Consider the following 47542-nt stretch of genomic DNA (forward strand, 5'->3'; position numbering starts at 1 on the left):
CGCCGCCGCCACCACCATGCTCCTCACCCTCGCCCACGGCGACCCCCTACCCCAGAGCCGCGTCGAACTGGCCACCGAACTCGTCGTACGCCAGAGCACCGCACCTCCCAAACGGCCACCCGCCTGACGTCGCCTGCCAAGGCACGTCCGGGGCGGCTCCAGGGTCCGGGCGTCACCTGAGGGTCAGGTTCTGGTCCACCTCTGGTTGTTCTGGCCGTTGCAGGCACGGATCTGCGCCTTGGTGCCGTTGGCGGTGCCGGAGACGTCCAGGCACTTGTTCGCGCCGACGGCGGTGATGGTGCCGTCGGCGTTGAGGCGCCACTTCTGGTTGTTCTGGCCGTTGCAGTCCCAGATGATCACCGCGGTGCCGTCGGCGGTGCCGGCGCCGTTCACGTCCAGGCACTTGCCGCCGTAGACCCGCAGCTCGCCGGCGCTGGTGGAGGTCCACTGCTGGTTCGGCTGCCCGTTGCAGTCCCAGATCTGCGCCTGCGCGCCGTTGGCCTGCGAGGCCCCGTTGACGTCCAGGCACCGGTTCGACGCCACACCCCGCAGCGCGCTCGTGCTGCCCGGCGAGCCGTCGCCCTGCCCGACTCCCCTGCCGTTGAAGGTGATGGAGTCCACGTCGAACGCGTTCGCGGACGGCGCCTTGAACACGACGTGGACGTCGCGGGTGCCACCCGGGTCGGTGACCTGCACCGCGGGCAGCGTCACGTAGGTGTTCCATCCTCCGGTCGCCGGCACGGGGCTGGAGGCCAGGAGGGCCCCGGTCGGCGAGTCGGCGCGCAGCTCGATGGACGCCCCCGTGCTGGACGGCGCCGAGACGCGGAAGGACACCGTGTCGATCCCGGACAGGTTCACCGGGCTGAAGGAGATCCAGTCGTTGGCGGAGATGTCGCCGATGCGCCTGCCGCCTTCGGCTCCGGGCTCGTCGACGACGCGGATCCCGGACGAGCCGGTGAAGTGCTCGGCCTGCTTGTGTTTCGGCTGCAGGGTGAGGCCGGCGGAGCCCTTCAGGCCGCCGCTGTCGGTGTAGTCGGCGGACAGGACGTAGTAGACGTTGGAGGCCTCGTCGTGGCCGGACGCGGTGGTCGTGACCGTCCCGGAGCAGCCGGTGTACTGGCCGGTGTCGTGGGCGTGCTGGTCATGGCCGAGCGCCGTGATCACGTTGACCTTGGCGCAGTCGGCGGCGCCGTCCTCGGCGTCGGTGACGTCGACCGTGTAGTCCACCTCGTCGCCGAAGTCGATGAACCCGCCGTCGGGCGGGGCCGCGAAGGCCACCTCGGGACGGGAGTTGCCGACCACGACGGGCAACGTGACGCTGCCGGTCTTCCCGCCGGAGTCCCGGACGGTCAGCTTGGCCGTGTAGGTGCCGTTGGCGGTGTAGGTGTGGGAGGGGTTGGCGCTGGTGGAGGTCCCGCCGTCGCCGAACTCCCACGCGTAGGTGATCGCGTCGCCGTCGGGGTCGGACGAGCCGGCCGAGGAGAACGCCACCGTCAGCGGCGCCGTGCCCGAGTCGGGGTTGGCGCTCGCCTTGGCCAGGGGCGCGCGGTTCCCTGCCACGTAGTCGATCCGGTAGATGCTGTCGTCGGTGTTCGCGTGGCCGAACCCGTTGCCCCAGTCGGCCATGTACAGGGCGCCGTCCGGCCCGAACTTCATGTCGATCGGCGCACGCGGGGCGAGCTGCGCCACGAAGGGGTTGATCTTCAGGAGGTTGCCCGAGGAGTCCAGGCGGAACTCCTTGACGAAGTTGCGGCTCCACTCATAGAAGAACGGCGTGCCGTCGAAGTACTCGGGGAACTTGCGGTCCGAGCTGCCGGCCGCGTCGTAGCGGTAGAACGGGCCGCCCATCGGGGCGGCGCCGCCGCAGCAGTTGATCTCGGGGAACTCGGCAGAGGCGTGGTAGTTGTACCACACGGTCGCGGGCTTGGCCGCGGGCAGGTTGGGCAGGCCGGTGTTGTTGGGCGAGTTGTTGACCGGCGCCGAGCAGTTGAACTTCGCGCCGGAGGTGCTGGTGGCGAAGTTGTAGTCGTTGAACGGGAGGTTGTTGCCGACGCAGTACGGCCAGCCGTAGAAGCCCGGCTGCTTGATCAGGTTCCATTCGACGGTGCCCTCGGGGCCGCGGTTGGGGTTCGCGGCGCCCGCGTCGGGGCCGTAGTCGCCCACCGAGATCCAGCCTGTCACCTTGTCCACCGAGAAGCGGAACGGGTTGCGGAAGCCCATCGCGTAGATCTCCGGCCGGGTCCTGGCGGTGCCGGGCGCGAACAGGTTGCCGGTCGGGATCGTGTAGGTGCCGTCGGGCTCGGGGTGGATGCGCAGGATCTTGCCGCGCAGGTCGTTGGTGTTGGCCGAGGAGCGCTGGGCGTCGTAGTGCTCCCGGCCCGGCCGCTCGTCGATCGGGGCGTACCCGCTGGACCCGTTCGGGTTGGTGTCGTCGCCCGGCCCGATGTACAGGTTCCCGCCCGGCCCGAACGCGAGGTAGCCGCCGGTGTGGCCGGGCTCGTCGACGTTGCGGTACGCCGGAACCTCGATGATCTTCTTTTCGCTCGCCAGGTCGAGGCTGGTGCCGTTGAAGGTGAACCTCGACACCCGGTTCACCTCGCCGCCGCTGGACGGCGAGTAGTTGACGTAGATCCAGCCGTTGGTGGCGAAGCCCGGATCCAGCGCCAGCCCGATGCCGCCGTCCTCGCCGCCGTCGTACACCGGCAGGGTGCCGATGACGCGCGTGCCCCCGCCGTTGGCGGCGATCAGGTTCACCTTGCCGGAGCGGGAGATGTAGAAGACCCTGCCGTCGGCGGCCACGTCCAGCTCCATCGGCTGGTCCGGCGCGCCGTCGAGGGTCACCTTCTGGAACCGGGCCGCGACCGTGCCGCCGCAGTCGCCCGGCGCCGCGCCCGCCGCCCACTGCACCGCCCCCAGCAGGTGCTGCCTGAACAGCGGCTCCGCGTAGGAGGACGCCTGGTGGCCCATCGCGGTGGCGAACACCCGGCCGCCCTCCGGGTTGTGACACCAGGAGATCGGATGGTCGGCGCCCATCCTGCTCGGCCCCGCGTCGTAGGTGGTCTCGTCCGCGGTCACCAGCACGTGCACCGAGCCCCGCGTGTTCTTGTCGAAGTTGTACCACTCCTCCGTCCGCACCCACCGGTCCGGCAGGCCCTTCGTGGCAGGGTGGACGTCATCGGCCACCTTGGCGGTGCCCTGCAGGATCGACGAGTGCGCGGTCATGTGGGCGCCGGCCAGGACGACCTGGTCCCACCACGGGAACTGCGACTCGATGTTCATGTCGGTGGCGTTGTGGATCGCGACGACGCCGCGCCCACTGCGCACGTAGGACTGGAAGGCCTGGCGCTGGGCGTCGTTGTCCCACACCATGCCGTTGGTCTGGAACATGATCACCGCGTCGTAGGTGTTCAGGGTCGCGCTCGTGAAGACGCTGGAGTCCTCGCTGCGGTCGACCTGGAAGTTGTTGTCGGTCGCCAGCTGCTGGAACATCGTGACACCGGCGGGGATGGAGTCGTGCCGGTAGGAGCCGCTCGCCGTCTCGGTGAACAGCAGCACCTTGAACTGCGGCGCGGCCGCGTGCGCCACCTGCGGCGACACGGACATCAGCAGCCCCGATAAGGCCGCGACCAGGGCGATGAACAGGCGTGATCTTCGCATGAAGGGGTCTCCCGGGGGTTACCGAAGTCGGCGGATGACGGTGGGCGGGCAGGTTAACGTGGAGGTCGGAGGGTGCGGAGGTAGGCGAGGCCGTCCACGGCGAGCGCGTCCTGGCTCTCCGCGAGGGGCCGCCAGATCGAGCTCTTCGGCCTCGCGGTCCTCGGCCACGAGCCCGATGCCCATGGCCACGCCTGCCCGGACCGGGCGCGGGCGCGGGCGCGGGCGCGACGGGATCATCTCGCCCGTGGTGAACGGCTCCGCGCCGAAGATCGCTTTGGCGAGAAGCCGCGCGGTCGCCTCCTCCATGGCGGCCCGGTCGACCAGGCCGCGCCTGACGGGCTCGCGCCCGAGGAACACGTTCTCGGCGACGGTGCGCTCGGGCAGCAGGTCGAACTCCTGGTAGATGATCGCGATGCCGGAGCGCCGCGCCTCGAGAGGATGGCCGAAGGAGACGGGCCGGCCGTCGATCTCGATCGTGCCCTCGTCCGGCGCGTGAACCCCGCGGATGATCTCCATGAGGGTGGACTTGCCGGCGCCGTTCTCACCGACGACGGCGTGGACCTCGCCGGACGTCACGTCGAGGTCCACCCCGGACAGCGCCCGCACGCCCAGGAAGCTCTTGCCGATGCCGCGCATGCTCAGCACGTGTTCCGCCCTCTCGAAGTAGCTCTCATCAGCGCGGGCTCCTTGCCGCCTCAGACGCGGGTCCAGCGCTGGCCGGCTCCTCCGTTGCAGGTCCAGATGCGCGCCTTGGTGCCGTTGGCGGTGCCGGAGACGTCCAGGCACTTGTTCGCGCCGACGGCGGAGATGGTGCCGTCGGCGTTGAGCCGCCACTTCTGGTTGTTCTGGCCGTTGCAGCTCCAGATGATCACGCTGGTGCCGTCGGCGGTGCCGGCGCCGTTCACGTCCAGGCACTTGTTGCCGTAGACCCGCAGCTCGCTCGTGCTGGTGGTGGTCCACTGCTGGTTGGGCTGCCCGTTGCAGTCCCAGATCTGCGCCTGCGCGCCGTTCGTCTGGGAGGCGCCGCTGACGTCCAGGCACCGGTTCGATCCCACGCCCCGCAGCACGCTGGTACCGCCCGGGGTGCTGGTCAGTTCCTTGATGCGGATGTTGCGGAAGGACACCACGTCACCCGAGCCGTGGTTCTGGATGCCGATGTGGCCCTGCTGGAGCGAGCGGGCCGGATCGGTGTTGGTGAAGTCGTTGATCCTGCTGCCGTTCAGGAACACCTGCAGCCGCTCACCCTCCACCAGCAGCTCGTAGGTGTTCCACTGCCCCGGCGGGTTCAGCGCCGCGTCGCGGGCGGCGAGGTCGGCGGCCTTGAACCCGTAGATCGCCCCGGTCGTCCTGTCGGGGGTGTCGGTCGCGTCGATCTGCACCTCGTATCCGGTGTCGAGCGCCGCGCCGGGGTCACTGGTGGCCGGGAACCCGACGATCACGCCGGAGTTGGAGTCGCCCGTCAGCTTCCAGTCGAGCTTGAGGGAGTAGGAGCGGAACTCCTTGGCGTTGTGCCACAACATCCCCATCCCGCCCTGGGAGGTCAGCGTGGCGTCGCTGTTGGCGAACGACCCCGGCCCCGCTTGCGACCAGCCCGCCGTCGAGCCGCCGTACAGCGTCGTGTACCCGTTCTCGGGACGGCAGTCGGCGTCGACGGCCTTGGCCGCGTACCGGATCCCGCCGAGCAGCAGCGTGCGGAAGTTCGGATCGGCGTACGACTCGCGGGTGTGCCCGAGGCCGGTGTAGAACGCGCGGCCGGAGGACTGCGGGTGGCACCAGGTGATCGGGTGGTCGCCCATGCTGCCGCCGCTGTAGCTGCCCTCGTCCAGGCTCTGCAGCACCCGGACGTTCGGTCGGGGGTTGGCGCGGTAGTTGTACCACTCGTCGGTGCGCGACCAGGTCGCCCCGAGGTGAGCGGTCGCGGCGTGCGCCCGGTCCTCGTTCCTTACGGTGGCCTGCTGGATCGCCGGGTGGCTGGCGAACCAGGCCCCCGTCAACTGCCCGTAGTAGGCCCAGTCGTACTCGGTGTCGGCGGCCGAATGCACCCCTACGTAGCCACCCCCGCCGTCCACGTACGCCTGGAAGGCGGCCTGCTGGGTGTCGTTCAGCACGTCGCCGGTCGTGTTGAGGAACACCACCGCCTGGTACTGGGCGAGGTTGGCCGCGCTGAAGGCGCCCGAGTCCTCGGTCGCGTCGACGGCGAAGTCGCCGGCCGCCCCCAGGTCGCGGATGGCCTGGATCCCGGTGGGGATGGCGTCGTGCCGGAAGCCGGCCGTCTTGGAGAACACCAGCACCTTGAAGGCGGCCGCCTGGGCGGGGATGGCGGGGAGCATCGTCGCGGCGGCGATGATCGCCGCCGCTGTCACTGTCAGGCGTCGCAGCACAGAGGCCTTGCGGTCGCCTCCGGGCGCGGCTGAGGTCAGATGTCGCAGCATGGGTGTCCCTTTCAGACGCGGGTCCAGCGCTGGCTGGTGCCTGCGGTGCAGGTCCAGATGCGTGCCTTGGTGCCGTTGGCGGTGCCGGAGACGTCCAGGCACTTGTTCGCGCCGACGGCGGTGACGGTGCCGTCGGCGTTGAGGCGCCACTTCTGGTTGTTCTGGCCGTTGCAGTCCCAGACGATCACCGCGGTGCCGTCGGCGGTGCCGGCGCCGTTCACGTCCAGGCACTTGCCGCCGTAGACCCGCAGCTCGCCGGCGCTGGTGGAGGTCCACTGCTGGTTCGGCTGCCCGTTGCAGTCCCAGATCTGCGCCTGCGCGCCGTTGGCCTGCGACGTGCCGGTGACGTCCAGGCACCGGTTCGACGCCACGCCCCGCAGCGCGCTCGCGCTGCCCTGGGGCGGGGTGCCGGTGTCGAGAGTGAAGGCGTCCACGTCGAACAGGTAGCCCTGCCCGGTCGGGCCGCGGAAGACCAGGTACAGCGTCGTCGTGCCGGCCGGCGCGCCGCTGAGGCTCGCCGAGACGTCGGTGAAGGTGTCCCAGCCGCCGGTGCTCGCCACGTTCACCGTCCCCAGCAGGGTGCCCGTCGCCGAGCCCGCCCGCACCTCGATCCGGCCGCCCGCGCCGGCCGAGGACACCCGGGCGGTGATCCGCGTCGCGTTGCCCAGGTGGTACGGCTGGAAGGAGATCCAGTCGCCGTCGTCGGTGAAGCCGACCGTCCTGCCGCCTTCCGCGGTGGCGTGGTCGGCCGGCTGGATGCCCTGCTGCGCGCCGAAGTGCTCCGCCTGCCGGTGCCTCGGCTGGAGCGTACGGGTGCTGGTGGAGGTCAGACCGCCCCCGTCGGTGTAGGAGGCCTCGAAGACGCCGTAGATGTTGGCCGCGGCGTCGTGCTCGCCGTCGACCGGCACCGTGATGGAGCCCGAGCAGCCGGTCTCGGAGGTGATCTGGTGGCGGTGGCTGTCGTGGCCGAGGAAGTAGGCGACGGTGACCCGGCCGCAGTCGATCGTGCCGTCCTCCGGGTCGCTGACGGTGACCTGGAAGGGCACGGTGTCACCGAAGGAGAACGGTTGCCCGTCGGCAGGGGTGGTGAGGCTGACCGTCGGCGCGGTGTTGCCGACGGTCACGATCACGCTCGCCGTGCCGGTGAGACCCTGCGGATCCCGGACCGTGAGCGTCGCCGTGTAGGCGCCGTTCGCGGTGTAGGTCTTGCTCGGGTTCGCCGCCGTGGAGGTGGTGCCGTCGCCGAAGTTCCACGAGTAGGTCAGCGCGCCGCCCTCCGGGTCCGAACTGCCCGCCGAGGAGAAGCTCACCGCCAGCGGAGCCGGTCCCGACGTCCTGTCGGCGGACGCCTTGGCGATCGGGTTGCGGTTGGCGCTGCCGATGTACTCGATGCGGTACAGCGCCTGGTTGTTGCTCCCGGTGCCGTAGTCGAGGACGTACAGGGCCCCGTCAGGGCCGAAGGCCATGTCCATGACCTGCGTGCCCGACCAGGGGAACGCCGAGATCTCCCCGTAGGCGCCGTCCGGCTTGACCTCGATCGCCTTGATCCAGCGCCGGCCGTACTCACCGGCGAAGTACCGCCCGTCGAGCGCTTGGGGGAACTTGACGGCCGAGCTCAGGCCGGGGTCGTACCGGTAGACCGGGCCGCCCATCGGCGACTCCGACCCGGCGCCGAACTCCGGTGGGCTTCCGGCGTCCCCCGCGTACCGGATCCACGCCGGCTTCGCCGGTGGCAGCGTGGGCAGGCCGGTGTTACGGAAGGAGTTGTTGGCCGGGCCGCCCGCGCAGTCGTACTTGGGACCGGTGCTGTTGGTGGCGAAGTTCCATTCGTTGTAGGTCTCGCTGGTGGTGTTCGTGCCCGTGCAGTACGGCCATCCGTAGTTGCCGGGGCCGGTGATGCGATCGAACTCCACCTGCCCGCTCGGCCCGCGGTTGGAGCTGGTCACACCGGCGTCCGGCCCGTAGTCGCCGAGGTAGACGATGCCGGTCGCCTTGTCCACGCTCATCCGGAACGGGTTGCGGAAGCCCATCGCGTAGATCTCCGGCCGGGTCCTCGCCGTCCCCGGCGGGAACAGGTTGCCGCTGGGGACGGTGTAGGTGCCGTCGGGCTGCGGTTTGATGCGCAGGAGCTTGCCGCGCAGGTCGTTGGTGTTGGCGGACGAGCGCTGGGCGTCGAACTGGGGGTTGCGGTTGGTCCGCTCGTCCAGCGGGGAGTAGCCGCTCGACTCGAACGGGTTGGTGTCGTCGCCGGTGGTCAGGTACAAGTTGCCGGCGGCGTCGAAGTCGATGTCCCCGCCCACGTGGCAGCACTGGCCGCGGTCGTTCTGGACCCGCAGGACCACCTTCTCGCTGGCCAGGTCGAGGGTGTCGTCCGCCTTCAGGGTGAACCGGGACAGGTACAGCTCGCCCTTCCACTGGTCGAACTGGGCCTGCGTGCCCGTGGCCGGCGCGTCACCGTTCGGGGTGCTCAGCCGCGGGGAGTAGTAGAGCCACACGTGCCGGTTCGAGGCGAAGCCGGGGTCGACCGCCACGCCCTGGAGGCCCTCCTCGTCGTGGGTGTAGACGTTGAGCCGGCCGGCCACCTTCGTGTTGCCGCTGGCGTCGGTGACGCGCAGCGTGCCGTCGCGCGCCGTGTGCAGGACCGACCGGTTCGGCATCACGGCCAGCGACATCGCCTCGCCCAGTTCCGCGCCGCCCGACGCGAGAGACACCTGCTGGTAGTCGGACGGCGGGATGACGAGGGCGTTCGCCGCGGGGGCGCCGAGCGCGATCGCTCCGGGGATGATCAGCGCCATCGTGGTCAGCAAGGTGAGCCACGGACGTCGGGACATGAGGGTTCCCTCCTGCGACAGGAAGACCAGTCAGGGCGAGGCCCCGGTCGTGGCCGGAGGAGTGCCGCCTCCGGCCACGGTGGGGGACGAGGGCCGTCGTCGGACGGACGGTGTCAGGCGCGGGTCCACTTCTGGTTGGCTCCGCCGTGGCAGGTCCAGATGTGCACCTTGGTGCCGTTGGCGGTGGCGGCGCCGCTGACGTCCAGGCACTTGTTCGCGCCGACGGCGGTGACGGTGCCGTCGGCGTTGAGGCGCCACTTCTGGTTGTTCTGGCCGTTGCAGTCCCAGACGATCACCGCGGTGCCGTCGGCGGTGCCGGCGCCGTTCACGTCCAGGCACTTGCCGCCGTAGACCCGCAGCTCGCCGGCGCTGGTGGAGGTCCACTGCTGGTTCGGCTGCCCGTTGCAGTCCCAGATCTGCGCCTGCGCGCCGTTGGCCTGCGACGTGCCGGTGACGTCCAGGCACCGGTTCGACGCCACGCCCCGCAGCGGGCTCGTGCTGCCCGAAGGCCCGCCCTGGGGGCCGGCGGCCGCGATCACGGCCTGGGCTCCGGCCGGCCAGGCGCCGTTGGCGACGGTGACGTTGTTGTTCACCACGTTGCCGCGGTCGCCGTTGGTCACGTTGGTGCTGCCGTTGGTCGACCAGTTGCCGGTGACGGTGAAGTTGCCCATGTTCTCGCCGTACCAGTAGTTGGCGGTGGCCCAGGTGCCGGTGTTCGACAGCACGTTGTTCCTGACCGTGTAGTACCGCGAGCCCTCGTCGAAGTAGATGCCGAACCAGCCGTTGGTGCGCAGGCAGTGGTTGTCGCTGATCACCGCGCCCGGGTTCCACGACAGCGTGTAGATGCAGCCGCCGTCGGTCATCTGCTGCATGACGTCGTGCACGTAGTTGCCGACGAGCCGGTTGCCCGAGGCGGTGGTGGGCGTGGTGTAGCGCGGCTGGAAGTCGTACAGGCCGCGGTCGGCGTAGTGGGTGCTGCCGCCCGGCTCGTTGGCGCCCCAGCCGTACCCGATCGACATGCCGGTGTACGGCAGGTTGTAGACCTCGTTGCGGGAGACGTCGGTGTTGGTGACGTAGGTGGTCAGGACCGAGACGACGCCCCGGTGGTCCAGGCCGAGGTCGTGGATGCGGTTGTGGCTGACGGTGATGTTCCGGTTGACCATCCGCTGGTCGCTCGGGTGGTGCGCGTCGCCGCGCACGCCGCCGGCCACGATGCCGCCGGCCGAGCTGTGGGCGATCTCCGACCGGGTGATCGTGATGTCGGCGGCGCCCAGGCCGACGCCGCTGGCGTGCGCGTTGGCGTCGTTGCCGATGCCGATGGCCGTCTGACCCAGGTTGACGAAGCGCGAGTCGGTGAAGGTGATGGTGTTCGCCGCGGAGACCTGCACGGCGGCGGGCATCTGGAACCAGTTCGGCCGGGTGGCCTCGAACTGCCGGCAGCCCTGGTGGCAGGAGGTGAAGGCGGGCCAGCTCCAGTTGCCGGCCATGTAGGCGCCGGTCTGCTGGTCCACGTAGCCCTGGTTGCCGCTGGGGCCGAGCCAGCTCGTGCCGGTGAAGGTGATCCCGCTGAACGTGATGTGGTGCGCGGGCGCGTCGTAGGTTCCGCCGACGTGCACCAGCGACTGGAGCACCGGCAGCTCCACGCTGACGTTGGCCATGTTCTGCCCGGCGCGCGGGATGTAGGACAGGGCGCCGGTCGCGGGGTCGAGGTACCACTCCCCCGGCGAGTCGAGGAACTCGTAGGCGTTGACCAGGTAGAGCGGCCCCGCCCGGTGCGGGCTGGTGAAGGTGTCGTACCCGAAGTTGTTGTTGTTCCAGGCGGGCTGCCGCATCGTGATGAGGCCGCCGCTGATGCTCTGCACCGGCGCGTACCGGTCGGTGAAGGAGCCGACGCTCTCCATCTCGACGCGGCCCTGGTTGGCGAGGTTGTTCAGGTAGCTCAGCGCGCCGCTGGTGAACCTCATCCCGGTGCTGCCGGCGGTGAAGTCGGACCGGTTGACGGCGGTGCGCGCCCGGGTGGCGAGGGCGCCGTCGACGTACAGCTGCCGGGTGTCGATCCCGGCGCCGACGCCGGCGCGCCAGATGTTCTTCCCCGGGTCGGCCACGGTCCATCCGGTGACGGCCCTGGCTCCGCTGATGACGGGGACGGCCCCCGCCGCGGCCTGCCATCTGACGGTGTAGCCGTTGTTCCCGGAGTCGGCGGCGGTCAGCCGGAGCGGCTCGGACAGCCGGTACACCCCGCCGGCCAGCTCCACGACGATGTCGCCGGACATCCCGGCGTTCAGCGAACGTACCGCCGCCTGCGCCGCGGACAGCGAGCACGGCTGGGTGGCGGTGCAGGCGGTGCCGGTGCCGGCGGGTGACGCGTACAGGGTCGTGGTGGCCGCGAGGGCCGGGGTGGCGGGGGCTACGAGGGCGAACGCCGCGGCCAGCGCGGCGGTGACGATGCCGATCAAGGTCGGTCTCGGCATCGTGACGGGCGAAGGTAATGGCACAGTCGTTCCTTTGGGGGGTAGGGGCGCCGGCCTCGCTACCAATTACCCGCAGAGTATGGATACCCGTCAAGACTTTAAGCGTGCTTATTTCGCGATCCGCACCCGAGAGGTGTGGCCGAAGTGAGCGTTTTTGCGCTTTCACCTGCAGACTCACCGGGCGCTGCGCACGAGCTCGCCCACCCTTCCCGAATGAACCGTTCATATGTGTCGTACTCATCGGGCGCGATCGGCTCATCGGTCATACTCTTGCTGGGAATGGCGAGGAGGAAGCACGGTGACCGACACCCCGCGTGAGAGCGGATACCGGCCGGGCTACGAGGTGGCGGCCGAGCAGGTGCTGGAATTGATCGTCAGGCTCGGCCTGCGTCCGGGTGACCGCATGCCGACCGAGAACGAGCTGGCGCGGCAACTGGGCACCAGCCGCACCGTGGTGCGCGAGGCGGTGAAGATCCTCTCCGCGCTCGGCCGGGTACGCGCCCAGAAGGGCCGCGGCCTGTACGTGGCCGACGACGAGGGCATGTTCGGCACCGGGCGCTGGGGGTCCTTCTTCCTCCCCACCGACCTCGACCACGTCTACATGCTGTTCGAGTTCCGCCGGGCGCAGGAGATGGAGACCAGCCGGCTGGCCGCCCGGCGCGCCACCCCTGCCGAGCTGAGGGCCATCGAGGAGGCGGCCGGCCTGTGCCGCCACGGCTTCGAGACCGGACGCGAGGAGCTGTTCAACGAGGGCGACAACGCCTTCCACACCGCCATCGCCGCCGCCTCGCACAACATGTTCCTCCAGGTCGCCGTGCGGGAGGCCCGCAGGCTGCAGGCGCAGTCGAGCCTCATCGGCCTGCGCGGCTCGGTGGGCGGGCACGCCGCCAAGGCCGTGGAGGAGCACGACGCCATCTACCAGGCCATCCGGGCCGGCGACCCCGAAGCGGCCGCCCAGTCGGCGGCCACGCACATCGACAACACCCTCGACGACTACCGCAGGGAGATCCAGCAGCGCCTGTTCTTCTCGTCCCACTGATCCGGTCGCGGGCGACGGCGGGCCTCGGCCGCGCAAGGCTCCCGCTCATCCCGGAGACCTCGCCGCGGAGGAGCAGTTGGCGACCGCCAGCAGCCGTCGTCCGGCGTGCTCCGGCCGGATGTGGGGGCCCTCGGCAGCCCTGGGGTCCGGCGTGCGGACGGACGTGTTGACCGCCTGCTCGTCGACCGCGATGCCGAGACCCGGCGAGTCGCCGAGGACGAACGCGCCGTCCTCGACGTGCAGGTCGAGCGACAGTCCGAGCGGCGGGCGCAGATCCTGCAACTCGCTGGCCAGGTGGTTCGGCACCGACGTCGCGGCGTGCAGGAGCGCGACGGGCGTGGCGCCGATCGGGCTGACCGGCAGGTCGTGGGCGTGCGCCAGCGCGGACACCCGGAGGAAGTGGGACACCCCCCAGACGACGGCCGTCTGGACGACGTCCACGGCCCCCGCGGCCAGCAGCGGACGGAACTGCTCGAGCCCGGTGAGGTTCTCCCCCGTGGCGACGGAGGCGCGGACACCGCGGCCGACGGCGGCCAGGCCTTCGGCGTCCCACCGCCGTACCGGCTCCTCGATCCACGTCAGATCCAGCGTGCGTTCGAGCTCGCAGACGTGCCGGACCGCCTGCTTGCGGGTCCAGGCCTCGTTCACGTCGAGCATCAGGCCCGGCCGCGCGCCGCGCCCCGCCTCGGTCAGCACGTCCCGCACCAGCGTCAGGCGGTGCCGGTCGCGTTCGATGTCGAGGCCGCCCTTGATCTTGGCCGCGCGCAGGCCGTGCTCGGCGTAGACCTGGTAGACCGAGACGAGTTCGTCGTCGGTCAGGCCGATGTCGAGGCCGGAGGCGTAGGCGGGCACCTCCCGGTCGCGCCCGCCGAGCAGGCGCCAGAGCGGCTCACCGGCCGCCTGCGCCTTGATGTCCCACAGGGCGGTGTCGAGCGCGCCGATCGTGCCGAACACGGCGCCGGCGTGGCCGGCCTTGAAGGTCCGCCGCAGCATGCGGTCGTAGAGCGCCGTCACGCCGCGCGGATCCTCGCCCTCGATCGCGGCGAAGACCGTCTCGATCTCCACGTGCGGCCCGAGGCCCACGCCGGTGATCCCCTCGTCGGTGTCCACCATGACGAGCGGCACCGGTACGGCTCCGTCGGCGAAGACACCGTTGACGTCACCGACGGGACGGCCCCATTCCTGCACCGTCGTCATGGTCCGATACCCAGTGATCCGCATGTCAGCCCTTCGTGGAACCGGCTGTGACGCCGTCGGCTATCTGGCGCTGGAGGAACAGATAGATCATCAGTACGGGCACCGCGGCGATCAGGACCCCCGAGGCGAAGGTGGGGATGTCGCCGGAGTACTGCCCGCGCAGCGCGTTGACCCCGATCATGAGGGTGCGATGCTCCGGCGACGGCATCATGAGCAGGGCGATGAGCACGTCGTTCCAGCAGAACAGGGCGTCGAGGATGCCGACCGACAGCAGCGCAGGAACGCCCAGCGGGAGCATGATCCGCCGGTACACGCCGTACAGCGTGTTGCCGTCGATCCTGGCCGCGTCCACGATCTCCGCCGGGATGGTCCTGTAGTGACTCGTCATCAGGAAGACGGTGAACGGCAGGAACTGGGCGACGTAGGCCAGGACGAGGCCCGGATAGGTGTCGATGAGCCCGGTGTCGGCCATGACCCTGGTGAGCGGGACCATGATCACCTGGAACGGGATGAACAGCCCCGCGAGACAGCCCAGGAAGATCACCGAGGAGCCGCGGAAGCGCAGCCGGGCCAGCGCGAAGCCCGCCATCGAGCCGAACAGCAGCAGCAGGGCCACGGCGCACGCCACGACGACGAAGGAGTTGACGAAGTACCGCGCCATGCCGGCGCCGGCCCACGCCTCGGCGAGGTTGTCCCAGCGCAGGGAGCCCGCCGGGGCGAACCGGTCGAGGACGTAGTCGCGGCGGGTCTTCATCGCGACGTTGCCGGTGAACACGAGTGGATAGATCGTCGCCAGCGCGAGCACGGCCATCGGCACGGCGGCCGCCCACCTGGCCAGACGCATCCCGGGCATCAGTCCTGCCTCCCCGTGCGGCGGAGCAGGGTGATCTGCAGGAGCCCCACCACGAGCATGACGACGAAGAGCACCGTCGAGGCGGCCGAGGCGAGCGCCGGCCGGTTCATCTGTCCCTGCTGGTGCCAGATGTAGTACTCCGGCAGGTAGGTGGCCCCCTCCGGGCCCCCGCTGGTCATCACGAAGAGCAGGCCGAACATGGAGGTCAGCATTCCGATCATCGTCGTCACGAAGACGAACTGGATGGCGCGGGTCAGGCTCGGGATGATCACGTGCCGGATGATCTGGCGCAGCGACGCGCCGTCCACGCGGGCGGCGTCCAGCAGCGAGGCGTCCAGGGTGCTGAAGCCCGCGAGGAACACCACCAGGGCCATCCCGAACGTCGCCCAGATGTGCACGCCGACCACCGTGAACATGGCGATGCCCGGATCGCCGAGCCAGTCGACGGGGCCGGCGCCGATCACCGCGAGGGCGGAGTTCACCGGGCCGTCGTACCCGAGCAGGAGGTTGAAGATCGCGCCGACGATCACCGGGGAGAGCACGGCCGGGAAGAAGTAGACGCTGCGGTAGACCCGGTGACCCGGCACGCGCAGGTAGATGAAGGTCGCGAGCAGGCCCGGGATCGCCACCGCCAGGGGAAGCAGCAGGACCAGCAGCCCGACGTTGCGCAGCGAGGTGTGGAACAGCGGGTCGCCGGCCAGCTCCAGGTAGTTGCCCAGCCCGACGGGGGTTCCGTTGAGCTCGCCGTCACCGGTGAAGGAGAAGTTGACCCCCAGGGCCAGCGGCCACAGGCGCAGCGCCACGATGATCAGTACGGCCGGGGCCACCAGGACGTAGGGCGCCAGCCGCTCGGAGCGCACCTTGCGGGAGGACGGCCCGGCTGCCGTACGGGCCTGTTGCTTCACGGTCACTCCGCCGGCCCGCGCCGAGCCGGCCGGGCGGGCCAACGGCGGAGGGCCTCCGATCGGCACGCGGTCAGCCCGTCCGGTCGGAGGCGGCCAGCTGCTCCACGGCCTTGTCCACGGTGGTCGATCCGCTCAGGAGCTGCTGGGACAGCCTTCCCATCAGGTCCAGGGTCTTGGAGGACAGCGCCACGTGCAGGGCGGGCCTGCCGGTCTTGATCTCGGCGGCGATCGCGGTGGCGGCCGGGCCGGCCTGCGAGACGTCGATCGTCGTGTCGGACGCGATCGCGCCGGCCTCGGCGTAGAACGCCGTCAAGGCGTCGGTCGAGGTCAGCGATCGCACCAGATCGGCGGCCAGCGCGGGGTCCTTGGTCCACTTCGCGACCGCGTAGCCGATGCCGCCGTCGTACGGAAGGCTCGGGGTGGCGGTGCCGGTGACGACCGGGGCCCGCATGACGCCGATCTTGTCGGGTGGCAGGAACTCTCCGAAATCCTTCCAGTGCCCGATGTCCGACATCAGCCCGATGATGTGAGCGGCCTTGCCGGTCTCGAAGACGCTGAAGATGTCGGTGAACATCGCGGTGGAGTTGGCACCGTCGTTGTTCAGCCCCTTGTCGCCGGCCTCCTTCCACAGCTCGAAGATCCGCCGCACGTGGGGAGAGGTCCAGTCGCGCTTCCCGGCGATCCAGTCGTCGTACTCCCGGGGCGTCAGGACTCCGGAGCCGAGGCCCGACAGGAAGAACTGGATCCCGATGCCTTCCTTGTTGCCGAGCGCGAAGCAGGTGGCCCCGGTCGCCTTCTTGATGGCGGCGCAGCCGCTGACGAACTCGTCCCAGGTCCTGGGCGGGGCGGCGGGGTCGAGGCCGGCCTTCTCGTAGAGCGTCTTGTTGTAGTAGATCGGGTGCCCCTGCAGGGTCACCGGCGCGGCGTAGACCTTGCCGTCCTTGCTGAACGCCTCCCAGCCCGCCAGCCGGCTCCTGTCCCCGGCCACGTACGGGTCCAGCGGAAGGAGCGCGCCGGCCCGGTCGCGGAGCTGCCCGCCCCCGTTGAAGAGCATGACGTCGGGGCCCTTGCCGGCCTGGATGGCCGAGCCGAGCAGGGTGTAGTACTGGTCGAACGGCTGGGCGACGAACTCGACGGTGACGCCGGGATGCCGCTTGGCGAAGTCCGCCTTCGCCTTGCCGATGTAGGCCGCCGCGGCCGGTTCCCCGGACTTCCAGTCCCAGACCACGAGCTTGTGCTGCTTCTGCTGCGAGTCCCCGGACGGGGAGTCCGTCCGGGTGGCGCTCCCGCAGCCGGCCACGGCCAGTGCCGCGGCCATCAAGGCCGACCATAACGCTCGCTGCTTCATCGCCACCCGCTTCCCGGGAGCGGCCACCGGATCCGGCCGTCTGCGGCCAAACGTAATTCGTATGACGTCTTACGGCAAGAGGGTTCCCGTATACTGACGTGCCAGGGCACCGGAGGCGACATGACGGCATCGCAGGAAACGGCCGGCAGCGACCCGGCGCCACCGGCCTGGGTGCGCCGCCCGGCGAGTCTGGCCAGAGCGGTGACAGCCGAGCTGGTGGAGCGCATCGTTCGCGGCGTGCACCCGCCGGGGACACCGCTGCCCCCCGAGCCCGCGCTGTGCGAGGCGTTCTCCGTGAGCCGCACCGTCGTGCGGGAGGCAGTGAAGATCCTGCAGGAGAAGGGGCTGGTACAGGTCCGCCAGGGTTCCGGCACCATGGTGACCCAACCGGCGACGTGGGACATGCTCGACGAGCTCGTCCTCACCGCCACCATCGCCGTGGACGAAAGCCTGGCGATCCTCGACGACCTCGTCGTCACGCGGCGCGTGCTGGAGTCCGACATGGCCAACGTCGCCGCCCGCCTGGCCGGGCCGGACACCATCGATCGGCTACGCGCCCTGGTGGATCAGATGGACGAGCTGGTGGACGACCCGGCCACGTACGCCGAGAGCGACCGCGCCTTCCACGACACCATCATGCGGGCGTCGGGCAACCGCATCGCCCGTGGCGTCGTACGGTCGCTGGAAGGCCAGGTCGTCAACACCGCCCGATACCTGGGCCGGACCGAGCGGGCCCTGTGCGTGGCGTCGAACCTCGGCCACCGCCGCATCTACGAACGCATCGCCGCCCACGATCCCGACGGCGCCGCCAAGGCGATGTTCCAGCACATCACCGAGGCCTGGATCGTCCGCCGCAGCGGAACCGCCGATCCCGTGCGGCTGCGGCGCTAGCACGCCCGCACTGCTCGTCGTCCCGGCCACGGCGCCGGGCGGCGGCGCGACCCCGTCGTTGCCGGACCTGTGGATCGCAGGGTCGCCGCGGTCGTGCAAGCGCGCCGCAGCCGCCCGGAGCCCCGGTCGTCAGCGATCGCGGCCGGCCGGCCGCTTGATCGGCATACGCGCGAGCGGGACGTGGTGCTGGCCGGCGTGCATGTCGCGGTCCCGGAGCGATCCCTGGCTGACGGGACGCGGAAAGGAGATCTTCACGACGTTCAGCGAGGGGATCCGGAACAGCTGGACCGTGCTCTCCTCGACCCGGTAGAGCTCGGCGATCACGCGTTCGTTCAGGAAGGACTCGTCCGCGGCGATCCGGTACCCTTCGGCGTCGCGCATGAAGAGCTCCATGGTGACCCAGAACGGGCCGGCGTTCTTGGACCGGACCTCGTGGGCGAGGTCCGCCAGGGTGGTCTCAGGCATCCGCGTTCTCCCCCATCTCGATGCGGAACAGGCTCGTCGGGTCGGCGCAGTCGACGACGTGGTTCAGCACGAACTCGTACGCCGCGCCGCGCTCGACCTCGGCCGGCGAGGACGCGAACGCGAGGCTCGGCAGGTAGTGCATCGCCGGCGTCGGCAGGTGCAGCATCAGCGGGTTGGCGACCTTGGCGATCGCCGTGGCCGTCGCCTGGTCGGGCGCGTTGACCAGCAGCATCACGCCCACTTCCCGCGGCGGCCCGCTCTCGGGCTCGAGGTCGTCCAGCACCCCGTTGTGGCCGTAGAGGCGCAGGTCGAAGGCGTACTCGTCGTCGTCCAGCTCCAGCGTCTGGCCCACCCGCTGCGTGATCATCGTGCGCATCAGGTCCGCCCAGGCGTCGATGTCGGCGAGGATGAGCGGGTCCCTGATCGCGGTGAACGACATGGTCTCGTAGCCGGTGATCCGGGCGCCTTCCAGCTTGATCGTGTACTGGTCGGCGACGTGGAACCTCGACCCCTCGACGCGGACGATCCGGTCGTCGACCGCGGTGTACCGCGCGTCCCGGACGTCGAGGGTGCCGTCGGGCTCGCGCATCTCGAACGGGTTCGCGGTCTCGTAGAGCATGTGGGCGGCCACCGAGATCGGCGTGCACGACACCGCGGGGTCGAGCGGTTCGATGGTGAAGCCGTCGGCGTCGATGGTGGCCAGGACCCCGCCCGCGCGCGGGTTGCCGGTGCACTGACCGCCGCACTCGACGATCTTGGCGGCGTGCCACGCCGGCCCGGCGGGCATGCCCTTCATGAGCGGGTAGGCGGCGGCCACCGCCGTGTCGGTGGCCCGGCCGGCGAGCACGACCTGGGCACCGGCACGGAGCGCCGCGACGATCGGTTCGTGGCCCATCGCGCCGACGATGTGGGTGCAGCTCTCGAGGGTCTCCGGCCGCAGCGGCCCCAGCGGTGGCAGCGGGTGGATCCGGCCCGCGCCGAGCAGCTCCTTCAACTCCGCGGCGTCCTGCTCGCTGTAGATCCGGGCGACCTTCAGGTCCAGGCCCTCCTCCGCCATCACCTCGGCCGCGATCCCGGCGACCCAGTCGACGCCGCTGTCGGTCCCGCTCGTACCGCAGGAGCCCACGATCACGGGTATGCCCGCGCCGGACGCGGCCGTCAGCAGGCTGCGCAGGTCGCGCGCCACCGCCTGGGCCGTCGTCTTGGGGGTCGCGGAGCCCAGGTAGTAGGGGCCGGAGTCCGTCGACCCGGCGTCGATGCTGATGACGTCGGCACCCAGGGCGATGCCGCGCTCGATCGTCGCGTGGTCCCAGCCGGCGCCGAGCATGCCGCTCGGCGACAGGACCCGGACCGGCTTGACGGGTTCGCTGTCCATGTCCCTCTTTCTTTCTCTCCGTGTCAGTTCACCGGGAACTGTGCTCGGCCTTCGAGCGCCGCCACGAGTTCCTCGGCCCCTCTGCGCCCTGCGGCGGCTCGTGCCTCGGCGGTCTGCCCGGCCAGATGGGAGTAGACGACGATGCCGTCCACGCCGCGCAGCGGGCTGTCCGGCGCAAGCGGCTCCTCGCTCACGACGTCGAGCGCGGCGCCCGCGATCTCTCCCGCCCGCACGGCCGCGACGAGCGCGTCCTCGTCCACGATGGCGCCACGCGCGGTGTTGACCAGCAGCGCTGTCGGCTTCATCCGCTTGAACGCCGACTCGCCGAGCAGGCCTCGGGTCCGTTCCGTGAGCGCGGTGTGCACCGAGACGTGGTCGGCGGTGGCCAGCAGCTCGGGCAGATCGACGAACCGGACCGAGGGGTCGCTCCGCAACCGCGCCGGCACGCCGGTGGTGCAGACCACGCTCATGCCGAAGGCGCGAGCCAGCGGCACCACCGCCCGCGCCGACGCGCCGTAGCCGATGAGCCCGAGGGTCGATCCGCGCAGTTCGCGTCCGTCCTCACGCGGCCAGGCGCCCCGCGCCACCCCGTGTGCGGACTGCACGAGACGCCGGGCGCCGGCGAGCAGCAGGCCCATGGTGTACTCGGCGACGGCGTTGGCGTTGATGCCGGGCAGGTTGCTCACGCTGATCCCCAGCCGGGCCGCGGCGGCGACGTCGACCGAGTCGTAGCCCACGCCTGTCCGCACGATGACCCTCAGCCTCGGCGCGCGGGCGAGGACGTCGGCCGTCAGCGGTTCGTTGGCCACCAGCGCGGCGTCGATCCCGGCCAGCGCCGCCACGAGGTGCTCGGGATCGCGCCGGCCGATCATGGGCAGGTGCACGGTCTCCAGCCCGGAGCGTCTCAGGAACTCGTCGACCTCGTCGCCGGGGCGGAGGTAGTCCGTGGTGATCAGCACGCGGGTCGCCGTCACAGCACACGTCCGGAGGAAGAGCGTCGTTGCAGGGCACTGACCCGGGCGACCGCCAGCACGGCGACGACCGCGATGACCGAGGCGTGGATCAGCAACAGGGACCAGCTCGTCAGGTCGACCATGGCGCCGACCACCGCCGGCCCGAGGAAGCCGCCGCCCACCCATCCGACGGTGTAGAGACCGGTGTAGGTGCCGACCACGCCGTCGGAGGGGGCGAGGTTCCACAGCACGACGACCGCGTTGACCAGGAACGAGGACGCACCCGCCGCCGCGACGCACAGGCCGGCCACGGCACCGGCCGGCGTCTGCACCACGGTGCCGAGCACCAGGCCGGCGGCGAACACCGCCATCCCGGCCATCATCACGCGCAGCCGGCCGAAGCGCTCCGCGAGCATCGCCACCGGGTACGCCGCCACGATGAAGGCCACTCCGCTGGGCAGGGCCAGCCCGCCCGCATCGCCGCGGGACAGGCCCAGCACCTCCATGCCGTACGGCGTGACGAGCGCCCGGGAGGCGGCCCACGCACCGCCGAACAGGAGAATGGACGCGATGAGCCATAACCTGCTGCGGTCCGGATCCCGCACGATGTCGAGCACGATGTCCCGCACCCGTACCCGCGCCCGCACGCCCGCTGACGTCGTCGCCCGCCGCTCGCGGTCCTCCACGAGCGCCGCCTGGTAGGCCGGGGACCGGCTGTCCCGCAGCTTCGTGGCGAGCACGACCATGGAGGCCACCATCAGGACCGCGGGAATCGCGAACGACAACCTCGGGAAGTCGTCGATCAGGAAGATGCTGATCAGCGCCGCGGCCATCACCGTGAGGCTCGACGCGATCTTGACCACCGCGTTGGCCCGGCTCCGGCGCTGCGGCGGGATGAAGTCCGGGAGCAGGGACTCGGCGACGGGCTTGAACGAGTTCGCGACCAGCGCGTAGGCGAACATCACCAGGACCAGCAGGGGCAGCGCGGCCGCGGCGTGCGGGATGGCGAGGAACAGCAGCGCCGCCAGCGGCATCCCGACGACGAGGTACGGGATGCGTCTTCCCCACGAGGTACGGGTGTTGTCCGACCGGTTGCCCATCCACGGCTGGATGAAGATGCCGAGCAGGTTGTCCATCCCCATGAGCAGCCCGACAAGAGCGGCACTGCCGATGTGCTCGCGCAGCAAAGGCGGTACCTGCGAGTCGTAGAGGTTCCACGTCGACTCCTGAGCGAAGACCGCCAGGGAAACGAAGAACGTGATCCGTCCCGCATGCGTGCGCTGCCCGCTCGTCGTCGACATGGGGCACCTTCCCTTCACCTGCCGTTGTGGCCGGCACCACGCTACGGTTGCTATAGCAAATCGGTCAAGCATTGCAAGCTACTTTTGCCATGGCAGATAGGCTGCTCGTATGGTGGATGAGACGTTGAAGGGCCTCACGGCCAGCACCCTGGCCGACCGCGCGTACCGCGCCATACGGGACGCGATCACGATCGGAGAGCTGCGTCCCGGCCAGAAGGTCACCGAACGGGGGCTCGCCGAGCGGCTGTCGGTCAGCCCGACGCCGGTGCGCGAGGCCATCCGGCGCCTGGAGCAGGACGGCCTGCTCGAACGGACCGGACCGAGGACGGTGCAGGTGGCCACGTTCGGCGACGTCGCGATCCAGGACCTCGCCGAGGTCGAGGTGGCCCTGCGCGGGATGGTGGCCCGCTTCGCCGCCCGGCACGCGTCCCCGGAGCAACTGGACCAGCTCGACGCCATCCTCGACGAGGCCGACGACCTGCTGATCCTCATCAAGCAGCGGCACAAGGCCGGCCAGGAGCTGTCGCGGCACCTCGGCCGGCTGCTCGACGCCATGCAGCGCTTCAACGAGGTCGTCGAGTCCTGCGCCGGCAACCCGGTCCTCGTGCGGCTGCTCGACCAGACCCGGGTGTTCTCGTGGCCGGAGCGCCGGGCCAGGCTGATCGAACGGATCGGCCGCGACGCCGAGTTCGGCCTGCACCGCTACACGAGCCATCGTGCGCTCGTCCGGGCGTTGCGGGCGCGTGACTCGGCAGCGGCCGAGGCACTCGTGATCGAGGACGCCCGCGGCGGGCTCGGGGACCTGCTCGCCGCGCCCACGACACCGGCGACGGCCTCCATCGCCCCGTCCTGAAGGGCCATGCCCGGCTCCCTGGGGTCAGGGCGCGAGATCGACGAGGAGTGTCAGGACGGCGTCACGACGCCGTGGTGACCTTCGGCTGCCCGGCCGCGTCAGGCGGACGCCCCGGCCGCGATCCCGGCCGCGATCGCCGCGCCGAGAGCCGCGGTCGTCCCGGAGCCGCCGAGGTCGGGGGTGAGCACCTCCGGTCGCTCGTCGAGCACGCTCTCGATCGCGGCCACGATCCGCGCCGCCGCGGCGGGCTCCCCCAGGTGGTCGAGCATCATGGCGCCGCTCCAGATCTGGCCGACCGGGTTGGCGATGCCGCGTCCGGCGATGTCGGGGGCCGAGCCGTGCACCGGCTCGAACAGGCTCGGCCAGGTGCGGTCGGGGTTGATGTTGGCGCTGGGGGCGATCCCGATCGTCCCCGCGCACGCCGGCCCGAGGTCGGAGAGGATGTCCCCGAAGAGGTTGCTGGCGACGACGACGTCGTACTGCTCGGGGCGCAGGACGAACTTGGCCGCGAGGATGTCGATGTGGTCCTTGTCCGCGGTCACGTCCGGGTACCGCTCCGCCATCAAGGCCGCGCGCTCGTCCCAGTACGGCATCGTGATGGAGATGCCGTTGCTCTTGGTCGCCCACGTCAGGTGCTTGCGTGGCCGCGAGCCGGCCAGCTCGAACGCGTACCGCAGCACCCGGTCCACCCCGGTCCGGGTCATCACGGTCTCCTGCACGACCGTCTCGCGGTCGGTGCCCTCGAAGATCCGGCCCCCGATGCTCGAGTACTCGCCCTCGGTGTTCTCGCGGACGACCAGGAAGTCGATGTCGCCCGGCCCGCGGTCACGCAGCGGGCTGCGCACCCCGCGCAGCAGCCGGACCGGCCGCAGGTTGACGTACTGGTCGAACTCACGGCGGAACTTCAGGAGGCTGCCCCACAGCGACACGTGGTCGGGCACGGTCTCGGGCCACCCGACCGCGCCGAAGAAGATCGCGTCGAAGCCGCCGAGCACCTCCTTCCAGTCCGGCGGCAGCATCTCGCCGTGCCGGACCCAGTAGTCGGCGCAGGCGAACCCGAACTCGACGGTCTCCAGCTCGAACCCGTGGATCTCCGCGGCGGCCCGCAGGCACCGCAGCCCTTCCGGGACGACCTCACGCCCGATGCCGTCGCCCGGGATGACAGCGATGCGGTAACGGTGGGACACAGGCGCTCCTCCGGCCTCGTCGACAGTGCACGCGCCCGGCGCGGGCGCGCCTCCACCTTCGTCGGCGGGGCACGCCACAACAAGGATGCCCGGGGCAACCTATCCTTTCGCTCATGGAAAAACGTCCGCTTCGCGCCCGCTGCGGTGCGACGCGATGACCACCTCGATGGACGACCTCAGCTTCTTCCGGGTCGTCGCCTCCAGCGAAACGCTCACGGCGGCCGCCCGCGAGCTGGACTGCTCCCTGCCTGTCGTCAGCAAGCGCCTCAGCGCCCTGGAACGCCGGCTCGACGTGCGCCTGGTGCACCGGGGCACGCGCCGGCTCGCGCTGACCTCCGAGGGGGAGGTCTACGCCGCGCGCCTGGAGACGATCCTCGACCAGGTCCGCGAGCTCGAGGACCTGGTCACCCATCGTTCCGGCGATCTGCGGGGCCCCGTCGTGGTCCAGGCGACCCTGGGCCTCGGACGCGCGCACGTGGCGCCGCTGCTCGGCGAGTTCGCCGCCCGGCATCCCCGGCTCGGCATCCAGCTCCGCACGACGGCGCTGCCCCTGCGGCCGCACCGGCGCGAGTTCGACGTGGCCGTCCACGTCGGAACGCCGCCGGACTCCTCGCTGCGGATGCGCCGGCTGGCGCAGAACCGTCGAGTTCCCTGCGCCGCGCCGTCCTACCTGGAACGGAGCGGAACGCCCGAACGGGTGGAGGACCTGGCCGAGCACGACTGCATCGTGCTCCGCGAGAACGAGGGCGACTTCGCCCTGTGGCGCTTCGGTGACGCCGGGAACCCGCGCCAGATACGCGTGCACGGCCGCCTGTCCAGCAACGACGGGGACATCGTGACCGGCTGGGCGCTGCAGGGCCGCGGGGTGATCATGCGCTCGGAGTGGCAGGTCCGGCCGCACCTGGAGAGCGGCGCCCTGGTGCGCGTGCTGCCCGGGGTACCGACACCGCCTGCCGACATCTACGCACTCCTGCCGGACGATGTCCACGTGCCCCGTCGGGTCGGCGATCTGGTCGACCATCTGGCCGCACGCCTGCCGGACCGGATCACCGGCGCCCGCCTCGCCGTGGACGGCATGGCCGCACGGCCACCCGGTTCCTAGGTTGCCTGCCGTGGACACCCAGTTCCGGACGTCGTGCCCCACGGCATCGACACGCACGACCTGCCGATCACTCACGGTTCTGGAGCCCTCTCCGCATCCCGTTCAGCCGAGCGGATGCGGATGCCGGGACCGGGGAGCCGCCGCGGTCCCGGCCTGGCGGTGCCAGGTCCTGGTCGGGCAGGACGGCCCGCAGCACCAGCGCCGCCGGAGCGCTGGGACCGACCAGCGTGAGGTTCCCGCCCAGCGAGCGGGCCAGCCTGCGCGCCCGCAGCACGGCGGCGGCGCCGCGCGAGTCCATGAAGGTCACGCGCCGCAGGTCCACGCTGAGCCGCGGGCCGCGCTGCCGGATCACCGTGGCGAGGAATTCGTACAGATCATCAGCGGTGAGCAGATCGACCTCGCCGCCCACGCAGACGACGGGTGCGCCTGCGGACAGGCTGACACTGAGATCCAGTCTCATGAAGGGTTCCTAGCTGGGTGCACGCCCAGCGCTCTGATGCGCCGAGTCCCCTCCCGTACCCTCGGCAAGCCGCCTGAACCGTCTTCTCACTTCTCACCGCTCCCGCAGTGAGGCCGCTAGCCGCGTGAGCTCCGGCCCGCCCGGGCGTGCACCGGTGACCGCGGTGTCGGCACTCCACGGGGTGACGCATGCGCCGGGATTCAGCGGGTGGCAACGCGGACAGCGCGCCGTAATTGACACCATTTGCCCCTTATTGGGGTTATTGGCTGGCCCAGCGCGGGCACGCCTCCCATCGGGCATCGGAGCGGGCGACCGCTCCATGCCGGCCAAGGAGTCCGCCAAGCTCGAGGAGTTGCCGTGCTCACGCTGACCGCCGACGCGGTCGCGGCGATACGCGATCTGACCACACAACCGGAAACCCCGCCGGACACCGGGCTGCGCATCGCAGCCTCCTCCACCAACGGCTCCGGCAGATCTCTCGAGCTGTCGGTCTCGGGTGGCCCGCACCCCAACGATCAGATAATCGAGGCGGAAGGCGTACGGGTGTACCTCGAATCGACCGCCGCCTCATTCCTGGACGACAAGACGCTCGACGCGGAGATCGATGACGACCGGCCGTCCTTCCGGATCATCTCCCCGCCCTAGAAGTCACGGCTCTCCGGCGGGGTTACGACGGACGGCTGGGCCGCCGATCCCACGTCATCCTCGGGCTCCGGTGCCGTTGCGCGGGCCCGCGCGTGGCTAGGATGCCGCGCATGCGTCGTCCCCTCGCCCACCAGGTGGCCGTCGGCCTGCTCGCCGTCCTCTGGCTCGGTCTCGTCGGTGGCATCGTGCTCGTCTGGGGGAGCGATGCAGCCCCCTTCGAGATCTTCGCGGGGGTGTTCTGGAGTTCGGTCTGGTATTTCTGGCTTGCCCGGGTCTGGCTGGGCGGGCCGATGGCCATCGGGCTGATGCGCAAGGCGCTCCTCGCGATCTGCCCGATCCTGATCGCCGGCTCCGCCCTGGCCATCGGGATCAGCGGTGGCGAGGTGTACCCGTCGCAGCTGATCGGGCTTGCGGCCGCGCTGTGCGGGGTCGCCGGCGGGGTACTGCTCGGCCGCGAGGAGGTCAAGCGGTGGAGCCGGTCCGCCGCCGCGGTGAAGGTGCTCCGCCAGCCGCCCGACGGAACCGCCTTCGACCTGCGGGCCGCCTCGCTCAGGCAGAGCAGGGGCATGTTCGGCTGCCTGCTGATCATCGTAGCCGCGGTCGTCCTGATCGTGGTCGGCGTCATCGGCGCGATGCTGCCCGAGGACCGGGGGGTGAACGCCCCGGACTACATCGCCTTCATGGTCGGCGTGGTGCTGGTGGTGGTCATCGGCATCGCCGGATATATCTGGATAAATCTGCGAGCGAAGGCCATGGGCGTCCTGGCCGTCACCCAACGGGGCCTCAACGACCACCCCTGGTCGAGGCTCCGCTCGGTCGCCCTGTCCCACGTCGGCGAAGCAGTGATCGTGGACGGCGTCCACAGGTACCCGGGGGCGCGGCTCGACCTGTCCCTCTACGACGAGCCGGACGAGCACCACCTCGCTCTGCCCAGCGACGCCGTCCTGCACGGCTCGATCGCGGCAGCGCTGGCGACGCACGCCCCCGACGGCGTGTTCCTGGGCTGGGTCCAGCGGACCGGCGGAACGCGTCCGGTCCGCTGAGTTCCCCGAGGGTCGCCGAGCCGGGGATGCGGCCTCCAGGTGGGCAAGCGGATCAAAGCTTGCCCGTGCCGCACGGCGAGCGGACCGCCCCACGAGCATGCCGACCACATCGCCGACGTGCTCGCCCGTACCGTGCCCGGCGTCGTCCGGGTCGAGCACCTGTAGGAGATCACCATGAGAGCCCTCGTCGAGAACGTGATGACCACCGACGTGGCCGCCGTCAACGAGAAGGCGTCCTTCCACACCGTGGCCGAGCTGCTCATCAACCGGGGCGTCAGCGGGGTTCCCGTGCTGGACGACGACAACCGCGTGCTGGGCGTCGTGTCCGAGGCCGACCTGCTGGCCAAGGAGGAGTTCAAGGAGCGCTACTACGGCGACGGCTACCGGCCGCCGCTGCGCGCCCGCATCCGCCACAGCGCCGGCAGCGAGGGCAGCGGCTACCGCAAGTCGCTCGGCGAGACCGCCGGCGCGCTCATGACCAGCCCCGCCCACGTCACCACCCCCGACGCTTCGGTCGTGTCGGCCGCCCGGCTGATGGACCGCTACGGCGTCAAGCGCCTGCCCGTGGTCGACGCCGACGGCCGCCTGGCCGGCATCGTCAGCCGCCGCGACCTCATCAAGGTCTTCCTGCGCCTGGACGAGGAGATCGAGCGGGAGGTGCGCGAGGCCCTGCACGGCAAGGCCGACGTCGCCGTGGCCGACGCCGTCGTCACGCTGAGCGGCACGTACGCCGAGCGCAGCCAGGCCGTCACCGCCGTCCGCCTGGCGGAGAGCATCGACGGCGTCGTGGCCGTGCACGACGAGCTCGGCTGGAAGCACGACGACATCGCCGACCTGCCCGTCTGGGGCGGAGCATGACCTCGGCACGGGCGCAACAGATCGCGCCCGGCGGCTGGTGTCCTGTCCGCGTCGCGGAACGTGGCTCCTCAGGCCGGCTGTGCAGGGGGTGTCCAGTCGTGGCCGAGGGCACGGTGAACGGCCTCGGCCACGCTGGGATGGATGTTCAGCAGCGGCCACACGCCGGTGACCTGGAGCAGCCGTGCCGAGATGCCGTGAACGCCCGCCAGGTGCAGGGCCGTGCCGCCTTCGCGCAAGGCGGCGTGGAGGTTCTCCAAGGCACGCAGACCGTTGCTGTCCATGAAGGTCAGCAAGCCGAGGTCGAGCACCACCGGTTCGCCCGGCGACATCTGCCGGGCGACGTACCTCTCCAGGTGGCCCGCGTTGGTCATGTCCACCTCGCCGATCACGATGATCAGCACTCCGCCGTCCAGACGTTTGCACTCAAGGGTGAGGGGCGTCGAGGCGGGCTCCAGCTTGTCGCCAGGTCGGTAAGGGGTGTGAACGTGCATGGCGTCCTTCTCGGGCACGGAGGGCTTGGCGGACTTCTCCTCTTCTGAAGCATGTTGCCGGAATTATGATACCGGAAGATTCCTTCGCATAACCGTGCGCGCGGGCTCCGTCCGCGAGACTTTCTCACCCGATGGACGCGGGTCACCAGCCGTGACTGATCCCGGACGAACGAAGACCCGCCCGCCCTGGGGGCCGGGCGGGCGGGTGGCCGGGGCGGCTACTTGAGCCACGGGGTGCGCTGGACGATGGGCAGGTTGCCGAGTCCGAGGGTGGTGCCGGCGCCGGTGAGGGCCAGGCCGATGAGGACGATCGCGTAGATGAGGTGGTCGTCCATGAAGGGGTTGGTGGTCAGGGGCAGCTCGGCCGCCCACATCAGGAGCAGCATCGCGGTGCCGGCGCCGGCGGCGATGCGGGTGCCGATGCCGAGCACGAGCGCCAGGCCGACTCCGGCCAGGCCGGCCATGAACAGCCAGTCCACCCACGCCTGCCCGGCCAGGCCGGTGAAGAAGCCGCCGAGGGCGTGCTCGCCGGTGCCCTTGAGGAAGCCGGTCGTCGGGCTGCCGCCGTTGATCCAGGCCTTGGCCGCCGGGGTGGCGAAGCCGAAGCCGAAGGTCTTGTCCAGGAAGGCCCAGAGGAAGACCCAGCCGATCGAGATCCGGGCGACGGCCCAGACGTAGTCGGCCGGCGTCCTGTGCTCCGCCTTGCCCGCGCTGGTGTGCATCACAGGCTTGTCGATGGTGGTGGCCATGGCGGGCCTGCCTTTCCTGTCCTGTCGTACGTCCTGGTCTCACCTCCATCACACCGGCTGCGGCCGCCGGCGCTCAGTGCCGTACGGCCCGGGGGGCAGGGACCTTGGTCCTCTCGGCCGACCCGCTCCGCTGCCTCGCGCTTCCGCGGCTACTCCGCTTGGGGTGGGTGGCCCTCTTGCCTCGGCACAGATCCGGGAGACCGTCTTCGGCCACCGAGCGAGGGCGATCGGCGGTCGTCACAGGACTTTCGTCCCTAACCTGCCGGGTAGCCGTATTGCGCGATCCACAGACCGGGGATCACCTCGACCTCGGCGCGCAGGCCGAACCCGAGCCGCTCGTACAGCGCACGGGCCGGTGCGTTGTCCCGCCCGGTGGACACCACGATCCGGCGCTCCCCCGCTCTGGCCATGACCTCCTCGACCAGAGTCCGGCCGATCCCGCGCCGCAGCACAGCAGGGTGGACGATCAGGCGATTGATGTCCACCTCGGCGGGCGTCTCCTCCCAGGCCACCGCCCCCGCCAGCCGGTCACCCTCGACCATCGCGCCCAGCCACGACAGCGGTTGGGCGCGCAGGTCGTCCAGGCTCTCGTGCAGGGGCGGGATCCGGTCGTCCTTGATGAGCTCGGCCTCGATCGCGTAGGAGGCACGCTGCAAGGCGAGCAACTGCGAGCCGAGCGGATCCTCGGCCGGGGAGACTTCGGTGATCAGCATCGCACCAGTATGGCGGGCGCCATCGTCACTGCGTTCGACCCGGCACGGACGTCCCCGCCGGGCGGTCCGTGCGCTCGCCGGCCATGTTGTGGACCACTACTATGTGATACCGTGTAGCAGTACTCGGTGCTACAGAGTACTAGGAGAAACCGAAGAGGACCCACGATGGACGACCTGACGGAGATGCTGAAGGGCACGCTCGAAGGCTGCGTGCTCGAGATCATCGGCAGCGAGGAGACCTACGGGTACGCCATCACGCGCCGGCTGAACGAACTCGGCTTCGCCGATGTCGTCGAGGGGACGGTGTACACCATCCTGCTGCGGCTGGAGAAGAACGGGCTCGTCCAGGTGACGAAGCGACCCTCCGAGCAGGGCCCGCCACGCAAGTTCTACACGCTCAACGACGCGGGGCGCGACCGACTCGCGACGTTCTGGGCGAAATGGGAGTACGTCTCATCACGGATCGACAAGCTCAAGGAGGGCGGGAGATGAACTTCTGGGACACCATCACAGGCAACGATCTCACCAGGGAATGGAAGGCGTTCGAAGCCCGGGCCCAGGAATTGCCGGCCGACCACCGGGCGGCGTGGGAACAGATCAAGGCGCATCTCTTTCTCTACGGGGATTTCACCGGCCGGAACCTGATGCCGATTCTGGACGGTGCTCTGGGGCTGCTCGAGGAGACGGCGGCCGATGGGCAGAGCATTCACGAGGTGCTGGGTGACGACATCGCGGGCTTCTGCGCGGCGCTGGCCGGCGGAGAAGGGGCCCGGAGCTTTCGCGACCGGTGGCGCGAGCAGTTGAACAGGAACGTCGCCAGGAAATTGAGCCGGCTAGGAGGCTGACGTGGGCATCCGGGACATCATCGAGGGCAAGAAGCAGTGGCGGGCGCACCTGGCACGGGTCAAGGCGCTCCCGCCGGACTACCAGATCGTCTACAAGGAGATGCAGAGGTACTTCTTCAAGGTCGGGCCGGTCGGACTGACTGACGGGTCCCTGCTCCCGGGGATCCTCGATTTCTTCGAGGAAGGCGTCGCGGCCGGCAAGGGGGTCCTGGAACTCATCGGCGACGACGTCGCGGCCTTCGCCGACGACCTGATCAAGGACTCACGCACCTACGCGGACATCTATCAGGAGTCCATCAGCGGGAAGCCCGGCAAGGCAGGGAAATAGCACCCGTCGATCCGGCCTGTACCGCGGCAAGGGCTCGACGCACGGTGAGCACGCTGACTATCAAGCTCGGCCCGTCCATCCCGACCGGCGGCCGGCGATTGAGTACGCCCTACTCATGCGCCGCCCCCACCCGCCCTCCACCCTGTAGGCCCAGCAGCACCGACGCAGGGAGCGGAAGATGGGCAACCGGGCACGATGGGGCAGGGCGGTGGTCGCCGCCGCGCTGGTGGTGGCGGGCACGGCGATGGGCACGGTGGCGGGCGCGCTGGCCCTGCCCGCCGAGTACGGCGGAGCACCGGCGGCCGAGGCGCGCACCGGCGCTCCGGCCACGCAGGAGGTGGTCCTGCGCATCATGTCGGTCGAGTGCGCGTCGGCCTGCGACGGCACGGGCATCGAGAGCTCGGGGATGGGCAAGCCCGACTTCTACGCCGCCCTGTACATCGGCGACAAGTCGATGACCACCCCCATCGTCGAGGACACGGCGCAGGTGTTCGTCCCGGAGGGCTGGACGTTGAAGGCCCAGGTGCCGACCTCCTTACCCTCGGTCGGCCTCGCCGTCCGCATCCTGGAGGACGATCCGTCCTCGGATCCCAACGGTGACGACGAGGCCGACGCCTCACGCAGGAGCGGCGACACCGCGGCCCGCTTCACGCTCGACCTGGTCGACGGGTCGCTGTCGGGCGACCTCACCGACCCGGTGGGATGCACGACGGGCGGCGGGGACGGGCATCCCGTCCAGGTCTGCTACAACGTCCAGCCCTACTCCTTCCAGGACGGCGACAACGACGGCTTCACCGACTACGCCGAGCACCGCGGCCTGGACTTCGACGACGACGGCACCATTGACCTGCACCTCGAGCAGTGGGCCGATCCGCGGCGGCGCGACCTCTTCGTCGAGATCGACTGGATGGCCGGCCTCAAGCCCCAGCCGGGCGTGCTGGCCGCCGTCGAGGGCGTGTTCGACAAGGCCCTGGTCACGAACCAGGCGACGGGAGCGCAGGGCCTGGCGTTGCACCTGATCGAGGACGAGGAACTGGCGCACAGCGAGTCGTTGTGGTTCGAGGACCAGCGCTTCCCCGGGGCCGCCGACGACTTCGACGATCTCAAGCTGGGCAGGGCCGACCGGACCTGCACGCACGGCGGCGAGGACGGTCACTTCGGCACCCCCGCCGACCGCGCCGGCCCGCAGTGCGACCAGATCCTGCTGTTCAAGCGGCTGCACTTCCGCTACGGCATCTTCATCAACGGCCTGGGCCCGGCGAGTGTGCCGGGGCCCGGCGGCACCATGGTGCCCAACACCGTCTCCGGCCGGGCCGAACTGCACGACCGGGGCGGCAACGACTTCGTCGTCTCGCTCGGCCGGCTCGCCGCGGCGGAGGACCTGAACAGGTTCGGCGGCCGGGACGACGCCGAGCAGGCCACGCTCCTGCACGAGCTGGGGCACACCTTCGGGCTCGGGCACGGGGGGCGTACCGACAACGGCAGCGTGGACAACGTCAACTGCAAGCCCCACTACCTGAGCGTCATGAACTATCCGCATCAGTTCGCCACCGCGGCCTCGCTTCCCGCCGACCAGCACCTCGACCCGAACCGTCCGCTGGACTTCCAGCGGCTGGGCAACGTCCAGACGCTCAACGAGGCGGCGCTGGACGAGACCACGGCGCCGGGCGTGTCCGGCGCGGGCTCGCGGCGCATCATCTGGGGCGGCAACGGCGCCGGCCGCTGGGTCCACGCCCCCGCCAACGAGCGCCTCAACTGGAAGGTGGACTTCCTGCCCGACGGCAAGGCGAAGCTGGAGCCGTCGGTCGCGGTCGACCTCAACCACCTGACCAACTTCGACGGATGCGACGACCCCTCACCCGGGCAGATGCTGGCCAGCAACCCCGACTGGGACCGGCTGGTCTACAACTTCAGCAACAGCCCCTACTTCTCCGACGGCGTGCACGGGCCCGCCCCCGACGAGATCGACGCCGTGGACCTGCGCGGGCTGGCGGCGGCCGACCTCAGCGTGGCCAAGACCGTGGACAAGCGTGACGCCGTGCCGGGAGACGAGCTCACCTACACGATCACCGCGGAGAACGCCGGACCCGGCACCGCCACGGCCGTCTCCCTCACGGACAACCCGCCCACGGGCCCGGACGTCACGCGCGACCTTCCCAACCTGCCCGCCGGGCAACGCGCGCAGGAGAGCCTCACGGCCACGGTCCCGTGCACCGTCACCGACGGACAGGTGCTGACCAACCGCGTGACGGTCACCGGCCGCGACTCCTCCGGCAGGGCCGAACCCGAATGGATGCTGGGGAACAACTCCGCCACCGCCACCACCACCGCCCACGTGCCCGGCATGGAAGTCGAGGTGAACGGGACGAGCGAGGCCGGCGCGGGCGAGGCGCTCACCTACACCGTCGCCTACCGCAACACCGGCTCCGCCCCGGCCACAGGGGTGGCCGTGGAGATCGAGGCACCGGACGGGGTCTCGCCGCGCACGCTGCGCCACGACGTGGGAACCGTCGCCCCCGGCGCGTCGGGAACCGCGCGGTTCACCGTCCGCACGAGCCTGCTGACCGTCGGCGGGACCGCGGTCACGGTGCGGGCCTCGGCCGGGTACGGCGGCGCGGGCGGCTGCGTCTACCCCGCCGCCACCACCACGGCCACCACCACGGCCACCGAGCAGCCGCCCAGCCGCGACCCCCGCCCGCCCACGGTGTGGCTGCTGCACAGCGGCCAGTGGCCGGCCGAGCTGCTGGCCCGGGTGCAGGCCACCGACACCCGCTTCGACGGCGCCGACGGCTCGGCCCCCGACGGGGTGTTGTCGGCGGCCGAGGTCCGCAGGGTGCTCCTGCTGCCGGTGGCGCCGTCCGCCCTGCTGCGGGCCGAACTGCTGGCGGTCTACCTGAACCTGGGCGATCGGCGCTTCAACGCCTCGACCAGGATCGAGTCGCTGACCGCCGAGCAACTGGGGACCACGACCGTGGGCGCCGCCGCCAGGCACGCGCAGGCGACGCTGGAACTGCCGGCGACCCCGGCCCACCTGCTGCGCTACACCACGGCACACGTCCTGCTGACCTCGATCAACCTCAACGTCAGCCCGCGCTACGACCGGTGACGTACCGGCGGTAGCTGAACTCGCAGGCGCCCGCGCCCCGTGCGCGGGCGCCTGCGGCACGTCGGCTGACCGCGCTCCTTCAGTCCAGGACAGGGAAGTTGGCGCGGAACGTGCCGTAGGGGTCGTGGTGGCGCTTGGTCTCGCGCAGCCGGGCCAGGGTGCCGGCGGGGAAGGCCTGGGCGGCGTTCTCCCCCGGCGCGAGGAACGTGTACGGCTTGCGCCCGCTGACCGCCTGGCCCAGCGCCTCGACCAGGGCGGCCTGCTTGCCCTGCACGGCGTCGGCCAGGTGGGGCAGCCGCAGGCCGAGCAGGTAGAGCAGGTACGGCTCGGCCAGCGGCCCGCCCGCGCCGCCGGCGGGATCGGCCTCGGCCAGCGCCCCGCCCAGATGCCGGACCTGCAGGTTCAGCAGGGGCGCGAGGTCGGCGCCGCTGAGCGTCTCCAGCGTCGCCGCGTCCAGGCCGGTCAGCAACTCGGTGCGGGCCAGCATGGGGCTCGGCTCGACCGGCTCGGCCGCGATCGTGCCCAGGTCGGCGAGGTCCATCAGGCCGCGGCTGTCGGAGAGGCTGCCGCCGATCTCGTCGAAGGCGGCCAGGAGCGCCTTGGCCTCGGCCTCGTCGCCGAGGTAGGTCACGTCCACGGAGACCATCGGCGGGGCGGGCGGCGGCGGGGCCGTCCGGTTGATCCACACCGACAGCTCGCGCGGAGCGTCCGCGGTGATCTGGCGGAAGGCGTCGAACACCGCGCCTGCGCGGGCCGCGGGCCAGACGATCCGGCCGCCGTACACGCTGGGCGCCGGGTACAGCGCCAGCTCGATCGAGGTGATCAGCGCGTAGTCGCCGCCGCCGCCGCGCAACGCCCAGAACAGCTCGCTGTCGGAGTCGCCGGTGACCCGCACCTGCCTGCCGTCGGCGTCGACGATCTCGAAGGCACGTACCGAGTCGGCGGCCCAGCCTTGGCTGCGGCTGAACCACGAGATCCCACCACCGGCGACGAACCCGGCCACCGTCACCGCCGAGCTGCTGCCGGCCGGCCCGGTGAGCCCGTACGCGCCGGTCTCGGCCAGCAGCCGGCCCCACCGCACCCCGGCGCCGACCCGGGCGATGCGCGCCCGCGCGTCGATTTCCACCCGGTCCAGGCGGCCGGTGCGCAGGAGGATCACACCTTGCACGTCGCCCGACGCGCCATGGCCCGACGGCTGGGCGGCGACCGTCAGCCCCGCTTCGCGGGCGTACCGCACCAGCGCAGCCACGTCGGCGGCGTCCTCGGCCTCCACCACGGCCGCCACCGGCTGGTGGACGCCCACCGCCCACGGGCCGGCCGCCTGGTCGAACCCGTCCTCGCCGGGGAGCAGCACGCGCCCCCGGACGGCGTTACGCAGATCCATGACTGTTGTCTCCTTCGGGATTTCACCAGGGAAGGGGGCCTTCGTGCCGGACGAAGGTGGCGGTGGGGCCGTCGGCGTCCAGCAGGGCCATGGCCACGATGGGCGCGGCGCCCTCTTCGGGGGTCTTGATGCCTTCGTTGTGGTTGATGTCGGTCTTGACCCAGCCTGGGTCGACCGCGTTGACCTTGATCGGGGTGTCCCACAGCTCCTTGGCGTAGGACGCGGTGATCATGTTCAGGGCGGCCTTGGAGGAGCAGTAGGCCAGGTTGAGCCTCGGCCACAGCGGATGGCCCTGGTCCAGAGAGCCCCCGATCGAGCCGCGCTCGCTGGAGACGTTCACGATGCGACCCGCCGGCGAGCGGCGCAGCAACGGCAGCATCGCGTTGGTGACCTCGATGACGCCGAACACGTTCGTCTCGTAGACCTGGCGGGCCTCCGCGGCCGTGCTCCGGCTCGGCGGTCCGTCCGGGATCATGATCCCGGCATTGTTGATCAGGATGTCGAGCGTGCCGTACTCCTGCTCGATCCACTTCGCCGCGGCACCGACGCTCTCCGCGTCGGTGACGTCGAGCCGCACGTACGGCAGGCCGAGCCGCTCGGCCGCGGCCCGTCCCCGCTCCTCGTCACGCGCACCGACGATCGCGGTGATGCCCTGGCCGGCGAGCTGGCGGGCGATCTCGAAACCGATGCCCTTGTTCGCGCCCGTGACCAGCGCGACCGCTACCATGCCGCACCCGCGATCTGCCGGGTGCCGGCGTTGAGGCGGTTCCACAGATTGATGGTGGAGATGCTCATGATCAGCGCGGCGAGCTCGGTCTCGGAGTAGTGGCCGGCGACCTCGTCCCACAGCTCGTCGCTGACCTGGCCTCCGTCGGCGAGCCGGGTGACCTCCTCGGTCAGCGCCAGCGCGGCGCGCTCGGCCTCGGTGAAGTACGGCGCCTCGCGCCACGCCGCCACGGCGAACAGCCGTTCGTCACTCTCGCCCGCCTTGCGCAGGTCCTTGGCATGCATGTCGACACAGACGCTGCAGCCGTTGATCTGGCTGGCCCGCAGCAGCACCAGATCCGTGGTGATTTTGGACAGCCCGGCCTGCTCGGTGGCCTTGGCGAGATCCATGAGCGCCTTCATGGCGCCGGGCAGGACCAGAGCGGGGTTCTTCATTCGTGCCTGCATGGGGGTTCTCTCCTCATGAGCGGTGATCGCTTGATGTGACCAGCATGGGGAGGACCGTTGATACGTTCGCGATGCGCTTGCGATGCATGGTCGATGTGTCGGCTGTTGCCTTTGGTGCTATTGAGATAAATGTAGGATTCGTAGGTGAATGTGCGGTTTGCGATCCTGGGTCCGGTCGAGGTGTCCACCGGCGGCCGATCGCTTCCTGCTCTGGCGCCTCGTCACCGCGCGTTCCTGGCCTACTTCCTGTTGCACGCCGGCGTCGTGCTGAGCGTCGAGCGGCTGACCGACGCGATGTGGGGGCCGACGCCGCCGGACACCGCCCGTGCGCAGGTGCACGCCGCGTTGACGGCGATGCGGCGCACGCTGCGTGCGGCGGACGCGGCCCACCTGGTCCAGACCCGGCCGGCCGGATACGTGATCACCCCGGCGGCTGGGCAGCTCGATCTGCAGGAGTTCGCGACGCTCGTGGCCGAGGCGGAGTCCGGGCCGGCCGCTGCCGGACAGCCGCTGCGCCAGGCGCTCGCCCTGTGGCGCGGACCGGCCTTCGCCGGCGTCCAGGCCCATTTCGTCGAGAGCGCCAGGGCACGGCTGGAGGATCGGCGGCTGGGCGCGGTCGAACGACTGATGGAGCTCGAACTCGCCGCCGGAAGGCACGCCGAGCTCCTCGACCCGTTGGCTGCCGAGCTGACCGCGCATCCCTTGCGGGAGAAGCTGGCCGGGCAGCTGATGCTGGCCCTGCATCGCGCCGGGCGCCAGGCGGACGCGCTGGCCGTCGGCCGTGACTACCGCCGCAGGCTGGCCGACGAGCAGGGGCTGGACCCCGGCCATGCCTTCCTGTCCGTGGAGGAGACCGTCCTGCGCGGCGAGCCGCCCGCTGCTACCCGGATCCGGCCCGCGGAGACCGGATCGCCCGTAGTTGCCGGGATGCAGCCCGCGGAGGCCGAGCCGCCCGCGGCTGCCCGGATCCAGCCCGCGGAGGCCGAGCCGCCCGCCGCCGCGGCCAGGCCGGTGGCGGCCTTCCTGCCCTACGACGTCGCCGACTTCGCCGGCCGCGCCGTCCAGGTGGAGGAGCTGTGCCGGCCCGCCTCCCCGACGGTGACGATCTCCGTGATCGACGGCATGGCCGGCATCGGCAAGACGGCACTGGCCGTCCATGCCGCGCACCGCCTCGCCGAACGCTATCCCGACGGTCAGCTCTTCCTCGACCTGCACGCCCACACAGCGGGCCAGCGGCCGCTCGAGGCCGCGGAGGCGCTGGAGGTGCTGCTGCGGCAGCTCGGCGTGCCGACCGAGCGCGTCCCCGCGTCCATGACCGAAAGGGCCGCGCTGTGGCGAGCCGAGCTGGCCGGCCGCCGGGTGCTGCTGGTGCTGGACAACGCCGCCGACGCCGCCCAGGTCCGGCCCCTGCTGCCGGGCGTCTCGAACAGCCTGGTGCTCATCACCAGCCGCCAGCGGCTCACCGATCTGGACGGCGCGCGGTCCGTGTCCATGGACGTGCTGCCGCTACCCGACGCCGTCGCGCTTTTCACCGGCATCGTGGGCGAGCGCGCGTCGGCCGAGCCGGAGGCGGTCGCCGAGGTCCTGCTGCTGTGCGGGTTCCTGCCGCTGGCCGTACGCATCGCCGCCACCCGCCTGCGGCACCGCCCGCGCTGGAGCGTGGCCCACCTGGCCGAACGCCTGCGTGACGAGCGCCGCAGACTCACCGAGCTGGCCACCTCGGAACGCGGCGTGGCGGCGGCGTTCACCCTGTCGTATCGTCAGCTCACCACCGGCCAGCAGCAGGTGTTCCGCCTGCTCGGGCTGCATCCCGGCCGCGACATCGAACCCCACGCGGCCGCCGCGCTGGCCGATCTCCCCGTGGAGCGCGCCGAGGAGCTGCTGGAGGAGCTGCTGGACGCGCACATGCTCCAGCAGCGCGCCTTCGGCCGTTACGTCTTCCACGACCTGCTGCGCCGGTACGCCGCGCAGCTCGCGGCCGAACAGGAGCCGCCGGACCTCACCCACGCAGCGATGACCCGGCTGCTCGGCCATCAGCTGACCACAGCGTCGGACGCCATGGACCTGCTCTACCCCGACAGCGCCCACCGGCGGCCACGCATCGAGCGATCGGCGTGCCCGCCGGCGCCTCTCCATGACGCGTCGCGGGCGCTGGCCTGGCTGGACGCCGAACGAGCCAATCTCGTCCTGGCCGCCGACCGCGACCCAGCGCACACCGGCCTGCTGGCCACCACGCTGTACCGCTACCTCTACGACCACGCCCTCCACGACGATGCTCTCACCCTGTACGGCAAGGCCCTGGACGCCGCCCGGTGCCGCGAGGATCCGGCCGGCGAAGGGCGGGCGTTGACCGATCTCGGCTGGGTGCACCAGGTGCAGGGCAGCCATGACGCCGCCCGCGAGCACTTCGAGCGGGCGCTGGCCGCTTGCCTTGAGGCTGAAGACCTGCGAGGCCAGGCCCGGGCGCTGGTCGGCCTGGGCCGGGTGAGCACGGACGAAGGCGACCACGACCGGGCCAAGCAGGCGAACCTGCGCGCCCTTGAGCTGTTCCGCCACTTCGGCGACCGGTTCGGCGAGGCCGTGACGCTGGACTACCTCGGCATCGTCCACGAGCGGCTCGGCCAGTACGCGCAGGCGGCCGACCTGCATCGCCAGGCGCTGGAGCTGTCCCGGGAGATCGGCAGCCGGGGCGGCGAGGCCGACGCCCTGGACAATCTCGGGGTGGCCTGCACCCGCCTGGGCCTGTACGAAGAGGCCCGCGACCGCCACAAGCAGGCGCTGGAGCTGTATCGGCGCTTCGGCTACCGGCGAGGCGAGGCCAAGGCACTCAACAGTCTGGCCGAGATCGCGGCGACCACGGGCGACCCCGGCCAGGCCGTACGCCTGCACACCGCCGCTCTCGATCTGGCCGTGGAGCTGAGCAACCGCAGCGAGGAAGGGCGTGCCCGCCAGGCCATCGCCCGGCTCCTGTCCACGCCGGAGACCTTCGCACGGGCGTCCCGCTCGGGAGCGTGATCAGCCTGGTCCGTTGTGACCAGCGGTCCGCCGGCGGTGCGGGCGGACCGGGCGGCGACTCCGAGGACGCCCAAGGTGATCATCGGGCGGCTGCGGCGAGGGCGCCCAGCGCGTGCGGGCGCGGGTCGGCACATAGGGCTGCCCATGCACGCTGTTCAGGTGCGGCCGGGTGTCTGCCTGGCGGCGTATGCCTCGCGCCACTGCTCTGCTGCTTGCAGCATGGTGTTGCTGACGTGGTCGAAGAAGTCGCCGATGTCCCGTAGCCGGATTCCGGCGGGTGTGGTGGTTCCCAGCGTGGCTGCTCCCTGGCGGGCGACGGTGGCCAGCTGCGTGTTCTGGCGGGCGCTGGCCATCCAGCCGCGGAACCAGGCGTCGGCGTCGATGACGTACCGGTCGCGCCGCCGGCGGGGGTCGCGTTCGCGGCGGATCAGTTCCTGACGTTCGAGTTCGCCGATGGCCTTGGAGATGGAGGCTGGGCTGACCTGCAGCTTGCGGGTGAGCTCGGCTGCGGTGAGGCTGCCGCTGTCGGTGAGGTAGAGGCTGGCGAGGACGCGGGCGGTCATCCGCGACAGCCCGGTGTTGATCATGACTGCGGTGAACTGCTCCTCCAGGTCCGTGACCGATTTACGGTCGGGTCTCCCGGAGGCCGGCGAACGCCTGCGGGCGCGGTCCCGGGTGGCCTGGTGCGCCTGGTCGGCCCGGTAGCCATCGGGGCCGCCGTTGCGGGCCACCTCTCGCGTGACGGTGGACAGCGGCCGGTTCAGGCGAGCGGCGATCTCGGTCCGGGTCAGTCCTTCGGCCAGCCCCTCGGCGATCAGCCGGCGCTCTTCGTGGGTCAGCCTGCCTCCGGGCATGGGCGGCACCTTCCTGGTCATGCGCGACGCGGACGGGTGCAGTCTCGCAGTCGCACTCATCTCATTGCAAGCGAGGGCAAGTGCCTGCCGAACAGCGCTTTTGTGGTTGACAGTTTTACGAATGCAAGATCGCTTTCCGTGGCAAACGCCAGGTGTCGCCCCTGGCCGCCACGGCCCTGCCCGCCACCGCATCGTCCGCTCCCGGACACCCCAAGGTGCAGCAGCTGCTCGACCGGACGGTGGCCGCCGGGCCCGGGCTCCCGGGACGGCGCCGTTGCCGATGCGGGGCCAGACCACTTCTGGCGGGTAGGCGCCGAAGTGGCGAAGCGCCCTGTCACCGTTGCGACCGTGACCTCACCGGAGCCGCTGACCTCGATGGAGCTCGTGGCGCGCCTGCGCACCCACGGCGTGCTGGTCAACGGCAGGTTCCAGCTGATCGGGACGTCCGATGCCGCGCTCGTGACCTGGACGCTCGTGCCTGCGGCGGTCGCGCTGGCCGCGCGGCAGGACGGCGGCCTGGTCATCGCCTTCGCCGACAAGGAGCGGGTGGAAGGTGACAGCAGCCCGACCAGGACATCATCTCCCTCATCTTCTGCGCCGACGTGAGCTGCTCGCGTCCGGAGCGCCGGCAGGTCGCCCGGCTGGAGGCGAGCGCGTACCTGCCCGATGTGCACAACCTGGCCGTCGCGCTGGCGCCCGGCGGCCGTCCCGTCGTCGCCAGGTTCGACACCACCAGCGGCCAGATCCACCTCATCACCTGCCCGGACGCCCTCTGCCTGCGGCCCCGCGTGACCCGGCCCGTGCCCGCCTACCCGCCGGGAGACCGGCCTGGCCCTGGCGGTGCGGCCGGACGGCCGCCCGGTGGTCGCCTACCGGGACATGAACGATGACGCGGCCAAGCTGCTCGACTGCCGCACGCCCGACTGCGCCCAGGCCGACGCGATCACGCTGGACGCCGGCAGCCCGTACCGCTCCACCCCGGCGCTGGTCCTGGACCGGTCGGGACGGCCGCAGGTCGCCTACCAGAGCCGGGACGGCACCCGGCTGATGCTCGCCACCTGCCACGCCCGCCGGTGCGTGAGCACCGCGGTGGCCAGGATGCGCGGCGCCGGCGACGGGCTGGCCATGACCGTCGACGACCGAGGCCGACCGACGATCGCCTGGGTGGACGACGGCGGCTCGTTGACCGGCGGTGACTGGGCCTTGATGATCACCACGCCGCTGAACCTGGGCGCTCACGCTGCGGGAACCTCTTGGGACCGATCAACGGCCGGCTGCTGGTTCACCCTGTTCCACGCGGCGCCCGCCACCGGCGCGGGGGCACGTGCCCGCCGCAGGTGTCCCCTTGGGACACTCAGTGTGCTCTCGCCGCACGGCGGGCCGTGAGCCGGGCCGCGTACTCCTTGACGGCCAGGACGAGGGCCAGGGTCTCGGGGCCCAGGAGCAGGGTGACGCAGAGCAGGCGGTACCAGAAGGCGGCCGTCAGCGGGCCCTCGGCGAGTCCCTCGGCGGCCCAGCTCAGCGTCTCCGCGAAGACCGGCAGCAGCAGGACGCAGAACCAGACGACCACGCCGGCGAAGCCCGCCAGCCAGAGCCAGCGGAACCAGCGGCCCACGCGCAGGTCGGTGTCCGTCGCGTCGGCCAGCTCCGCCTCCTCCTCGGCCGTCAGCCGCGAGAAGGCGCGCTTGAGCATCAGCGACTTCACGCGCCACAGGTTGCGGCAGCCCAGGGCGTTGACCAGCACCGCGTAGAGGTCGGTGCGCAGGAAGACCAGGCTCTGCCAGAGCATCTGCATGACCTTGATGAACACCCAGGCGGCCAGCAGCGACCCAACCAGCTCCGGCGCCTGCCAGACGCCGGTGTCGATCAGCAGCCGCCCGGTGAGCAGCACGGCCAGCAGGACGGAGTCCACCGCCAGGCCCGCCAGCAGGGGGCCGTAGCGCTGGCGGCGAGGCAGCGTCCAGAGCTGGGTGAGGTCCGTCTCGAAGACCAGCATCCACAGGCGGCGGTCGACGCCGAAGCGGGTCTGGATGCCGAGGGCCCGCGCGCCCAGCCAGTGGCCGCACTCGTGGCTGGCAGCCGCGAACCACACGAACGGCAGGAAGGCCAGGGCGCTCAGCCCGATGTCGTCGAAGGGGAACGCGTCCACCGCGGGATCGGGGAGCAGGCCGGGCCGCAGGACGAAGACGGCCAGCGCGTAGAGCAGGCAGGCGGCGTAGAAGGCCCAGGCCACCCGGCCGAAGAACGGGCGTACGATCTCCGGGCGGACGCCGGTCATCCAGCGGCGGGCCTGGATGGGCGCGGTGCGGACGGGCTCCACGGCGTCCCCGGCGTCCCCGGGGTCAGCGCCCTCAGCGTCGTCGGAGGCCAGGAAGCCGAGCTCGCCGAGGGTCTCCACGAAGGACGGGACGTTGACCGGCTCGCCGGCGAACGCCTCCGCCTCGGCCGCCGCCTCCTCGACGCTCGCGCCGCGCTGGAGAGCGGCGATCACCACTCCGCCCACCGCCGGGATCGTCACGAACGTGCCGCTGGCGGGGTCGCCCACCAGGACCTCGTCGTCCCCCTCGGGGACGACGCTGAGAGGCTTGAGCCTGACCGGAGCGGTGCCGGAGGCGCTCATCCGCGCTCACCTTCGCGTGCCGGGGCCAGCGCGCAGACCTGGCAGTCCGGGTTCTTGGGCAGGGGCTGCCACTCGGGCACCAGCCCGTTGCGCAGATCCAGGGTGACGCGATGGCCGGCCGCGCGGGGCGGCTCGTACCCGGTGAGGTAGCGCTGCGCCTCAAGGGCGAGCAGCGAGCCGACCTGCATCGCCATCGGCCCGGTGAGCGGGTTGCTCAGCTTCATGTTCTCCACGATCCGGTACGCGACCGCGTCCGGGCCGCCCCCGGTCGGCCGGTCGGCGTAGTCACAGGCCAGGCAGGCCGTGCGGCCGGGGTCCACGGAGAGGTACATGAGCTGGCTGCGGTTGGCTCCCCCCAGCACGTACGGGACGCCGTTGCGGACCGCGGCCTCGTTCGCCCAGAGATTGGCGTGCGGATGGCCGTCGAGGCCGCCCGCGACGAGGTCCACGCCCTGGATGAGGTCCTCGAGGTCCTCGGGGGCGGAGACCCAGCGGTCGGCGGCGTGCACCTTGATGCGGGGGTCGTAGTCGCGTACCCACGCGGCGGCCCGCTCGGCCTTCGACAGGCCGATGTCGGCGTGGTGGTAGAGGAACTGCCGGGCGAAGTTGCGCGATTCGACGCGGTCCTGGTCGACCAGGGTCATCTCGCCGACACCGAGGCCGGCCAGGCACTGGACGAGGGAGGAGCCGCCGCCGCCGACCCCGAGCACGAGGACGTGGGCCTGGCTCAGCGGCCGGTGGAACCCGGCCCGCCGCCGCTCCAGACTGGCGTAGGTGCCGTAGAAGCTGAGGTTGGAGAAGTGGCGTTCGTTCTCGTCCGGGTCGTCGAGGGTCCGGCCGTCGGCGTCCTCCACCAGGCCGAGGGAGTCGAGCCCGCTCAGGCCGCCGCTGACGTCCTCCTCCGAGAGCGGGATGCCGCGCCGCTGGAGCGAGACGCTCAGCTCGGCCGCGGTCTGCGGGGCCCGGCGCAGCTCGGCCAGGAGCGCGGCCACGTGCCCGTCGGGGTCGTCCAGGGTGATCGCCTCGCGAGCGTCGAAGACCACCAGGAGATCCTCACCGATCGTCTCCCACTCGCATTCCTTCAACGCCACACGCATCGTGCCTCCCACGCCAGCCAGTACGCATGCCAGGCCCCGCGGGCAGGAGCGTGGCGCCCCTGCCCGCGGGGAAAACAGTCAGGCGGTGTCAGCGCCTCACGTGGCGGGGTTCTGAGTAGCCTTGACGGACTCGACCTTCTTGACCTTGATCTCCATGATGTGCCTCCTCATGGCTCGTGTGGCGGCAGATGCCGACTGGGACCAGAGTGCCGCCTGGTACTGAAATAGCGCTGATTTTCCGCTGACTGCGCAGTTAGGCTGCCAGCGGTGATCAAATATGACGATCACCGAGGGAGTCAGCGGCTGGAGGCTTGGGACGACGTGACCGGCGAGGGCGTGGAGTTCCGTCTGCTGGGGCCGGTGGGAGCGTGGCACGCCGGGCGGCGGCTGGTCCCGTCCACGCCGCAGCAGCGGACCATTCTGGCGATGTTGCTGCTCGAGCCGGGACGGCCGGTGCCGGTGGCCCGGCTGGAGACCGCGCTGTGGGCCACCGAACCACCCGAGTCCTCCCGGAACGCCGTCCAGGGCCACATCTCCCGGCTCCGCCGCCTGCTGGCGCCGTTCCCCGAGGCGGCGCTGACGACCTCGGCGCGCGGCTACTGCCTGGCGACCGGGCGCGACCGGATCGACCTGCACCGCTTCCGGGAGCTGGTCCGCGGCGCCGGCGGCGAGCCGGATCCGGAACGCGCCGCCGGCCTGCTGCGCTCGGCCCTGGCGCTCTGGCAGGGCCCGCCCCTGACGGACGTGGCGGGACGGTGGCTGGCCGACGTCGTGGTGCCCGGCCTGGAGGAGGAACGGCTGGCGGCGCTGGAACGGCGGGCCGCGCTCGACCTGCGGCAGGGGCGGCACCATGAGGTCGCCGCGGAGCTGGCGCCCCTGGTCGGGGAGAACCCGCTGCGGGAACGGCTGGTCTCCTTGCTGATGACAGCGCTGTCCCGCGGCGACCACCGGACGGAGGCGCTGGCCGTCTTCCGCGGCGTCCGGCGCCGCTTCGCCGAGGAGCTCGGCATCGAGCCGGGCGAGGAGCTGCAGCGCCTGCACCAGGCGATCCTGGCCGGCCGGGACGAAGCGGCGGCGAACGGCACGACCGCTCCGGCGAGCCTCGCCGTGCCCCGCCACCTGCCGCCGGACACCGAGCCGTTCACCGCCCGCGAGGACGAACTGGCCGCCCTGGACCAGCTGACCGCCCCCAGGCCGGAGCAGGCGCCGCCGCCGTGCGTCGTCACCGGCACGGGAGGCGTCGGCAAGACCACCCTGGCCGTGCACTGGGCACACCGCGCACGCGACCGCTTCCCCGACGGCCAGCTCTACGTCAACCTCCAGGGCTACGGGCCCACGCACGCCGCCCGATCCCCCGCCGAGGCGGTGCGGCTGTTCCTGGACGCCCTGCAGGTGCCGCCCGAGCTGATCCCCGCCACGCTGGAGGCGCAGGCCGGGCTCTACCGCAGCCTGCTGGCCGGGCGTCGCATGCTCATCCTGCTCGACAACGCCCTCGACTCCGACCAGGTACGCCCGCTGCTGCCCAACGCGCCCGGCTGCCTGGCGCTGATCACCAGCCGGGCCGAGCTGACCGGCCTGGTCGCGGCGGAGGGGGCCCGTACGCTGTCGCTGGGGCTGTTCTCGCCCGCCGAATCCCGCGAGCTGCTGGCGCGCCGGATCGGCGTGGCCAAGGTGGGCGCCGAGCCGCAGGCGGTGGACGACATCGTCTCCCGGTGCGCCGGGCTGCCGCTGGCCCTGTCCATCGTGGCCGCCCGCGCCCACGCCCGCCCGGCCTTCCCGCTCCGCGCGCTGATCACGGGGCTCGACGAGCCGGACGGCCCGGACGAGCCGGGCAACCTCGACGTCTTCGACGGCGGCGACACCGGGACGAACATGCGTACCGTGTTCTCCTGGTCCTACCGGGCGCTCAGCCCGGAGGCCGCGCGCCTGTTCCGGCTGCGCGGCCTGCTGCCCGGGCCGGAGATCTCCACCTCGGCCGCCGCCAGCCTGGCCGGGATCGACGTGCGGCAGGCGCGCCGCCTGCTGACCGAGCTGACCCGCGCGAACCTGGCGGCCGAGCCCGCACCCGGGCGGTACGGCTGGCACGACCTGCTCCGCGCGTACGCCGAGGAGCTCACGCTGCTGCACGACCGCGAGAGCGAGCGCCGCGAGGCCCTGCACCGGCTGCTCGACCACTACCTGCACAGCGCCCACCTCGGCGACGGGCTGCTGGAGATGCTGCACCGCGTGCCGTTGAACCTGGCGGAGCCGAGGCCAGGCGTGGTCGTGGCCCGCATCACCGACCGGGCGCAGAGCCTGGCCTGGTTCGGCCGCGAGCACCGGACGCTGCTGGCGGCGATCAGGCATGCCGCGCGCGCCGGTTTCGACGCGCACGCCTGGCAGCTCGCCTGCGCCTGCTGGGGCTTCCTGTCGCAGGAGGGCCGCTCGGACGACCAGGCGGCCATGTACCGGATCGCGCTGGAGGCCGCCGTTCGGCTGGACGACCCGGCCGCGCAGGCCCACGTCCGCGTCGGGCTCGCCCAGGCCCTCATCCGCCTCGGCGAGGACGGCACGAGCGGCTCCCACCTGCGACAGGCCCTCACCCTGTTCCGCACGCTCGGCGACCCGGTCGGGCAGGGCATCTGCCTCACCTACCTCAGCGTGCTGGAGGACCGCCAGGGCCGGTACGCCGAGGGCCTGGCGCTGAGCGAGGAGGCGCTGCGGCTGCACCGCTCGGCCGGCGACCGCGCGGGCGAGGGCCGGGTGCTCAACAACATCGGCTGGTTCCACGCCCGGCTCGGCGCGTACGGGGAGGCGCTGCGCCGCTGCGAGGAGGCCCTGCTCATCCAGCGCGAGCTGGACGACAGGGCGGGCGAGTCGGCCACCCTCGACAGCATGGGCTACATCCACCACCTGCTCGGCCAGTACGAGGAGGCGATCGCCTACTACCTGCGGTCGCTGTCGTGGCGGGGCGGCAACCGCGCGCTGGGGGCCCGGACGTTGCAGCGGCTGGGAGAGGCCCAGGTGGCGGCGGGCCGGGTGACGGAAGGGCGGCAGACCCTGGGCCGCGCCCTCGACCTCGTCGCCGAGCTCGCCCCGGGTGACGCCGACGCCCTCCGCGCCAGGATCCACGGCCTCGGCCGATGAGACCGTCTCGGCGCCCGCCCTGTGACCGCTCGGCCGCCTCCCCCGAGCCCTAGGGCGTGTATTTGGTTGTGATCAATCTGCGGGATCCGCCCTCGTTTCGGGGTCCGATCCGGTAGATCGTTTTGCGTGACGCGAGTGCAATTGACGGATGTGGAGTGGGAGTTCATCGAGCCCT

Annotated in this window: 40 protein-coding genes; 16 read left to right on the top strand and 24 right to left on the bottom strand. The window is 71.3% G+C overall.

Features of this window, described 5'->3' with window-relative positions:
• Nucleotides 1–183 precede the first annotated feature (183 nt).
• The 5 genes from ACBJ32_RS57425 to ACBJ32_RS57445 form a co-directional block, all read right to left on the bottom strand.
• Nucleotides 184–3657: a ThuA domain-containing protein gene (locus ACBJ32_RS57425; protein ID WP_375134055.1), complete on the bottom strand. Its 3474-nt coding sequence runs from the start codon at nucleotides 3655–3657 to the stop codon at nucleotides 184–186.
• 18 nt (nucleotides 3658–3675) lie between these two features.
• The gene (locus tag ACBJ32_RS57430) at nucleotides 3676–4293 is read right to left on the bottom strand and encodes an ATP-binding cassette domain-containing protein (protein ID WP_375134090.1); all 618 of its coding nucleotides are present in this window, start codon (nucleotides 4291–4293) and stop codon (nucleotides 3676–3678) included.
• A 59-nt stretch (nucleotides 4294–4352) separates the two neighbouring features.
• Nucleotides 4353–6089 carry a ThuA domain-containing protein gene (locus ACBJ32_RS57435; protein WP_375134056.1) on the bottom strand — a complete coding sequence of 579 codons (1737 nt, stop codon included), beginning with the start codon at nucleotides 6087–6089 and terminating at the stop codon, nucleotides 4353–4355.
• A gap of 11 nt (nucleotides 6090–6100) precedes the next feature.
• Complete coding sequence (locus ACBJ32_RS57440) at nucleotides 6101–8920, bottom strand: PQQ-dependent sugar dehydrogenase (RefSeq protein ID WP_375134057.1); 2820 nt, start codon at nucleotides 8918–8920, stop codon at nucleotides 6101–6103.
• A 113-nt stretch (nucleotides 8921–9033) separates the two neighbouring features.
• The gene (locus tag ACBJ32_RS57445) at nucleotides 9034–11391 is read right to left on the bottom strand and encodes an RICIN domain-containing protein (protein WP_375134058.1); all 2358 of its coding nucleotides are present in this window, start codon (nucleotides 11389–11391) and stop codon (nucleotides 9034–9036) included.
• Nucleotides 11392–11689: 298 nt separating this feature from the next.
• On the opposite strand from ACBJ32_RS57445, the gene ACBJ32_RS57450 reads away from it, so the two are divergent.
• On the top strand, nucleotides 11690–12430 hold the full coding sequence (locus ACBJ32_RS57450) for a FadR/GntR family transcriptional regulator (RefSeq protein ID WP_357885883.1): 741 nt from the start codon (nucleotides 11690–11692) through the stop codon (nucleotides 12428–12430).
• A 45-nt stretch (nucleotides 12431–12475) separates the two neighbouring features.
• Here ACBJ32_RS57450 and ACBJ32_RS57455 read toward each other — a convergent pair whose 3' ends face one another.
• From ACBJ32_RS57455 to ACBJ32_RS57470, 4 genes are all read right to left on the bottom strand, one after another.
• Entirely contained in the window at nucleotides 12476–13627 is a 1152-nt protein-coding gene (locus ACBJ32_RS57455) for a mandelate racemase/muconate lactonizing enzyme family protein (RefSeq protein WP_375134059.1), read from the bottom strand.
• Nucleotides 13628–13652: 25 nt separating this feature from the next.
• Nucleotides 13653–14480 (bottom strand): carbohydrate ABC transporter permease, encoded by an 828-nt coding sequence (locus ACBJ32_RS57460; protein ID WP_375134060.1) that lies wholly within the window; start codon nucleotides 14478–14480, stop codon nucleotides 13653–13655.
• The gene (locus tag ACBJ32_RS57465) at nucleotides 14480–15385 is read right to left on the bottom strand and encodes a carbohydrate ABC transporter permease (RefSeq protein ID WP_375134061.1); all 906 of its coding nucleotides are present in this window, start codon (nucleotides 15383–15385) and stop codon (nucleotides 14480–14482) included. Before ACBJ32_RS57465 ends, ACBJ32_RS57460 begins: the two co-directional genes overlap by 1 nt.
• 70 nt (nucleotides 15386–15455) lie before the next feature.
• Nucleotides 15456–16703: an ABC transporter substrate-binding protein gene (locus ACBJ32_RS57470; protein ID WP_375134062.1), complete on the bottom strand. Its 1248-nt coding sequence runs from the start codon at nucleotides 16701–16703 to the stop codon at nucleotides 15456–15458.
• A 150-nt stretch (nucleotides 16704–16853) separates the two neighbouring features.
• Here ACBJ32_RS57470 and ACBJ32_RS57475 point away from each other — a divergent pair, with 150 nt between their 5' ends.
• On the top strand, nucleotides 16854–17624 hold the full coding sequence (locus tag ACBJ32_RS57475; RefSeq protein ID WP_375134063.1) for a FadR/GntR family transcriptional regulator: 771 nt from the start codon (nucleotides 16854–16856) through the stop codon (nucleotides 17622–17624).
• Between the two features lie 129 nt (nucleotides 17625–17753).
• Here ACBJ32_RS57475 and ACBJ32_RS57480 read toward each other — a convergent pair whose 3' ends face one another.
• The 4 genes from ACBJ32_RS57480 to ACBJ32_RS57495 are packed head-to-tail and all read right to left on the bottom strand — an operon-like array spanning nucleotide 17754 to nucleotide 21718.
• Nucleotides 17754–18089 (bottom strand): DUF4387 domain-containing protein, encoded by a 336-nt coding sequence (locus ACBJ32_RS57480; protein ID WP_357885872.1) that lies wholly within the window; start codon nucleotides 18087–18089, stop codon nucleotides 17754–17756.
• Complete coding sequence (locus tag ACBJ32_RS57485) at nucleotides 18082–19464, bottom strand: acyclic terpene utilization AtuA family protein (RefSeq protein WP_375134064.1); 1383 nt, start codon at nucleotides 19462–19464, stop codon at nucleotides 18082–18084. Before ACBJ32_RS57485 ends, ACBJ32_RS57480 begins: the two co-directional genes overlap by 8 nt.
• 23 nt (nucleotides 19465–19487) lie before the next feature.
• On the bottom strand, nucleotides 19488–20423 hold the full coding sequence (locus ACBJ32_RS57490) for an NAD(P)-dependent oxidoreductase (protein ID WP_375134065.1): 936 nt from the start codon (nucleotides 20421–20423) through the stop codon (nucleotides 19488–19490).
• Between the two features lie 11 nt (nucleotides 20424–20434).
• Nucleotides 20435–21718, bottom strand: coding sequence for an MFS transporter (locus ACBJ32_RS57495; RefSeq protein WP_375134066.1), 1284 nt, complete (start codon nucleotides 21716–21718; stop codon nucleotides 20435–20437).
• Between the two features lie 109 nt (nucleotides 21719–21827).
• On the opposite strand from ACBJ32_RS57495, the gene ACBJ32_RS57500 reads away from it, so the two are divergent.
• Entirely contained in the window at nucleotides 21828–22571 is a 744-nt protein-coding gene (locus ACBJ32_RS57500; RefSeq protein ID WP_375134067.1) for a GntR family transcriptional regulator, read from the top strand.
• A gap of 98 nt (nucleotides 22572–22669) precedes the next feature.
• Here the strand turns inward: ACBJ32_RS57500 and ACBJ32_RS57505 are convergent, their stop codons facing one another.
• The gene (locus ACBJ32_RS57505; RefSeq protein WP_375134068.1) at nucleotides 22670–23758 is read right to left on the bottom strand and encodes a tartrate dehydrogenase; all 1089 of its coding nucleotides are present in this window, start codon (nucleotides 23756–23758) and stop codon (nucleotides 22670–22672) included.
• Nucleotides 23759–23912: 154 nt separating this feature from the next.
• On the opposite strand from ACBJ32_RS57505, the gene ACBJ32_RS57510 reads away from it, so the two are divergent.
• Nucleotides 23913–24860: a LysR family transcriptional regulator gene (locus ACBJ32_RS57510; RefSeq protein ID WP_375134069.1), complete on the top strand. Its 948-nt coding sequence runs from the start codon at nucleotides 23913–23915 to the stop codon at nucleotides 24858–24860.
• 67 nt (nucleotides 24861–24927) lie between these two features.
• Here the strand turns inward: ACBJ32_RS57510 and ACBJ32_RS57515 are convergent, their stop codons facing one another.
• Nucleotides 24928–25320 carry an STAS domain-containing protein gene (locus ACBJ32_RS57515; RefSeq protein ID WP_375134070.1) on the bottom strand — a complete coding sequence of 131 codons (393 nt, stop codon included), beginning with the start codon at nucleotides 25318–25320 and terminating at the stop codon, nucleotides 24928–24930.
• Between the two features lie 357 nt (nucleotides 25321–25677).
• Here ACBJ32_RS57515 and ACBJ32_RS57520 point away from each other — a divergent pair, with 357 nt between their 5' ends.
• From ACBJ32_RS57520 to ACBJ32_RS57530, 3 genes are all read left to right on the top strand, one after another.
• Nucleotides 25678–25965 carry a HesB/IscA family protein gene (locus tag ACBJ32_RS57520; protein WP_375134071.1) on the top strand — a complete coding sequence of 96 codons (288 nt, stop codon included), beginning with the start codon at nucleotides 25678–25680 and terminating at the stop codon, nucleotides 25963–25965.
• Between the two features lie 110 nt (nucleotides 25966–26075).
• Complete coding sequence (locus ACBJ32_RS57525) at nucleotides 26076–27008, top strand: hypothetical protein (RefSeq protein WP_375134072.1); 933 nt, start codon at nucleotides 26076–26078, stop codon at nucleotides 27006–27008.
• 174 nt (nucleotides 27009–27182) lie between these two features.
• Nucleotides 27183–27866, top strand: coding sequence for a CBS domain-containing protein (locus ACBJ32_RS57530; RefSeq protein WP_375134073.1), 684 nt, complete (start codon nucleotides 27183–27185; stop codon nucleotides 27864–27866).
• A 68-nt stretch (nucleotides 27867–27934) separates the two neighbouring features.
• Here the strand turns inward: ACBJ32_RS57530 and ACBJ32_RS57535 are convergent, their stop codons facing one another.
• The 3 genes from ACBJ32_RS57535 to ACBJ32_RS57545 all read right to left on the bottom strand — a co-directional run bounded on the left by ACBJ32_RS57535 (nucleotide 27935) and on the right by ACBJ32_RS57545 (nucleotide 29819).
• Entirely contained in the window at nucleotides 27935–28357 is a 423-nt protein-coding gene (locus ACBJ32_RS57535; protein ID WP_375134074.1) for an STAS domain-containing protein, read from the bottom strand.
• Between the two features lie 218 nt (nucleotides 28358–28575).
• Entirely contained in the window at nucleotides 28576–29106 is a 531-nt protein-coding gene (locus tag ACBJ32_RS57540) for a hypothetical protein (protein WP_375134075.1), read from the bottom strand.
• Nucleotides 29107–29360: 254 nt separating this feature from the next.
• The gene (locus ACBJ32_RS57545) at nucleotides 29361–29819 is read right to left on the bottom strand and encodes a GNAT family N-acetyltransferase (protein ID WP_357885846.1); all 459 of its coding nucleotides are present in this window, start codon (nucleotides 29817–29819) and stop codon (nucleotides 29361–29363) included.
• Between the two features lie 165 nt (nucleotides 29820–29984).
• Here ACBJ32_RS57545 and ACBJ32_RS57550 point away from each other — a divergent pair, with 165 nt between their 5' ends.
• From ACBJ32_RS57550 to ACBJ32_RS57565, 4 genes are all read left to right on the top strand, one after another.
• Entirely contained in the window at nucleotides 29985–30311 is a 327-nt protein-coding gene (locus ACBJ32_RS57550) for a PadR family transcriptional regulator (RefSeq protein WP_357885844.1), read from the top strand.
• Entirely contained in the window at nucleotides 30308–30664 is a 357-nt protein-coding gene (locus ACBJ32_RS57555) for a DUF1048 domain-containing protein (RefSeq protein ID WP_375134076.1), read from the top strand. Before ACBJ32_RS57550 ends, ACBJ32_RS57555 begins: the two co-directional genes overlap by 4 nt.
• Before the next feature lies 1 nt (nucleotide 30665).
• The gene (locus ACBJ32_RS57560; RefSeq protein WP_375134077.1) at nucleotides 30666–30992 is read left to right on the top strand and encodes a DUF1048 domain-containing protein; all 327 of its coding nucleotides are present in this window, start codon (nucleotides 30666–30668) and stop codon (nucleotides 30990–30992) included.
• Nucleotides 30993–31170: 178 nt separating this feature from the next.
• Nucleotides 31171–34098 carry an NEW3 domain-containing protein gene (locus ACBJ32_RS57565; protein ID WP_375134078.1) on the top strand — a complete coding sequence of 976 codons (2928 nt, stop codon included), beginning with the start codon at nucleotides 31171–31173 and terminating at the stop codon, nucleotides 34096–34098.
• Between the two features lie 79 nt (nucleotides 34099–34177).
• Here the strand turns inward: ACBJ32_RS57565 and ACBJ32_RS57570 are convergent, their stop codons facing one another.
• The 3 genes from ACBJ32_RS57570 to ACBJ32_RS57580 are packed head-to-tail and all read right to left on the bottom strand — an operon-like array spanning nucleotide 34178 to nucleotide 36655.
• The gene (locus ACBJ32_RS57570) at nucleotides 34178–35482 is read right to left on the bottom strand and encodes an FAD-binding protein (RefSeq protein ID WP_375134079.1); all 1305 of its coding nucleotides are present in this window, start codon (nucleotides 35480–35482) and stop codon (nucleotides 34178–34180) included.
• Nucleotides 35483–35504: 22 nt separating this feature from the next.
• Nucleotides 35505–36209, bottom strand: coding sequence for an SDR family oxidoreductase (locus tag ACBJ32_RS57575; protein ID WP_375134080.1), 705 nt, complete (start codon nucleotides 36207–36209; stop codon nucleotides 35505–35507).
• Nucleotides 36203–36655, bottom strand: coding sequence for a carboxymuconolactone decarboxylase family protein (locus ACBJ32_RS57580; protein WP_375134081.1), 453 nt, complete (start codon nucleotides 36653–36655; stop codon nucleotides 36203–36205). Before ACBJ32_RS57580 ends, ACBJ32_RS57575 begins: the two co-directional genes overlap by 7 nt.
• Before the next feature lie 144 nt (nucleotides 36656–36799).
• On the opposite strand from ACBJ32_RS57580, the gene ACBJ32_RS57585 reads away from it, so the two are divergent.
• The gene (locus ACBJ32_RS57585; RefSeq protein WP_375134082.1) at nucleotides 36800–39670 is read left to right on the top strand and encodes a BTAD domain-containing putative transcriptional regulator; all 2871 of its coding nucleotides are present in this window, start codon (nucleotides 36800–36802) and stop codon (nucleotides 39668–39670) included.
• Nucleotides 39671–39825: 155 nt separating this feature from the next.
• Here ACBJ32_RS57585 and ACBJ32_RS57590 read toward each other — a convergent pair whose 3' ends face one another.
• Nucleotides 39826–40524 carry a MarR family transcriptional regulator gene (locus ACBJ32_RS57590; RefSeq protein ID WP_375134083.1) on the bottom strand — a complete coding sequence of 233 codons (699 nt, stop codon included), beginning with the start codon at nucleotides 40522–40524 and terminating at the stop codon, nucleotides 39826–39828.
• A gap of 348 nt (nucleotides 40525–40872) precedes the next feature.
• Between ACBJ32_RS57590 and ACBJ32_RS57595 the strand changes: the two genes are divergently transcribed.
• From ACBJ32_RS57595 to ACBJ32_RS57605, 3 genes are read left to right on the top strand one after another with little or no spacing between them, the layout of a single operon-like run.
• Nucleotides 40873–41130, top strand: a complete 258-nt coding sequence (locus ACBJ32_RS57595; protein WP_375134084.1) for a hypothetical protein — start codon at nucleotides 40873–40875, stop codon at nucleotides 41128–41130.
• Nucleotides 41127–41414: a hypothetical protein gene (locus tag ACBJ32_RS57600; RefSeq protein WP_375134085.1), complete on the top strand. Its 288-nt coding sequence runs from the start codon at nucleotides 41127–41129 to the stop codon at nucleotides 41412–41414. Before ACBJ32_RS57595 ends, ACBJ32_RS57600 begins: the two co-directional genes overlap by 4 nt.
• A complete protein-coding gene (locus ACBJ32_RS57605; RefSeq protein ID WP_375134086.1) occupies nucleotides 41404–41910 on the top strand; it encodes a hypothetical protein in 507 nt (168 codons plus the stop codon). The genes ACBJ32_RS57600 and ACBJ32_RS57605 overlap by 11 nt, the downstream gene beginning before the upstream one ends.
• Here ACBJ32_RS57605 and ACBJ32_RS57610 read toward each other — a convergent pair.
• Both ACBJ32_RS57610 and ACBJ32_RS57615 read right to left on the bottom strand, forming a co-directional pair.
• Nucleotides 41879–43144 (bottom strand): hypothetical protein, encoded by a 1266-nt coding sequence (locus ACBJ32_RS57610; protein ID WP_375134087.1) that lies wholly within the window; start codon nucleotides 43142–43144, stop codon nucleotides 41879–41881. The two genes, ACBJ32_RS57605 and ACBJ32_RS57610, sit on opposite strands and share 32 nt — an antisense overlap.
• On the bottom strand, nucleotides 43141–44241 hold the full coding sequence (locus ACBJ32_RS57615; protein ID WP_375134088.1) for a ThiF family adenylyltransferase: 1101 nt from the start codon (nucleotides 44239–44241) through the stop codon (nucleotides 43141–43143). Before ACBJ32_RS57615 ends, ACBJ32_RS57610 begins: the two co-directional genes overlap by 4 nt.
• A 267-nt stretch (nucleotides 44242–44508) precedes the next feature.
• Between ACBJ32_RS57615 and ACBJ32_RS57620 the strand changes: the two genes are divergently transcribed.
• Nucleotides 44509–47367: a BTAD domain-containing putative transcriptional regulator gene (locus ACBJ32_RS57620; protein WP_375134089.1), complete on the top strand. Its 2859-nt coding sequence runs from the start codon at nucleotides 44509–44511 to the stop codon at nucleotides 47365–47367.
• The last annotated feature ends 175 nt before the right edge of the window (nucleotides 47368–47542 follow it).

It is taken from the genome of Nonomuraea sp. GTA35, from assembly GCF_041950525.1.
Lineage (GTDB): Bacteria > Actinomycetota > Actinomycetes > Streptosporangiales > Streptosporangiaceae > Nonomuraea.

Excerpts from the sequence above, each read along its gene's own strand:
- ACBJ32_RS57425 (WP_375134055.1), bottom strand. The coding sequence starts at position 3,657 with ATGCGAAGATCACGCCTGTTCATCGCCCTGGTCGCGGCCTTATCGGGG.
- ACBJ32_RS57430 (WP_375134090.1), bottom strand. The coding sequence starts at position 4,293 with ATGCGCGGCATCGGCAAGAGCTTCCTGGGCGTGCGGGCGCTGTCCGGG.
- ACBJ32_RS57435 (WP_375134056.1), bottom strand. The coding sequence starts at position 6,089 with ATGCTGCGACATCTGACCTCAGCCGCGCCCGGAGGCGACCGCAAGGCC.
- ACBJ32_RS57440 (WP_375134057.1), bottom strand. The coding sequence starts at position 8,920 with ATGTCCCGACGTCCGTGGCTCACCTTGCTGACCACGATGGCGCTGATC.
- ACBJ32_RS57445 (WP_375134058.1), bottom strand. The coding sequence starts at position 11,391 with ATGCCGAGACCGACCTTGATCGGCATCGTCACCGCCGCGCTGGCCGCG.
- ACBJ32_RS57455 (WP_375134059.1), bottom strand. The coding sequence starts at position 13,627 with ATGACGACGGTGCAGGAATGGGGCCGTCCCGTCGGTGACGTCAACGGT.
- ACBJ32_RS57460 (WP_375134060.1), bottom strand. The coding sequence starts at position 14,480 with ATGCCCGGGATGCGTCTGGCCAGGTGGGCGGCCGCCGTGCCGATGGCC.
- ACBJ32_RS57470 (WP_375134062.1), bottom strand. The coding sequence starts at position 16,703 with ATGGCCGCGGCACTGGCCGTGGCCGGCTGCGGGAGCGCCACCCGGACG.
- ACBJ32_RS57475 (WP_375134063.1), top strand. The coding sequence starts at position 16,854 with ATGACGGCATCGCAGGAAACGGCCGGCAGCGACCCGGCGCCACCGGCC.
- ACBJ32_RS57480 (WP_357885872.1), bottom strand. The coding sequence starts at position 18,089 with ATGCCTGAGACCACCCTGGCGGACCTCGCCCACGAGGTCCGGTCCAAG.
- ACBJ32_RS57485 (WP_375134064.1), bottom strand. The coding sequence starts at position 19,464 with ATGGACAGCGAACCCGTCAAGCCGGTCCGGGTCCTGTCGCCGAGCGGC.
- ACBJ32_RS57495 (WP_375134066.1), bottom strand. The coding sequence starts at position 21,718 with ATGTCGACGACGAGCGGGCAGCGCACGCATGCGGGACGGATCACGTTC.
- ACBJ32_RS57500 (WP_375134067.1), top strand. The coding sequence starts at position 21,828 with ATGGTGGATGAGACGTTGAAGGGCCTCACGGCCAGCACCCTGGCCGAC.
- ACBJ32_RS57510 (WP_375134069.1), top strand. The coding sequence starts at position 23,913 with ATGACCACCTCGATGGACGACCTCAGCTTCTTCCGGGTCGTCGCCTCC.
- ACBJ32_RS57515 (WP_375134070.1), bottom strand. The coding sequence starts at position 25,320 with ATGAGACTGGATCTCAGTGTCAGCCTGTCCGCAGGCGCACCCGTCGTC.
- ACBJ32_RS57525 (WP_375134072.1), top strand. The coding sequence starts at position 26,076 with ATGCGTCGTCCCCTCGCCCACCAGGTGGCCGTCGGCCTGCTCGCCGTC.
- ACBJ32_RS57530 (WP_375134073.1), top strand. The coding sequence starts at position 27,183 with ATGAGAGCCCTCGTCGAGAACGTGATGACCACCGACGTGGCCGCCGTC.
- ACBJ32_RS57535 (WP_375134074.1), bottom strand. The coding sequence starts at position 28,357 with ATGCACGTTCACACCCCTTACCGACCTGGCGACAAGCTGGAGCCCGCC.
- ACBJ32_RS57540 (WP_375134075.1), bottom strand. The coding sequence starts at position 29,106 with ATGGCCACCACCATCGACAAGCCTGTGATGCACACCAGCGCGGGCAAG.
- ACBJ32_RS57545 (WP_357885846.1), bottom strand. The coding sequence starts at position 29,819 with ATGCTGATCACCGAAGTCTCCCCGGCCGAGGATCCGCTCGGCTCGCAG.
- ACBJ32_RS57550 (WP_357885844.1), top strand. The coding sequence starts at position 29,985 with ATGGACGACCTGACGGAGATGCTGAAGGGCACGCTCGAAGGCTGCGTG.
- ACBJ32_RS57555 (WP_375134076.1), top strand. The coding sequence starts at position 30,308 with ATGAACTTCTGGGACACCATCACAGGCAACGATCTCACCAGGGAATGG.
- ACBJ32_RS57565 (WP_375134078.1), top strand. The coding sequence starts at position 31,171 with ATGGGCAACCGGGCACGATGGGGCAGGGCGGTGGTCGCCGCCGCGCTG.
- ACBJ32_RS57570 (WP_375134079.1), bottom strand. The coding sequence starts at position 35,482 with ATGGATCTGCGTAACGCCGTCCGGGGGCGCGTGCTGCTCCCCGGCGAG.
- ACBJ32_RS57575 (WP_375134080.1), bottom strand. The coding sequence starts at position 36,209 with ATGGTAGCGGTCGCGCTGGTCACGGGCGCGAACAAGGGCATCGGTTTC.
- ACBJ32_RS57580 (WP_375134081.1), bottom strand. The coding sequence starts at position 36,655 with ATGCAGGCACGAATGAAGAACCCCGCTCTGGTCCTGCCCGGCGCCATG.
- ACBJ32_RS57590 (WP_375134083.1), bottom strand. The coding sequence starts at position 40,524 with ATGCCCGGAGGCAGGCTGACCCACGAAGAGCGCCGGCTGATCGCCGAG.
- ACBJ32_RS57605 (WP_375134086.1), top strand. The coding sequence starts at position 41,404 with ATGAACGATGACGCGGCCAAGCTGCTCGACTGCCGCACGCCCGACTGC.
- ACBJ32_RS57610 (WP_375134087.1), bottom strand. The coding sequence starts at position 43,144 with ATGAGCGCCTCCGGCACCGCTCCGGTCAGGCTCAAGCCTCTCAGCGTC.
- ACBJ32_RS57615 (WP_375134088.1), bottom strand. The coding sequence starts at position 44,241 with ATGCGTGTGGCGTTGAAGGAATGCGAGTGGGAGACGATCGGTGAGGAT.